The sequence below is a fragment of the Streptomyces sp. NPDC029956 genome, assembly GCF_055574655.1.
This window is the reverse complement of sequence record NZ_JBVHZJ010000050.1, coordinates 1-46640: the sequence shown is the minus strand read 5'-3', so window position 1 is coordinate 46640 and position 46640 is coordinate 1. Positions and strand designations below refer to the sequence as shown.

Sequence of the window (46640 nt, the reverse complement as noted above, 5' to 3'; positions counted from 1 at the left end):
CAAAAACCCCCCCCCCCCCCCCCCCCCCCCCCCCCCCCCCCCCCCCCCCCCCCCCCCCCCCCCCCCCCCCCCCCCCCCCCCCCCCCCCCCCGGGCCCCGTTCCCGTGTCCGGCTGGGTTACAGTGCTCGCGTGTACGCCTCGCAGATCCAGAACTGGTGGTGGACCGCTCATCCGGCGGCCCACTGATCGCGCGTACACCGACTGACACGCGAAGGCCGCCCGAGGGGCGGCCTTTCTCGTACCCGGGGCCGTTCCTCTCCGTACTCCACTCGGAAGGAACGACACACCTCATGGACCTCTCCCGTCTCCTCGACCCCACCTGCCCGCCCTTCGCCCTGGTGCGCCGCCGAACGCCCGGCCGTGACCACGACACCGTCGAGGTCCTGATCGGCAGGGTCCACGAGGCCGAGCGACTCGCGGAGCTGCCCGTCGGCCCGCATCCGACCCTCGCCCTGGTGCCCTTCCGCCAGATCCGGGAGCGCGGCTTCGACGTCCGCGACGACGGCACCCCGCTCTCCGTCCTCGTCGCCGAGGAGGCCCACGAGCTGCCGCTCGCCGAGGTCCTCCAGCAGCTCCCGGCGCACGACGTACGTGTCGAGAACGGGGGCTTCGACGTCTCCGACGACGAGTACGCCGAGATCGTGCGGCGGGTCATCGACGAGGAGATCGGCGCAGGCGAGGGTGCGAACTTCGTCATCCGGCGGACGTACACCGGGGAGATCCCGGGGTTCGGGCGGGCCGACGCGCTCGCCCTGTTCCGGCGGCTGCTCGCCGGCGAGCGGGGCGCGTACTGGACCTTCGTCGTGCACACCGGCGACCGGACCCTGGTCGGGGCGAGCCCCGAGGTGCACGTGCGGATGTCGGGAGGCACGGTCGTGATGAACCCGATCAGCGGCACGTACCGCTACCCGGCCGGGGCCGCCCCGACCACCGAGGGCCTGCTCGCCTTCCTCGCCGACCGCAAGGAGACCGAGGAGCTGTCGATGGTGGTCGACGAGGAGCTCAAGATGATGTGCACGGTCGGCGACATGGGCGGGGTGGTGATCGGTCCGCGGCTGAAGGAGATGGCCCATCTCGCGCACACCGAGTACGAGTTGCGGGGCCGTTCCAGCCTGGACGTGCGGGAGGTGCTGCGGGAGACCATGTTCGCGGCGACCGTGACCGGCTCCCCCGTGCAGAACGCCTGCCGGGTGATCGAGCGTCACGAAGTCGGCGGCCGCGGCTACTACGCGGGTGCCCTCGCCCTTCTCGGTACGGACGAGAGCGGCGCCCAGACCCTGGACTCCCCCATCCTGATCCGTACGGCCGACATCGCGGCCGACGGGCACCTCCGGGTGCCGGTCGGCGCCACGCTCGTACGGCACTCGGACCCGGCGGGCGAGGTCGCCGAGACCCACGCGAAGGCGGCCGGGGTGCTCACCGCGCTCGGGGTGCGGGCGGGCAGGCCGGCCGGCGGTTCGGCACCGGCCGCCGCGCCGCTCGCCGACGACCCCCGGGTACGGGCCGCCCTGGACGCGCGCCGGGCCGATCTCGCGCCGTTCTGGCTGAGGATGCAGGTCCGCTCGGCCGAACTGTCCGGCCACGCCCTGGTGATCGACGCCGAGGACACCTTCACCGCGATGCTCGCGCACGTCCTGCGCTCCTCGGGCCTCGACGTGTCGGTGCTCCGCTACGACGAGCCGGGGCTGCGCGAGCTCGCGCTCGCCCACGAGGGTCCGGTGGTCCTCGGCCCCGGCCCCGGGAACCCCTCCGACACCGCCGATCCGAAGATGCGCTTCCTGCGCGGGCTGACGGCCGAGCTGGTCCGGGAGCACCGGCACGGGCCCACCCGTCGCCCGACCACCACCCCTCATCGAGGCCCTGCGGGCCGCCCCTGCCTCCTCGGCGTCTGCCTCGGGCACGAGCTGATCGCCGCCGAGCTGGGCCTGGAGATCGTCCGCAAGCGGACCCCGTTCCAGGGGGCCCAGATGCTGATCGACCTCTTCGGACAGCAGCGGCGGGTGGGCTTCTACAACAGCTTCACCGCCCGCTGCGACGACCGGACGGCGACGGAGCTGGCCCTGCACCGGATCGAGGTGAGCCGGGACGCGGAGACCGGTGAGGTGCACGCGCTGCGCGGGCCGGGCTTCGCCGGGGTGCAGTTCCACCCCGAGTCGGTGCTGACGACGGACGGCGCGGCCCTGACGGCCTCGCTCCTCGCGGGGGTGCTGGTCTAGGACGTCCGTCCGGCCCTCGGGACCAGGACGTTCTCGTCGCGTCGCCCCGCGAGGTGGTGGAGGACGTTCTGGACCGTGGTGTCGATGATCTGGCCGACGGCGTCGATCGTGTAGTACGCCTGGTGGGAGGTGACCACCACGTTCGGGAAGGTGACCAGGCGGGCCAGGGTGTCGTCCTCGACCGCCTCCAGGGACTTGTCGAGGAAGAACAGCCCGGCCTCCGCCTCGTACACGTCGAGCCCCACCCCGGTGAAGCGGCCTTTCCTGAGCTCGCCGACCAAGGCCTCGGTGTCGACCAGGCCGCCTCGGCTGGAGTTCACCAGGATCGCGTCGTCCTTCATGGCCCGGAGGGCGGCGGCGTCCACGATGTGCCGGGTGGCAGGCAGCAGCGGCACGTGGAGGCTGATGAGGTCGGCCTCGGCGAAGAGGCGCTCCTTCTCGACGTACTTCATGCCGAGCTCGAGGCACGCGGGGTTCTCGGCGATGTCCCAGCCGAGCAGGTTCATGCCGAAGCCGTGGGCGATCCGGGTGAAGGCCTCGCCGATCTTGCCGGTGCCGAGGACGCCGACGGTGCGGCCCCTGAGGTCGCGGCCCATCAGCCCGTCGAGGCGGAAGTCGAAGTCGCGGGTCCGGTTGGAGGCGCGGACGATCCTGCGGTTGACGGTCATCGCGAGCGTCCAGGCGAACTCGGCGACGGAGTAAGGGGAGTAGTACGAGACCCGGGCGACGGTGAGGCCGAGCCGCTCGGCGACCTCCAGGTCGATGTTGTTGAAGCCCGTGGAGCGCTGGGCGATCATCTGGGTGCCGCCGGCCGCGAGGGTCTGCAGGACCCTGTGGCCGAGGTCCGCGTTGACGCTGGTGGAGATGACCTCGTAGCCCGCCGCGATCGGCGCGGTGTCCTCGGTCAGGAAGACACCCAGGCAGCGGACGTCGTGGTGCCCCTCGAAAGCCTTCTCCATCAGGGGCTTCTCGTCCGCCTGCACGCCGAATGCCAGGATTTCCATGGGTCTCCCCCAGAAGCGGTGAAGGGCCGTATATGCGCGGTCCTCGCGAATATACGGCCCCACACGTCACCGCGCCCGGTACCGCCGGGCCCTACGCGTCGTCGAGGCCGCGCTCGATGGCGTACCGGACGAGCTCCACACGGTTGTGCAGCTGGAGCTTGCCGAGGGTGTTCTGGACGTGGTTCTGCACCGTGCGGTGCGAGATCACCAGGCGCTCGGCGATCTGCTTGTAGCTGAGGCCCTTGGCGACGAGCCGCAGGACCTCCGTCTCGCGCTCGGTCAGCTGCGGGGCCTTCGGCTCGCCGGCTCCGGCCGCCGGGGCGGGCTCGGTCGCGAGCCTGCGGTACTCGCCGAGGACCAGTCCGGCGAGGCCGGGGGTGAAGACGGGATCGCCGACCGCCGTCCGCCGCACGGCGTCGATCAGCTCCTCGGTGCTCGCCGACTTGAGGAGGTATCCGGTGGCGCCGGACTTGACCGCCTCCAGGACGTCCGCGTGCTCGCCGCTCGCCGAGAGGACCAGGACCCGCAGCTCCGGCCGGCCGCCGACGAGCTCCTTGCACACCTGGACGCCCGGCTTCACCGGCAGGTTCAGGTCGAGGACGAGGACGTCGGGCTGGACGGCGAGGGCGCGGCGCACCGCCTGCTCGCCGTCGCCCGCCGTGGCGACCACGTCCAGGCCGGCCTCCGCCAGGTCGCGGGCGACCGCGTCCCGCCACATCGGGTGGTCGTCGACGACCATCACTCTGATCTGCTGCTGCTCGCTCATCTTCCTCGTCCTGCCTTCCCCCGTGGAACCTTCAACTCGACTTCCGTGCCCTGCCCGGGGACCGAGATCAGCTCGGCCGAGCCGCCCAGGTCCCGCAGTCTCCCCCGGATGGAGAGGGCGACCCCCATCCGGCCCTCGCCCCACGCCTCCGCGAGGCGGCCCTCCGGAATGCCGGGGCCGTCGTCCCGGACGGTGACGATCACCTCGTCCGGCCAGTCCTCGATCAGGATCCACGCGTTCGCGTCCTCCCCGGCGTGCACCCGCACATTGTCCAGGGCGGCGCCGACGGCGGCGGTCAGCTCGCGGGCGGCGGGCGGTGCGAGGAGCACGGGCGCGCCGGGTTCGGAGAGGGTGACCTTCGCCCCGGCGCGCGGGGCGAGCAGGAGGCGCAGGTCGACCGGGGTGTCGTCGGCCGGCTCGTCGTCCACGTCGACGACCCGGACCACGGCCCCTTCGGACTCGTCTTCCGACACCAGGCTGGGCCGGGCGAGTCCGCCCGCGACGAGCGTACGGAGCGCCACCTCCTGCTCCCCCGCCATCCTGGCGATCTCGGCGGCCTCGCCGCCCATCGCCGTACCGCGCCGCTGCACCATCGCGAGGACCTGGAGGACGCTGTCGTGGATGTCGCGGGCGAGCCGCTCCCGCTCGCGGGTCGCGGCCTCGATCTCCAGGGCGCGGGCGAGGGTGCGCTCGGAGGCTCGGGCGACCTCGACGACGTATCCGATGGCGATGGAGGCGACCCAGACGAGCAGGACGTTGTGGAAGGTGTCCCGGCTGGGGTGTCCGCGTTCGATGATGTTGGCGACGGCGACGAGGGAGGAGGCGACGCCGGCCCAGCGCCAGCCGCCCTTGATCGCGTACGCGAGGACGGATCCGGCGGTCCATATGGACGGCAGGGTGGGGCCCTCGATGCTCTGGGCGTGGGCGTCGGCGAGCGGGGTGAGGAGGATGCCGACGAGCGCGACGGTGAGGTCGGCGCCGAGGAAGCGCTTGGTGCAGCTGGCCGCGTTCGCCACCTTGGGGAGGGTCGCGAGGGTCCAGACGCACATCACCGCCAGGAAGGCGACGGCGATCCAGGGCCGTTCGTACCGGTCACGGCCGAAGGCGAACAACAGGACCGCGTAGACCATGGTCAGGACGCGGTAGCCGGTCAGCGCCCGCCACAACGGCTGCTCGACCGACATGCGCACGACACGCTCGCGCTTGGCCATCTCCCCCACCCCCGGACGTCCCGGACGGGACGTCTGTACGCCGGACGCCTACGCGCCGGACTCTTCCCGAGCCGCGATCTCGGCCTTCACGGCCTCCTTGGCCGCCTTCTCCGCGTCCGCGATCTGCCGCTTGGCGGCGGTCGCGTAGATGTCGACGTACTCCTGGCCGGACAGCTTCATGATCTCGTACATGACCTCGTCGGTCACCGAGCGGAGGATGAAGCGGTCCCCCTCCATGCCCTGGTAGCGGGTGAAGTCCAGCGGCTTGCCGATCCGGATCCCCGGGCGCATCAGCTTGGGGACGACCTTGCCGGGCGGCTGGATCTTCTCGGTGTCGATCATGGCGACCGGGATCACCGGCGCGCCGGTGGCCAGGGCCACGCGCGCGAGGCCGCCGGGCTTGCCGCGGTAGAGGCGGCCGTCGGGCGAGCGGGTGCCCTCGGGGTAGATCCCGAAGAGGCCGCCGCTCTCGATGACCTCGATGCCGGCCTTGATCGCCGCCTCGCCCGCGCCGCGGGCACCCGAACGGTCCACCGGAAGCTGGCCGACACCCTTGAAGAAGGCGGCCGTGAGCTTGCCCTTCACACCCGGCGAGGTGAAGTACTCCGCCTTGGCGATGAAGGTGACCTTGCGGTCGAGCACGGCGGGCAGGAAGAAGGAGTCGGAGAACGACAGGTGGTTGCTCGCCAGGATCGCGGGCCCGTCGGCGGGAATGTTCTCCAGACCCTCCACCCAGGGCCGGAAGGCAATCTTGAGGGAGCCTCCGAGGGAGAACTTCATTGCGCCGTAGATCAACTCGCCATGCCTTCCGTGTGCCGTCGCGACGACTTTATCCCGTACCGACGTACGGCCCCCGCTACGGCCCTGGTCGGTGTCGGTCCGGTCGCGTACCGTGAAGGTCCTTCCCTATTTTCCGTCGCTTCGGCGCACCCCAGGCGCACCCGAAGGCGAACGCGAAGTCGAGCGAACAGGAGACCCCGGTGCCGGTCCTTCCCGGAGCCGAGCCGTACCGCCATGAAGGCGGAGAGGTCGGCGTCCTTCTCTGTCACGGATTCACCGGTTCCCCGCAGTCGCTGCGCCCGTGGGCCGAGTATCTGGCCGCGCGCGGACTGACGGTGTCACTGCCGCTGCTGCCCGGCCACGGCACCCGCTGGCAGGACATGCAGCTCACCACCTGGCACGACTGGTACGCCGAGGTCGACCGGGCGCTGGGCGAGCTCCTGGAGCGGTGCGCGACCGTCTTCGTCTTCGGTCTGTCCATGGGCGGGGCGCTGACCCTGCGGCTCGCCGCTCGGCACGGGGACGCCGTGAAGGGCATCGTGCTGGTCAACCCGGGCAACAGGGTGCACGGCCTGGCGGCGTACGCGCTCCCGGTCGCCCGTCATCTGGTCCCCTCGACCAAGGGCATCGCCAGCGACATCGCCAAGGAGGGTGTCACCGAGGTCGGCTACGACCGGGTGCCGCTGCACGCGGCGCACTCCCTGCGCCGGTTCTTCCAGACCGTGGACGCGGAGCTTCCGCAGGTCACGCAGCCGGTGGTACTGCTCCACAGCCCCCAGGACCATGTCGTACCGCCCGTCGACTCGGCCCGGATCCTCTCCCGGATCTCCTCGACGGACGTCCGGGAGATCCTGCTGGAACAGAGCTACCACGTGGCGACGTTGGACCATGACGCGGAGCGGATCTTCGACGAGAGCCTGGCCTTCGTCGAGCGTCTCGCGCCGGGTCTGGTCGACGAACAGGGGAGCAGGAGCGGTGGCTGAGGAGCAGGACGGCGGCGGGCGGGAGCCGCAGCCCATCGACGAGGAGGCGGCCTGGGCCGCGATCGTCGCGGGATACGGCGACGAGCCGGCGGACCCGCCGGGTGCGAAGCCGTACCGGACCGTCGAGAACCTGTCGCTCCCGGAGCCGGAGGCCGACGGCGACGAGGACGCCGGGGAGGTCAGGCCGGTGAAGCCGGCGCCGGCGGCCGGGAAGGGCACGCCCTGGAAGCCGAGGCCGACGACCGGTGAGACATCGCCGGAGGCCGACGAGAAGCCCGAGGCGGAGGAGGAGCCCGAGGCGGGTCCCGAGCGGCCCGCACTCGGCAGCTCCGTCGTCTTCGCGCCCGGCGTCCGCCCGGCCGGCCCCCGGGACTACTCCCCCGCCGAACCGGAGGACGCGCCGGACGGTTCCGACGAGGGCCACTTCGTGCCGCCGGAGCCGCCCCCGCTGCCGGAGGCGGACGTGACGACCAGGTTCGCCTGGCTGGCCGTGGTCGGCGGTCCGGTGCTGATGCTGGTCGCCGTGCTGCTCAGCTGGGACATGACCTGGTGGCTGACCACGCTGTGCATCGGCGGCTTCCTCGGCGGCTTCGCGACCCTGGTGGGCCGCATGAAGCACGACGACGATGACGACGGCTTCGACGACCCGGGCCGCGGCGCGGTCGTCTGACCGTCCTGCCGCACTCCGTCCGTCGGCCGGTGGCCCTTCTCCCCGGCCGACGGCGGTGCGGACCTCAGGGCGCCGCGGGCACCCGCACCGCGGCCAGCACCGGAAGGTGATCGGTGGCGGCCCGCAGGTCCGCCGGGTCGAGGTCCGTCGGCACGCCGCAGCCGAGGAACTCGACCCCCGGGGTGGCGAGGATCGCGTCGATCCGCTGGTGCGGATCGGCGGGGGTCGAGGTGTACGCGCCTCCCCGGGGGCTGACCTCCCAGCCGTCCCGGAGTTCCTTCGCCAGCCGCCGGAAGGCGGGCCCGTCGGGCCGCTCGTTGAGGTCCCCGGCGACCAGGGTGTACGGGGTACCCAGGGCGGCGACCCGGTCGAGGACCATGCCGGCCTGGGCGTACCGCTCGTCCTTCCGCAGGCTCAGATGGCAGCTGATGAGGCCGACCCTGGCCCCGGCGAAGCGGACGACGGCGGTCGCGAGGCCGCGCCGGTGCAGGCCCGGGGTGAGCGGCAGCAGGACGTCCTCGGTGCGTTCCACGGTGGCCCGCAGGGAGCAGAGCAGCATCGGTCCGGCCGCGGTGGCGCCGCCGCTCAGCATGACGAGCTCGCTCTTGGCGGCGAGCCGGGCGGCGTGTCTGCGCCAGCGGAAGAAGCGCGGGGCCTCCTGGACGAAGACGAGGTCCGGGTCGCAGGCCCGGATGACCCGGGCGAGGGCGTCCTCGTCGTCGCGCATCGAGCGGACGTTGTAGCTGAGGACCCGGAGGACGGCCGAACCGTCCTCCTCGGTGCGGGAGTTGGGCAGGTCACTGATCGCCATGAGACGTAACGTACGACAACCGCCCGCCGCGTCCACGGGGACGCGACGGGCGGTCGTCGTACGAGGGGCCGCTCAGCCCTGGCGGGCGAGGTCCGCCGCGCCGACCAGACCGGCCTTGTTGCCGAGCTGGGCCGCGAGGACCTGCGCGTGCGGACGCCACTGGCCGCCGATCAGCCAGCGCCGGAAGGACTTCCGGATCGGGTCGAGGACGAGGTCGCCCTCGTCCGAGACGCCGCCGCCGACGATGAACGCCGAGGGGTCGAACAGCGAGGCCAGGTCCGCGAGGCCGGCACCGGCCCAGCGGGCCAGTTCGCGGAAGGAGTCGACGGCGACCGGGTCGCCGGCGCGGGCGGCCTGGCTGACGTGCCGGCCCTCGATGCCCTCGGGGGTGCCGTCGCCGAGCCCGAGGAGGACCTCGGCCCGCTCGGGGGTGGCGTTGGCGCGCTGCTTGGCGTAGCGGACGAGCGCCCGCCCGGAGGCGTACTGCTCCCAGCAGCCCTGGCTGCCGCAGCCGCACAGCAGACCGTCCGGGACGACCCGGATGTGGCCGAACTCGGCGGCCACGCCGAAGCGTCCGCGGCGCAGCTTGTTGCCGATGATGATGCCGCCGCCGAGGCCGGTGCCGAGGGTGATGCAGATGACGTCCTCGTGGCCCTGGCCGGCGCCGAACCTGTACTCGCCCCAGGCTGCCGCGTTGGCGTCGTTCTCGACGACGACGGGCAGGCCGACCCGCTGCTCGACCTTGTCCTTGAGCGGCTCGTGCCGCCAGTCGATGTTCGGCGCGAAGAGGACGGTGGCGCGCTTGTCGTCGACGTAGCCCGCGGCACCGATGCCGACGGCCTCGATCGTGTGGCCCTTGCCGGCCTCGGACACGGCCGCGCAGATCGCGTCGACGATGCCCTCGGGGGTCGGCGGGGTGGGCACCTTGTGCGTGTCGAGGATGTTGCCCTCCTCGTCGACCACGCCGGCCGCGATCTTCGTGCCGCCGATGTCGACGCCGATGGTGAGTCCCATGTGTCCCTCAGTTTTCGGTCGAGCCCCGCTAGGGCCCACCGTACCCGAGGGGGACGGGCGTCCCGATCAGTCGAGGTCGATGTGCTGGCCGGTTCCGGGCCCCTCGTCGTCCTTGCGGTCCTCCGCGCCGGCGTCCCCGTCGGTGCTCTCGTCCGCCTTGTCGCCCCGCCCGTCGGCGTCCCTGCGCGGGTCGCGCGGGTCGTCGGGGGTCACCTTCTCGCCACGCGTCCACCGGGTCTCGTGGGACTCGACGGCGGAGCGGTAGGCGGCGAGCAGTTCGTTCCCGGCAGCGGCGAGGTGGTCGAAGACCTGCGGGTTGCGCTCGATGACGGGCTCGACGACCGCCTTCGCCTGGCTGACGAGCTGCTGCACGGTCTGTGCGGCCTGGCCGGCGAGCAGCGGGTTCCCCAGGCCCCCGGAGACCTTGTCGGCGACGGCCTCGAAGAGCTTGCGGAACTCGTCGGCGGCGGAGCCGGTGTCCGCCCCGCGCTGTGCCCGACGACGGGCCTTCTCCGCCTCCAGGTCCTCGGCGCACGCCTTGGCCCAGGCGTCCGAATCGCTCATGGCGTACTCCTCACTGGCTGGTACTTCGACGGTACACGCCCTCTCAGGGGGTACGGGGCCAGAGTCCGGGGTCGGGGGTGAAGCGCACCCGGAGGTCCCCCTCGACGAGTCCCGCGCCGGTGACGGCGCAGCGGCGCAGGGCGGCCGGCAGGGGAATGCTGCGGCGGAAGGCACCGACGGTCAGAAGCAGTTCGTCACCCCTGCGGACGAGGGACAGATCCTCCTTGACGGCCCCGGGGAGGCCGATGTGCCACACCAGGACGCCGTCCTCCTCCCGGCGGTCCTCGACGGACCACGCCGGTACGGGGTCGGGGACGGCGGCCGGGCGCCGGGCGGGTGCGAGCAGCACGAGGTCCTCGGGTCCGCGGGGGTCCCGGCCGAGGTGCGGCAGCTCGTCGACGACGTCCGCGACGCCGACGGCGGTACGGAGCTCCGCGAGGTGCCGGTGCTGCTGGGTCGTGAGTCCGGCGAGCCAGGGGTCCTCGGAGTCGGCGGGCAGCAGCCGGTTGGCGACGACGGAGTCGAGGGCGAGGCGCTGCAGGGCGAGGCCGAGCCGGGCGGTGCGCAGGGCGCGGACGGCGGCGGGGCCGGGTTCGAGGACCAGCCGGACGCTGGTGGTGGGAGCGTCGACGACGGTCTGGACGGCGGCGAGCTCGGTCTCCCAGCGTCCGGTGGTCTCGTACAGCCACTGCGCGGGCATCGGGACGCCGGCGAGCTGGGCGAGCATCGGGCGCAGGGCGCGGGCGGCCTGCCGTTCCTGCGGGAGGAGGCGGCGCAGATAGCGGCGGAGCTGCTCGGGCAGGGCGAGGAGGGCGAGGGCCTCGGCGAGCGGCGGCAGATCGACGACGGCGAGCTCGTGATCGCCTTCGGCGGCGTCGCGCAGGGCGCGCAGCAGGGCGAACTGGCGGCTGCCGGGGAGTTCGGTGAGCTCGGCGTCCTCGAAGGGCGTGGCGCCCAGCAGGTCGAGGGCGGTGGAGGAGCGGGCCTGGAGGGCGAGGAACTCGCGGCGGAAGTCACCGGCCGGCCGGGGGCGCAGGAGGCGGAGGCCGTCCTGCGCCGGAAGCGGCTCGACGTCCTCGGAGACGAGCAGGACCCGGCGGCCCGCCCGCGCCTCGGCGAGGGCGGTCGCGGCGGCGACGGTGGTGCGACCGGCGCCGCCGGACCCGGTGACAAGGATGATCCGCATGCGGAGGACGTTACCCGCGCCCTCCCGGCGCTCGTACGGGAGGACGTGACCGGCCCGCCGCGGGGCTCAGGCGCCGGATTCGACGCGCTTCTTCAGGCCCGCGAGCGCGCGGTCGATGATGACCTTCTCCGCCTTGCGCTTGATCATTCCGAGCATCGGGATCTTCACGTCGACCGTCAGCTGGTACGTGACCTCGGTGCGGTCGCCCGCGCCGACCGACGCCAGCCGGTACGACCCGTCGAGCGACCGGAGCATCTGGGACTTGACGAGCGTCCAGCTGACCTCGTTGCCCCCGGTCCAGGTGTACGCGAGGGTGTGGTCGTCCTTGATCGCGCCGGCGTCGAGCAGCAGCCGCACCTTCTCGGCGCGGCCGGCCTCGTCGGTCTCCAGGACCTCGGCCTCCTTCACCTCGCCCGTCCACTCGGGGTAGCGGGCGAAGTCGGCGATCACGCCCATGACGTCGGCCGGTGCCGCCTCGATGGTGATGCTCGAGCTGGTGTGTTCGGCCATCGTGGTGGCTCCTCCACTGTGCGGTCCGGCGGAAGTCAAAGGGGCACAGACGTGCCGACGGAAGGCTATCGCGCTGCGACGCGGGGCCCGTCACCACTCCAGGGCGAAGGGCCTGCCCGTCGAGGCGAAGTGGCCGACGTTCACGCACTCGGTCGACGCGATCCGCATCCGCCGGGCCAGCGGCTGGTGGACATGGCCGAAAAGTGCGTAGCGGGGCCGGGTGCGCCGGATCGCGTCGAGCAGGGCCCGGCTGCCGCGCTCGAAGCGGCGGGCGACGGTGTCGTACGTCAGGTCCGGCACGTCGGGCGGGATGTGGGAGCAGAGGACGTCGACGTCGCCGAGCGCCTCGACCTTCGCCGCGTACTCCTCGTCGGAGATCTCGTACGGCGTGCGCATCGGGGTGCGCAGACCGCCGCCGACGAATCCGAAGACCAGGCCGCCGATCTCGGCCCGCTCGCCGTCGAGGACGGTCGTCCCGGGCCGGGCGAACTCGGGCCAGAAGCGGGGGATGTCGACGTTGCCGTAGGTGGCGTACGTGGGGGTGGGGAAGGCCGCGAAGAGTTCGGCGTACTGGCGGCGGACCGCGCCCTCGATCGCGGTCTCCCGGTCGACGTCGAGCTCGGCCCAGAGGCGACGCCCCAGGTCACGGGCCTCGTCGAAGCGGCGGGCGGTGCGCAGCTCGACCAGCCGGTCGGCGTTCTCGACGCCGAAGAGCTCGGGGAAGATCCCGCGGCTGTGGTCGGCGTAGTCGAGGAAGAGGACCAGGTCCCCCAGGCATATCAGGGCGTCGGCCCCGTCCCCCGCCCTGGCGAGGTCTCCGGCGTTGCCGTGCACGTCACTGACCACATGGACTCGCATGGGCCCACCTTAGGGGGTGTCACCTGCGGTTACTTCCGAGTCTGGAAACCTGTGGATTACTGTGCGGAGAGCACCGCCACAGATGTGTGACGCACGGAACATCTGGCCGGAACCCCCTATCCGGAACCATGTACTGATGGGTAACGTCCGGGCAGTCCAGTCGTGCTCTTCCCCACGGAGCACCCGCCAGTTCTTGGACTTCACCGGTGCATCACACAGAGCCGTGGCGCCGGCGCCCGATGAGGAGCAGCAGTCTTGCGCGAGTTCAGCCTTCCGGCCCTGTACGAGGTCCCCGCGGACGGCAATCTGACGGATCTCATCCGCCGCAACGCCTCCCAGCACCCAGACGTCGCCGTCATGGGCCGCAAGGTCGACGGCGTGTGGACGGACGTGACCGCGACGCAGTTCCTCGCGGAGGTGCGCGGGGCTGCGAAGGGCCTGATCGCGGCCGGTGTCGAGCCGGGCGACCGGGTCGCACTGCTCTCCCGTACGCGGTACGAGTGGGTGCTCCTCGACTTCGCGATCTGGAGCGCGGGCGGCGTGACCGTGCCCGTGTACGAGACCAGCTCGCCGGAGCAGATCCAGTGGATCCTCGGCGACTCGGGCGCGACGCTGGTGCTCGTCGAGAGCGGCGCGCACCAGGAGTCGGTGGAGTCCGTACGGGCCGACCTGCCGGGGCTGAAGGGCATCTGGCAGATCGAGGACGACGCGGTCGCGCGGCTCACCGCCTCCGGCGCGGGCGTCTCCGACGAGCTGCTCGACGAGCGCATGTCGGCGGCGAACGCGGACGACCCGGCGACGATCGTCTACACCTCGGGCACGACGGGCCGCCCCAAGGGCTGCGTCCTGACGCACCGGGCCTTCTTCGCCGAGTGCGGCAACGTGGTGGAGCGGCTGAAGCCGCTCTTCCGTACCGGCGAGTGTTCGGTGCTGCTGTTCCTTCCGGCCGCGCACGTCTTCGGGCGGCTCGTCGAGATCGCGTCCGTGATGGCGCCGATCCGCCTCGGCTGCGTCCCCGACATCAAGAACCTCACGGACGAGCTGGCCTCGTTCCGGCCGACCCTGATCCTGGGCGTGCCCCGGGTCTTCGAGAAGGTCTACAACTCGGCCCGGGCCAAGGCGCAGGCCGACGGCAAGGGCAAGATCTTCGACAAGGCCGCGCACACGGCCATCGCGTACAGCAGGGCGCTGAGCACCCCGCAGGGCCCGTCCTTCGGCCTCAGGCTGAAGCACAAGATCTTCGACAAGCTGGTCTTCAGCAAGCTGCGCGCGGTGCTCGGCGGCCGCGGCGAGTACGCGATCTCGGGCGGCGCGCCGCTGGGCGAGCGGCTGGGTCACTTCTTCCGGGGCATCGGCTTCACGGTCCTGGAGGGCTACGGCCTGACGGAGTCGTGCGCGGCGACGGCGTTCAACCCCTGGGACCGGCAGAAGATCGGCACGGTCGGTCAGCCGCTGCCGGGTTCGGTGGTGCGGATCGCCGACGACGGCGAGGTGCTGCTGCACGGCGAGCACATCTTCTCGCGGTACTGGAACAACGAGGCGGCGACGGCCGAGGCGCTGGCGGACGGCTGGTTCCACACGGGCGACATCGGCACCCTCGACGAGGACGGCTACCTCGCGATCACCGGCCGGAAGAAGGAGATCCTGGTGACGGCGGGCGGCAAGAACGTCGCCCCTGCGGTCATCGAGGACCGGATCCGGGCGCACGCGCTGGTCGCGGAGTGCATGGTGGTCGGCGACGGCCGCCCGTTCGTGGGCGCGCTGGTCACGATCGACGAGGAGTTCCTGGGCCGCTGGGCCTCGGAGCACGGCAAGCCGGCGGGCGCGACGGCGGCCACCCTCCGCGACGACACGGACCTGGTGGCGGAGGTCCAGCGCGCGATCGACGACGGCAACGCGGCGGTCTCCAAGGCGGAGTCGGTCCGCAAGTTCCGCATCCTCCCGGCGCAGTTCACGGAGGAGGCGGGCCACATCACCCCGTCCCTGAAGCTGAAGCGGAACGTGGTGGCGAAGGACTTCGCGGACGAGATCGAGGCGATCTACCGGGCCTGATCCGGTCCGGCGTACGTACGGCCGGAGGCCCGGGGCGACACCGCCCCGGGCCTCCGGCCGTTCCCGTTCCGCACGGCGCCCGCTACAGCAGCTCCTGGAGACGCTCCGCGAGGAGGTCCCAGCGCCATCTCTCCTCGACCCAGGCGCGGCCCCGCTCGCCCATGCGGGCGCGGAGCTCGGGGTCCAGGAGAAGGGTGCTGACGCGGTCGGCGGTGTCCTCGGCGGACTCGCCGCGGACGACCCAGCCGGTCTCGCCGTCGAGGACCGCGTCGGGGGCGCCGCCCGAGTCGCCCGCGACGACGGGAAGGCCGGTCGCGGAGGCCTCCAGGTAGACGATGCCGAGGCCTTCGACGTCGAGGCCGCCGCGACGGGTGCGGCAGGGCATCGCGAAGACGTCGCCGGCGCCGTAGTGGGCGGGCAGCTCCGACCAGGGGACGGCGCCGGTGAAGCGTACGGAGCCGGCCACCCCGGTCTCGGCGGCGAGGCGGTGCAGATCCTTCTCGTACGGGCCGCCGCCGACGATCAGGAGGACGGCGTCCGGCACCCGGCGCAGGATCTGCGGCATGGCCCTGATCAGGGTGTCCTGGCCCTTGCGCGGAACGAGCCGGGAGACGCAGACGACCACGGGGCGGTCGCTGAGCCCGAGGCGGGCACGGACCTCGGCGCCGCCCGAGTCGGGGTGGAAGGTCTTCTCGTCGACGCCCGGCGGCAGCTGCCTCATGCGGCCCGCGGCGGCGGGTGTGAGGGCGGCCGCGATCCGGGAGCGGGTGTACTCGCCGAGGTAGGTGATCGTGTCCGTGCCCTCGCCGATCCTGCGGAGCAGCTGCCGGGAGGCGGGCAGCTGGGCCCAGCCGGCCTCGTGCCCGTGCGTGGTGGCGACGAGTCGCCGTGCCCCGGCCCTGCGCAGCGCCGGGGCCATCAGGCCGAGGGGCGCGGCCGCGCCGAACCACACGGACTCGCAGCCGTGCTCGCGCAGCAGCGCGGTGGCCCGGGCCGTGACCCGAGGTGTGGGCAACAGCATGGTGGTGCGATCCCGGACGACCGTGAAAGGCTGTTCGGCGTCGAACGCGGCCGTCGCCTCGATCCCTTCGCGGCTGCGCTTCCAGGTGGAGGCGTACACCACGATCTGTTCGGGATCCAGGCGGAGGGCCATGTTGTGCAGGAAGGCCTGGATTCCGCCCGGACGCGGCGGGAAGTCGTTGGTTACGATCAGGGTCTTGTACATCGTGGCCGACAGTACCGCGAGCGCACCCACCGCCCAGCACCACCATCCCCCCCGCGGCAGCGGGCCGACAGGACAAGGAACGGGACAGGTATGACGGGGGCAGTGGGCACCGGATCACGCACGCGTCTGCGCCTCCCGCTCGGCCTCTGGGGCCTGACCCGGATCATCCTGCTGCTGTGTGTGTTCAAGGTCGTGGTGGTCCCCGGCCCGGACGCGACGCTCGAGGTCGAGCAGATCTACCAGGGCTGGTTCGACGTCCTGCGGACCGGTGAGTATCCCCGGTCCGACGTGACGTGGCAGTACCCGCCGGCCGCCGCCCTCGCGGTCCTCTCTCCCGCGCTGCTGCCGTTCCTCGGCTACGCGGCGGCCTTCTTCGTCCTGGCGCTCCTCTGTGACGCCTTCGTCATGGCCCTCCTCCTGCACACGGGTCGCCGCGCCGGCCGGTCGATGCGGGGCGCGTGGCTCTGGCTGGCGGCGGTGCCCCTGCTCGGCCCGACCGCGTACGCGCGCTACGACGTGATGGTGACCGCCGTCGCCGTGGCCGCCCTGCTGACGGTCGGACGCGACCCGCGCGTCCTCGGTGTTCTCGCCGGTTTCGGCGCCGTCCTCAAGGTGTGGCCGGCGCTGCTGCTCGTGGGCACCCGGAAGGGCGGGGCGACGTGGCGTTCCTGGCCGGTGGCGGCCGGCGCGGCCTGCGCGGTGCTGCTGCTGTGCGCGGCCTGGATGCCGGGGTCGCTGGCCTTCCTCTCGTACCAGAGCGAGCGGGGTACGGAGGTCGAGTCGCTGGGGGCGATGGTGTTCCACGTGGCCCGGCACTTCGGCTGGGAGGGCGAGGCCCGGATGAACTACGGCTCGATGGAGTTCCTCGGTCCCTACGTCTCGTGGGTGTCGTCCGCTGCGATGGCGCTGACGGTCGCCGCGTTCGGCTGGCTGGCGCTGTGGCGGTTCAAGGCTCGCCGGTTCTCCTCGTCGACGACGGCGGACGCGGCCCTCGTCGCCGTACTGCTCTTCACCGTGACGAGCCGGGTGATATCACCGCAGTACATGATCTGGCTGTTCGGCCTCGCCGCGGTCTGTCTCGCCTACCGCTCGACCTGCATGCGGCGCCCGGCCCATCTGGTGCTGTGGGCGACGGCCGTGACGCAGTTCGAGTACCCCGTCTGGTTCTCCCATGTGACGCAGAGCGATCCGCTGGGCATCGCCGTGCTGTTCCTGCGCAACGGTCTCCTGGTGGTCGCCGTCTTCTCCGCCTGCCGCGCCCTGTGGCGGCACACGGTGACCGAGGCCGGCGTCGTACGCATCCCGGGGCAGACGCGCGTGCCCGAGCGGGAAAAGGTCCTGGCCGGTTCGGCGTGAGCGGTAGCGGCCCGAACACCGATACGCACTGGTGCTACCCTGGGGCACCTTTGCCTTCCTGTGAGGTTCTTCTGCTGACATGAACAACTCGATTCTCTCGGTCGACACGCTTCAGCGGCACGGGAAGGGCGGCGAGGGAAACGTCGCGGAGGAGGCGCCGAAAGCCTCGGCCGGCATATCGGGTAAATCTCTTCTCCTGGTTTCCGGCACTTTCTTCCTGCTGTATCTCCTCCTGTCGACCCGGCGTCATGCGGCGAACCTCACGACGGGGTACGACCTGGGCATCTTCACCCAGATCGTGCGGTCCTACTCCGAGTTCTCCGCCCCTTACTCCGATCTCAAGGGGCCCGCGTACAACACACTCGGGGATCATTTCCATCCGATCCTCGCGCTCCTCGCACCCCTTTACAAGGTATTTCCTTCGAGCTATACGCTGCTTGTCTGCCAGGCGGCACTCGTGGCATTCTCCATAGTTCCCCTGATGAAGTGGGCGCACAAAGCCAGGGGACGGAGATTCGCCTATTGGGTCGGCGCCTCGTACGGCGCTTCCTGGGGAATTGCCGCACTCATCTATTTCGACTTCCACGAAGTCTCCTTCGCGGTGCCGCTCCTGTCCCTCTCGCTCTGTGCCGCCGGGCAGAAGAACTGGCGCGCGGCCGCCCTGTGGTCCCTGCCGCTGGTGCTGGTCAAGGAGGATCTGGGGCTCACGGTCGCCGCGATCGGCGCCTATGTGGCGTGGAAGGGGCCGAGGGTGACGGGGCTCGCCGTCGCCGCCTTCGGGGCCGGCGCGACGGCGCTGGAGATGCTGGTGATCCTTCCGTACTTCAATCCCCTCGGGCAGTTCGCCTATCTGCCGCCCGAGACCGCCGAAGAGGTCGGCATGCTGGCGCAGGCCGCCGACGCCCTCTGGCCTCCGCTCAAGTGGCTGACCCTCTTCATGATCGTCGCCCCGACCGGCTTCCTGGCCCTCCGGTCGCCGATCCTCCTGATCGCGCTGCCGACGCTGGCCTGGCGCTTCACGGGATCGAACCCCTTCTACTGGGGAATGGAGTTCCACTACAGCGCGGTCCTCATGCCCATCGCCTTCGCCGCCGCCGTTCACGCGGTCGCGAACGGGGTGACCGCGCGGAGGGTGGCGCCCGCGTGCGTCATCGGCGCGGTGGCCACGAGCGTCACCCTCTTCACCCACCCCCTGCACGAGGTGGTCCTGCCGCGCACATGGACCGACTCCGCCTACACGAGGACGTCGGACGAGCTGCTCGGGAGGATCCCCGACGGGGCGACCGTGGCCGCGTCGAACCGCCTGGCCGCCCAGCTCGCCGACCGGGCCGCCGTCAGCGAGGTGTGCCTGTTCCCCCGCTCCTTCCCCCCGAAGGAACGACCCGAGTGGCTGATATACGACGCCGCCGACACCTCCGACCCGGAGTGCCCGACCGGCGAGGCCCTGGAGACCGGCGACCCGGACGTCCCCGGCTACCGGGTCGTCGAGGCGCGGAACGGGATAACGCTGCTCAGGGTGGTCGAGGACGAGAAGGCGTCCGGGTAGTCCGCCGCCGAGGGTGCACCGCGGACGCCGCCGCACCCTCGGCCGGCCAGGGTGTCGTGACGCCGACCAGAGAGTGCATTTTCAGCCAACCGGGGCACGAAATCACACCCTCCGAGGCCACCGGATTCAAGATCATCGACAGCTCCGCACCCGCCCCGGCGACATGATGCGTCAAGTCGACGACCTCGAACACGCATCCGACCCCACGGGAGACGTCGGGATCACGCCCCTTTCGCCACCCCATACCACACGGACAGCGGCGCAGGAATGGCGCGAATCAGCCGACCGTCCGCATGGAGCGACCGCGTGTTCTGAAAACGGACATACGATCCTGTGCTGTCGCCCCCGAGGGGCGACGACACACAGGGGAGAAATCATGTCTTTCATTCGTCACGCGGTGAGCGTCGGACTTTCCACCGCGGCCATGGTCGGCGCCATGGCGGCCTTCGGCCCCACGGCCCAGGCCGCCCCGACCACGGTGTGCTCCACGACTCCCGACGGCGGCAGCGTCTGTCTGAACGTGGACCCGAAGGGCTACCGCATCCAGTACTACAAGAAGTCCGGCAACCCGGCGAAGGTCGACTTCAACCTGTACTGCGACAACGGCCGGTGGTTCGGCGACGAGAGCGCGTTCGTCATCGCCTCGGGCCAGACCAGGTCGTACGTCTTCTCCGTCGGCAGCCAGGGCCGCTGCTACGGCAAGCTGCTGAACGGGAACAACGGCGCCCTGATCAAGGCCACGCCCAAGCTCTCCCGCTAGTCGCGGCGGGCCCGTTCCGTTCCCGCGGAACCGGCCCCGGATCACCCGCATCGGCCGTCGGCTTCTGCCGGCGGCCGATGCGCGTCGACGGAGTCCGCGCGGCCGGGCCGCTTCCGAGCGGCACCGAGGGTGCGGCGGTACAGCAGGCCGAGGGCCGCGCACTGGGCCGCTGTCGCGAGGGCCATGGCCAGGCAGACACCGGGCAGCCCGAGCCCCGAGAGACCGTGGGCGAGCGGCAGCTGGACGAGGACGCCCGCGATCGTGATCCGGGCGAGGTACGGGCTCCCGCCGGTGCCCTCGAAGACCCCCGCGAGCGCGATGAACCCGCCCGTGAGCAGCAGATGGGGCCCGAGGCAGCGCAGGAGGAGAGCGCCCGCCTCCACCACGTCGGGTTCGGCGCCGAAGATCCGCATGACGGGTCCCGCGCCGAGGAAGAGCAGCACGGCGGCCCCCGCGCCCAGGACGCCCCCGAGCAGCAGGGCCTGGCGTCCGACGGCGCGGCGTTCGTCGAGGCCGGCGTCGGGGTCTCGCGCGTTCCCGAACTCCCGGACGGGGCCCCGTCCCGCCCGCTGCGCGCTCCCGAGCAGATGCGCGCTGTGGATGGCGGCGGCCTGCCGGACGGCGTAGAACGCCATGGTCGCCACGTACATGGCCTTGGTGGCGATGCCGTAGGCGGCGATCTCGGTGACGCCGAGCCGGGCCACGACGGAGACGAGCGCGAGCGCACCCGCCATCCGGACCGCGAAGTCGACGCCCATGGGGAGACCGGTTCCGGCGGTACGGCGCAGGGCGGCGGCGGTCCGCTCGACCGGGCGCACCGCGCGGGCGGCCCTGACCAGCGGGTCGCGGCGGAGCACGAACAGCCCGGCGGCGAGCGCGACGGCCCGGCCGGTGACGGTGGCGAGGGCGGCGCCCCGCACCCCGTAGGCCTGGATGAGCAGCGGGTCGAGGACCAGGATCAGCCCGTTGGCGAGGAAGGCGAGCCGCATGGGGGTGCGGGTGTCGCCCGCGCCCTTGAGGATCCCGTCGAGGACGTTGACGGCGAAGAAGACGGCGGTGCCGGGGAGCGAGATGGCGAAGTAGGCGGTGGCCAGGGCGTGGGCGGGGTGGTCCTCGCCGCCGAGCAGCAGGCCGGCGAGCGGTTCGCGCAGCAGGTATCCGCCGACGGCCACGGGTGGCACGAGCAGGGCGCCGAGGGCGGCCCCGCCGCGGACCGCGGCGCGGACGGCGGCCGGGTCGTCGGCGCCCCGGGCGCGGGCGACGAGCACCGTGGTGCCGGAGCCCGCCACGAGGACGACGCCGAGGAGCAGGTTCTCGACGTTGGTGGCGATCGCGACGGCGGCGACGGCGTCCCCGCCGAGCCGGGCGACCCAGACGACGTTGATGACGCCGGCGGCGACGCCGGCGAGGAGTTCCAGATAGACCGGGCGGGCGATCCGGACGAGCGTGCGGCGGTGCGCGGACATGGACGGTGCCCCCTCTTTTCGATGTACCTCGATTAGAGGCACATCGAAAAGAGGTAGCATGACGACCGGTCCGACGACAAGCACGAACGACGCGCACGAAGGAGGCCGCCCGGTGCTGGAGCTGTCGATCCTGGGCTTCCTGTACGAGAAGCCCCTGCACGGCTACGAGCTGAAGGAGCGCATCCACGGCCTGAGCGGCCATGTGCGCCCCGTCAGCGACGGCGCCCTCTACCCGGCGATCACCCGCCTGGTGAAGAACGGCCTGGTGGACAGTCGTACGGAACCGGGCGCGAGCGCGGCCCCGCGCCGGACGCTCTCGCTCACCGCCGACGGACGCCGGGAGCTGCTGGCCCGGCTGCGCTCCCCCAAGGACGCCGAGATCACCGACGGCCAGCGGTTCTTCACCCTGCTCTCGTTCCTCGGCCACCTGCCCGACCCGGCGGACCAGGCGGCCGTGCTGCGCCGCCGCCAGGAGTTCCTGAACACCCCGGCCAGCTTCTTCTACGAGGGCGGGACGCCGGTGGTCGTCGAGCGGGAGCCCGACCTCTTCCGCCGGGGCATGCTGCGGATCGCCCGCGCGACGGGTACGGCCGAGAAGGCCTGGCTGACGGAGGCGCTGGCCGAACTCGAGGACCGGGAGTCACCCGCCCGCCCCTGAATCCGCCGGATCCGGCGATCCGGCGGTCCGGCGGGCAGCCCCTACCCCAGTCGCTTCCCCAGGTACTCCCGCCAGTCGGCGGTGAACTCCTCCGGCGTGGTGTCGAGCACCTCCTGGAGGGCCTTCTCCACGGCACCTTCCCGGCCCGGGTGCGCGCCCACCGCACGGTAGAAGTCGGTCAGCTTCGAGTCGCCCCAGCGGTCCGCGATCAGCGCGCAGGCCAGCCAGCCGCCCTCGTACGCCATGGCCAGGGCCTCCGCGTCCCCGCCGAAGCCGAAGTCGGGGTCCTCCGGGAGCCGGGCGGGCAGCTCACCCGCGCGGACCGCGCGGCGCAGTTCGGGGGCGGCCTGGGCGGCGGTGCGGTCGGTGTCACGGTAGGCGACCCAGTCGGCGAAGCCCTCGGAGAGCCAGACCGGGGTCGACGGGGTGGTGGCGGCGCGGGTGGCGACATGGACGGTCTCGTGGGTGAGGACGAGCTGCCGGCCGAACTCGCCGAGCACCCCGTACGCCTCCGGGTTCACGATCACCCGGTCCGCGGGGGCGTCCGCACCGCCCCGGGTCTCCCCCGTGGTGACGGCGGCGATGCCCCGGTAGGAGTTCCCGGGCGCCCCGAGGAGCTCCCCCATCCCCTCCAGAGACCCGGGGACGAGGACCACCACGTCACGGGCCCAGTCGACGGGCCAGGCGGCGGAGACGACAGGAACGGCCCGGTCCGCCGCCGCGGCGATCTCCCGGAGCCGCTCGGGCTTCTGGCCGACGCCGAGGACGAGGGAGCGGGCGCCCCGGACGGTCGCCACGTCGCCCTGCTCCCAGAGGTGCCGGGGCGCCCCCTGCGCGGGGCGGTCGCCGGTCACGTACCAGCGTCCGTCCCGCTCGGTCAGGTCGAGGATCCGGGCGCCGGTGACGGGCCGTTCGTCGTGGCCTTCGAGCCGGTAGCCGAGGTCGGCACGGGCGGTGACGCGGTCGGCGGCCGTGCGGTCGACCCCGGTGAGCCGGTAGGTCCAGCCGTCGACGGGAACCGTCGCGAGCCGCCGGAAGACGGTGAGGGCGGTCGGGGCGTAGGAGGGGTCGACGGCGGCGAGGTAGCCGGGCTGGTCGCGGTCGAGGAGCGCCCTGGCGTGCCGGTCGAGGAGCCCCTGTATCTCCCGGGCGGCCGTGTCGGCCGGGAGGTCGGCGCGCGCACCGCAGCCGACGAGCCCCACGAGCACGAGCAGCAGGGCCGTCAGGCAGGCCGTCGCCAGCCTCCGCGCTCCACACCCCTGACCTGCCACGCCTCCGATCGTACGGTCGGATCGGCGGGAACCGGATCCGGTACGGCCCCGAGCCCGGTCCGCAGCGGTCCGGGACCGGCGAGCCGGACCCCGCCGGAAGCAGCCTGAAGCGGCCTGAAGCGGCCTCGGACCGATCCGGACCCGGCCGGAAGCGGGGCTCGGACCCGCGCCGGACCTGGACGGGCGCAGGGACCGGACCCGCGCCGGGCCCGCGCCGGAGCTGGACGGAAGCAGGGATCGGACCCGCGCCGGTCCCGGCCTGGGCCCTTCTCGGCCCCGGCCCGGAATCCGCCTCAGACCCGGGTCACCGTCACGTGCGACATCATGTTCACCGGGTCGTAGCGGACCCGCGCGCCCGGGTAGGGGGCGTGGATGACCTGGCCGTTGCCGGCGTAGATGCCCACATGGCTGGCGTCGCCGCGGTACGTGACGAGGTCTCCGGGCTGCGCCTGCGAGAGCGGCACCTGCCGGCCCGCGTACCGCTGCGCGGAGGAGGTCCGCGGCAGGCTGATCCCGGCCTTCCCGTACGACCAGACCATCAGGCCCGAGCAGTCGAAGGCGGAGGGGCCGGTCGCGCCCCACACGTACGGCTTGCCGACCGCGCTGCGAGCGGCGATCACCGCGGCGGCGGCCCGCGAGGAGCCCGGAGCCGCCTCGGGCATCGGCGGCAGCTCCTCCGCACGTCCGCCGGAGCGCGAGGCCCGGTCGAAATCGGCGCGCTCCTCGGCGGTGAGGCTCGCGAGGACCCGGCGGGCCTCGGCGAGCTTGCCCTCGACGACGCGCTTGTGGCGGGCCACCTCGGCCCGGCTGCGCTCCAGCTCGACCAGGGCCGTCCGGGCCTCGGCCCGCTTCTGGCCCAGTCGGCGCTGCTCCCGCCGGAGCTCGCCGAGCGCGACCCCCTGCCGGGCGGTGATCCGGTCGAGCGCGGAGGCCCGGTCGAGGTAGGTGTCCGGGTCGGAGGAGAGCAGCAGGGCGAGGGCGGGGTCGATGCCGCCGGAGCGGTACTGCGCGCCGGCGACCGAACCGAGCGCGCCCCGCATGTGGTTGATGCGCTCCTGGCCGCGGGCGAGGCTGTCCTGGGCCTGGGAGACCGTCCGGCGCAGCGCGTCCGCCTTCTCGTCCGCCCGGTTGTAGCCCTCGGTGGCCTTCTCGGCCTCCTCGAAGAGGCGGTCCACCGTGGCACGGGTGGCCGCGGACCCGGCCCCGGGGTCGGCGCTCGCGGGGACGGCCCCGAGGGTCGCCGCGGCGGTGGCCGCGGCGGCGGTGAGGACGGTGACCCGGGCGGGTCGGCGGTGGGACGCCACGAATCGCGCTCCGTTCGGCTCGACGCTGACTGGCGCGGCAGACAGTAGCCGCTGATCACTCCGCGTCCAACGAAGGCGCCGGGCACACAAAGTGACGCCCCGCCGGAGATCACAGGTCACCGGCGGGGCGTCAGGTCAGCTCGCGTCGCGGCGAACCACCCGATTGGGCGGTACGGCTGCGCGGGTCGCGTCGGGGCGGGTCAGCCGCCGATGCGGACACCGAACTGGAACGTGCCCATGTAGTTCATGGACTCGTAGCGGACATAGGCGCCCGGCTTGGGGGCGTGGAGGATCGTGTTGTTGCCCGCGTACAGACCCACGTGCGACAGGCCGTTGAAGAAGACCAGGTCGCCCGGCTTGAGCTGGCTGCGGCCGATCTTCACGCCGTCGTTCTGCTGGGTGTAGGTGGTGCGGGTGAGGTCGACGCCGGCCTTGCCGTAGGCCCACTGGGTCAGACCCGAGCAGTCGAACGAGCCGGGGCCCTCCGCACCGGGGTCGTACGGCATGCCGACCCGGGTGGCGGCGGCGCTGAGGGCGGCGGCGCCGAAGCCGGACGCGGCAGCCTCGTTACCGAGGTCGAGGCGCTCGCCGGCGTCGCGGCTGGCGCGCTGCTCCTTGGCCCGCTCCTCCTGCTGCATCTTGGCCTTCTCGGCCGCGGTGAGGGTGTTGAGGAGCTTCTTCGCGTCGGCGAGCTTGTTCTGGTAGCTCGTCTTCTTGGCGCCGAGGGCCTTGCGGACGTCCTCGAGGTCGGCGAGCTTCGTCGCGGCCTCGGCCCGCTGCTGCGCGAGGCTGCGCTGCTTGGACTGGATCGAGGTGAGGACGTCGGCCTGCTGGGCGCTCAGCTGGTCGATCGCGGACGCCTTGTCGAGGTAGGTGTCCGGGTCGGCCGAGAGGAAGAGCTGGAGCGCCGGGTCGATGCCGCCGGAGCGGTACTGGGCGCTGGCCACCGAACCGATCTGGTCGCGCAGGGTGTTGAGCTCCTGCTGCCCGCGGGCCACCTTGTCCTGGAGGTTGCCGACCTCCTCCTGCAGCTTCCCGCGGCGCTCTTCGGCCTGGTTGTACTGCTCGATGGCCTCTTCGGCCTCGTGGTGCAGCTTGTCGACCTTCGACTTGACCTCGTCGATCTTGGGCTTGGCGGGGGCCGCCTGGGCGCCCGTCTGGGCGGTGAGCGCTACGGCGGCGGCCGCGGTCGCGGTGAGTACGGTCACGCGCATGCGGCTCGGCTGCTTGGGTCGACGGTGGGACGCCACGAAGGCGAGCTCCTTCTTCCTCAGAGCCGCCCAACCGGTAAGGGGCAGGCGGTTCCTCCGCCGCCACCCCGGATGGGTGATCAACCGCGCGAAGGTTCGAGCCCCGACCCTAGTGACCAAGTTGTGATCAGTTCAAATCCCACTGGCAAAAATATTGCCCAGGGACCACTTAATTTACACGCACCACACAGGCTGTGATGGGCACTTGACCGTCCGCCCATCAGAATTCGGGCATACAGCCCAAGAGTTGCGATGTGGTGCGATGCTTCAGGAAAGCCGGGAAAGCCGCTTCAGCAGCAAGGCGGACGCCACGGGCCGCGCTCCGGCCTTCGCCACCCCGTCGGCCACCTCGCGGTCGGTGGAGACCACCACGACCGGCCGGCCCGGCGGCTCCGCCCTGACCAGCTGACGGATCAACTCGTCGGCGGTCACGCCGGGCTTGGAGAACAGCACCCGCACCCCCCGCGGCGGCGCGAGGAGCACCGGGGCCGCCAGCTCCGCCCCGTCGAAGACACAGGTGACCTCGGCGCCCGAGCGGGCCGCCAGGGCCGACAGGCTGCCGAGCAGCCGCAGCCGCTGCTTCTCCAACGGCATCGTCGGATAGCCGGTCTTGGTGACGTTGTAGCCGTCGACGACCAGATGGGCCTGCGGCAGCGCGAGGAGCTGGTCGAGCAGCGCCGGGTCGGTCTCGGAGAGCGCCCGCGCCGCGATGTCCTTCGGGGACATCCGCCCCGGCTCCACCGCGTCCACGGTGTCCGCCGGGTGCACGGACACGGGGGGCAGCGCCAGTTCGCGCCGCAGCCCCTGGGCGGCGTCGAGCACGGTGTCGAGCAGCAGCCGCAGCCGCATGTCCTCCACCGAGCGCCCCTCACGGGCGGTCCTGCGGCTCGCCTCCAGGGCGGCCTCGACCTCGCCCAGCCGCGCCTTGAGCCGCCGGCTCTCGCTCTCGGCGGACGACACCTGGGCGGCCGCCTCCGCCTTCGCCGCGTCGATCTCGCCCTGCGTACGACGCAGCGCGGCCTCGCCGCGCTTCACGTCGCTCTGGGCGCTGCGCAGCTTGCGGTGAAGCGATTCCGCTTCCTTCCGGGCCGCCTCCAGATCGTGGCGCAGCTGCTCGGTCTCGCCGCGCGAGCGGTCCCGGGCGGCGGCGAGTTCCTCGCGCAGCCGCTCCAGCTCACGCCGGCCCGCCTCGTCGGCCCGCTCGGCGTCGGCGCGCTGGGCCTCCTCGCCCGCGGCGGCCACCAGCTTGACCCAGCCCGGCGGGCGCAGCACATAGGCCGCGGCCGCCACGTCGACGGGGTCGGCCGCGGCGGGCGGGGTGCCGGTCTCGACGGATCCGGCCAGCTCGGGCTGGCCCTGCTTGAAGCGCTCGCCGATCCGCTGCCGGAACAGCGGGTCGCTCTCCAGGGCCGCCGCCATGGCGTTCCCGGCGAACTTGGCGCGCCGGCTCGCGGTGAACCGGGCGTACTGCCTCAGGGGTGCGGGCAGCTCCGCGACGGTCAGCCCGCCGAAGGCGTCGGCGACCAGCGCGACGACCCGCCGCCGTACGCCTTCCGGCAGCGGGTGGTCGAGCGTCTCGGCAGCGTCACCTGCCGCGCCGGCCGGCTCTCCACCGTGCGCGGGCTGCTCCACGATCCGTCACCCCTATGTCGTCCGCGCCGTCCCTCAGGAGGCGGCGCCCGGCCTGTCCACCAGCTCGATCTGATCCACCGCGTTGCACCAGCGACAGCGGACCGACTCGATGGTCTCACTGACCACCTGGCGTTCCTCGACCGTCGGGTCGCCCGCGAGGTCCAGATGGACGTACTCCACGACCTTGGAGGAGCGCGTCACGTCGAAGCGGGTCAGGTTGCCGCAGAGCGTGCAGCGCCACCGGGTGTCGGCGGTCGGCAGGGGAACCGTCGTCATCGTGCCGTCCTTCTTCCTGTTGCGTGGTACCAGGTGCGGGAGCCGCGGTGCGCCGTCGAACTGCGGTCGTACTGCCCGTTACCCTACGGCCTCGCCGGTACGCGAGGGCACGGCGAGGCACTCTGTCCAGTTCGGCCCCGGTACGCCATGATCTGTCCATGATCGACTGGCGAGGTACGGCCCTCGGTGCCTGGCGGGGCACCCGCACCGGCCCCAAGGTGACGTACGGACTGATCTCCGCCTGCTGTCTGCTCTTCGTGATCGGCCCGGTCTCGGGGCTCAACCCGGTGTACGGCACGGGGGACGAGCTGCTCGCGGCGCAGGGCGTGTACTTCCGGCGCTGGGGTGTCGTCCCCGCCGAGCTGATGAGCGGCGACCCCCGCGCCCTGCTCACCCCGTTCACGGCGCTCTTCGTCCACGGCAGCTGGCTCCACCTGCTGGGAAACATGCTGTTCCTGTACGTCTTCGGGGCGATGGCCGAGGAGCGCATGGGTCCCGTCGAGTTCGCCCTCTTCTACCTGGGCACGGGCTACCTCGCGCTGCTCGGGTACGCGGTGGCGCACGCGAACAGCGAGCAGACCCTGGTCGGGGCGTCCGGGGCGATCTCCGGGGTGCTCGGGGCCTTTCTCTTCCTCTTCCCGCGCTCCCGGGTCACCAGTCTCTTCCCCTTCCTCTTCTTCCTTCCGCTGCGCTTCCCGGCCTGGATCGTGCTGATCTTCTGGTTCGTGCTCCAGTGGCTGGCCGCGCAGGCGGCGGGCGCCGGTCCCGGCGTCGCCTATCTGGCCCATGTGGTGGGCTTCTCCGTCGGCTTCCTCTATGCCTGGGGGCGCTACCGGGGTGGGGATAGAGTGAAAGCCCAAGCCGCGGCGACCGAGGGAGAAAGCCAGCCGTGATCACCGCGATCGTGCTCATCAAGACCAGCGTGGACCGCATCCCCGAGATCGCCGAGTCGATCGCCGGGCTCGACAGCGTCAGCGAGGTCTTCTCGGTGACCGGCACCTACGACCTCATCGCCATGGTCCGCGTGCCCCGTCACGACGACCTGGCGGACGTCATCCCCGGCAGCATCAGCAAGATCCCGGGCGTCGAGGCCACGGACACGCATGTCGCCTTCCGTACGTACTCCCAGCACGATCTGGAGGCGGCCTTCGCCATCGGTCTGGAGTCCTGAGACCTCGTTCACGGCACGGGTGAAGGGGGCCTCCCGCTCGGGAGGCCCCCTTCACCCGTACGAGTGAGTGCTCAGCCGCGGTCCGGGACGCAGCGGCCGTCCTCGGTGCGGTACTTCCACTGCGCGCCGTCGCGGACGAGCTCCTTCACGGCGCCTACGAACCGCTCCACGTGCTCGTCCGGCGTACCGGCGCCGAAGCTCACCCGGATGGCGTTGAGCGACCTCTCCCCCGGGGCCGCCTCGGGGGCGCCGCACTCGCCCGGGTCCTGCGGGTCGCTGCCGAGCAGCGTGCGGACCAGCGGGTGCGCGCAGAAGAGACCGTCGCGGACGCCGATGCCGTACTCGGCGGAGAGCGCGGCGGCGAAGTGGGAGCTGTTCCAGCCCTCCACGACGAAGGAGATGACGCCGACGCGCGGCGCGTCGTCGCCGAACAACGAGAGCACCCTGACCTCGGGAACCTCGGCGAGTCCCGCCCGGACCGTGGCGATCAGGTGCTGCTCGCGCTCGACGAGGGAGTCGAAGCCGGCCTCGGTGAGCGCCTTGCAGGCGGAGGCGATCGAGTAGACGCCGATGACGTTCGGGGAACCGGCCTCGTGCCGGGCCGCGGTGGTGTGCCACTCCACGTCCACACCGCCGTCGGCCCGACGGGCCACCTTGCGGGAGGCGCCGCCGCCCGCGAGGTAGGGCTCGGAGTCCTGCAGCCAGTCGGCGCGGCCCGCGAGGACGCCGGAGCCGAAGGGCGCGTACAGCTTGTGCCCGGAGAAGGCGATCCAGTCCACGTCGAGCTCCTGGACGGAGACCGGGTGGTGGGGCGCGAGCTGGGCGGCGTCGAGCACGATCCGGGCGCCGTGGGCGTGCGCGGCGGCGGCGAGCTCCTTCACCGGCCACAGCTCGCCGGTGACGTTGGAGGCGCCGGTGACGCAGACCAGCGCGGGGCCGTAGGGGTCGCGGTCGGCGAGGGCCCGCTCCAGGGTGGCGACGGCCTGCTGCGGGGTGCGCGGTGCGTTGAGGTAGGTGACGCGGGCGTCGCGCCAGGGCAGCAGCGAGGCGTGGTGCTCGGTCTCGAAGACGAAGACCTGGCAGTCGGCCGGGAGCGTGGCGGCGAGCAGGTTGAGCGAGTCGGTGGTGGAGCGGGTGAAGACGACCTGGTCACCGGCGCGGCAGTCGAGGAACTCGGCGACGGTGGCGCGGCTGTTCTCGAAGAGGTCGGTGGAGAGCTGGGAGAGGTAGCCGGCGCCGCGGTGGACGCTGCCGTAGTAGGGGGCGTACGCGGCGACGTCGTCCCAGACCCGCTGGAGGGCCGGCGCGCTGGCCGCGTAGTCGAGCGCCGCGTAGGTCACCTCGCCGCCGGTGACGAGCGGGACGGTGACGTCCCGGCCGAGCACGGGGAGCGGGGCGGCGCAGCAGGGATCGGCGGACTCGGCGGCGGTCTCGACGAGGGTGGCGGTGGCGACGGCGTCAGGGCGTGCGGACATGGCGGTATCTCCCGGCGGGCGGTGCGGAATGGCTTCGGTGATCCGTACGCGGCCGGACACGGCGGGGTACGGGGTGACGCCTCGGAGGACACGGGTGCCCGTGGCGCACGGGCGGACTCAGGGGTGCACGGGGTACGCGGAAGTGACCCTGATCCGATGATCCGAGGGTGAAGAAGGGGCGTACTCGCCCTATCGCATTCGCTTGCTCACGGAAAAGCTCCTCGAGAGACCAGGACCCCTGGTGTTCGAGGGGTCCGCGCTTGCCGTAGACCTCGCTGCCTACGGCCTGGTCATCACCCGGGGCACCCCGCCACGGACGGAGGGTTGCCGGACAGCAAGCCGGGGCCAAAACGCTGTCACTCGTGACCTGTAGAGCATCCTGCCACATGATCGCCGAAGCGCAAGACCCCGGTCCGCATACTGGACCGGGGTCGGGCGCGTACGACGTGCGGGGGGTCAGGAGTTGCTGGCGGCGACCCAGCGCTCCAGGGCCCGGCGGGCCTCGCCGGAGTCGATCGACTCCGCGGCCTTCCCGATGCCGGCGCGGATCTGCTCCGCCAGGGTGCCCTCCCCCGGCGCGAGCGCGGTCAGCGCCGCCGCCGAGTTGAGCAGCACCGCGTCCCGTACCGGACCGGTCTCCCCCGCGAGCAGCCGGCGGGCCACGTCGGCGTTGTACGAGGCGTCCGCGCCGCGCAGCGCCTCCACGGGGACGAGGTCGATGCCGACGTCCCGGGGGTCGAAGGCCTCCTCCCGCACCGCGCCGTCACGGACCACCCAGACCCGCGAGGTGGCGGTGGTGGTCAGCTCGTCGAGGCCGTCGTCGCCGCGGAAGACCAGCGCGGAGGAACCGCGCTCGGCGAGCACCCCGGCGACGATGGGCGCCACCCGGGCGTCGGCGACACCGGTCGCCTGGGACCGGACGCGGGCGGGGTTGGTGAGCGGACCGAGGAAGTTGAAGACGGTCCGGATGCCGAGCTCCTTGCGGGCCATCGCCACATGGCGCAGCGCCGGGTGGAACTTCACGGCGAAGCAGAAGGTGATCCCGGCCTCCTCGGCGACCTCGACGACCCGCCTCGGGGTCAGGTCCAGGTTGACGCCGAGCTTCTCCAGGACGTCGGAGGCGCCGGAGGCGGAGGACGCGGCCCGGTTGCCGTGCTTGACGACCTTGGCGCCGGTGCCGGCCACGACGATCGCCGACATGGTGGAGATGTTGACGGTCTTGGCGCCGTCGCCACCGGTGCCGACGATGTCGACCGTGGCGCCGGGCACCTCGATCGTGTTCGCGTGCTCGTACATGGTGCGGACGAGGCCGGTGATCTCCTCGACGGTCTCGCCCTTGGCGCGCAGGGCCACGACGAAACCGGCGATCTGCGCGTCGGTCGCCTCGCCCCGCAGGATCCGGTCCATGGCCCAGGCGGTGTCCTCCGCGCTCTGGTCGCGGCCGGACAGCAGACCGTCCAGGACGACGGGCCAGGAGCGGCCCGCCGACGTAGGTCCTCCAGCGGGGGTCGCAGCGCTCATGGCAGCTCCTGGTCGGTCGGTGACGGCTAGGGCTCCACCCTATCGAGCCCCCGGGACGGCAAAGAGCCCCGTCCAGCGAATGGACGGGGCTCTCACCGTGGCGACTTGTCGAAAGTCAGGAGTTCAGATGATCAGTGGTGGCCGTGGCCGCTCTGGATCTCCTTGTACTCCTCGACGGTGGGCTTGGCGACCTGGCTGTCGTCGCCGTAGTAGCCCTTGTTGAGCTTGACCCGGAGCTTCTCCATGCGCCCGATCTTGCGCTCCACACCGTTCTCGTCGACGGCCGGCGGCAGCGCCGCGGCGTCGTACTGCTCGTGCGCGGTGAGGCGGTGCAGCTCGCCCTGGCTGAGCGGCTCGTGGATCTCGACGAACTCACCGTGCGGCAGGCGCTTGATGATGCCGGACTCGCGGCCGTGCAGCACCTTGTCCTTGTCGCGGCGCTGGAGGCCGAGGCAGATCCGCTTGGTGACGACGAACGCGATGACCGGGCCGACGAAGAAGAAGATCCGCACGAACCAGGTGATCGAGTTGAGCGACAGGTGGAAGTGGGTCGCCCAGAGGTCGTTTCCACCACCCACGAGCATGATCATGTACGCGGTGATCCAGGCGACACCGAAACCGGTGCGCGTCGGAGCGTTGCGCGGGCGCTGCGCGATGTGGTGCTCGCGCTTGTCGCCGGTGATCCACGACTCGATGAACGGGTAGACCGCGATCGCCGCGAGGACTGCCGGGAAGATCGCCAGCGGGATCATCACGCCCAGGACGAGCGTGTGGCCCCAGAGGTTGATCTCCCAGCCCGGCATGACTCGGATCAGACCCTCGGCGAAGCCCATGTACCAGTCGGGCTGGGCGCCGGTGGACACCTGGTCCGGGCGGTACGGGCCGAGGGCCCAGATCGGGTTGATCGAGGCGATCGCCGCGATGACCGCGATGACACCGAAGACCAGGAAGAAGAAGCCTCCGGCCTTGGCCATGTAGACCGGCAGCAGCGGCATGCCCACGACGTTCTTGTTCGTACGGCCGGGGCCGGCGAACTGCGTGTGCTTGTGGAAGAACACCAGGATGAGGTGGGCCACCACGAGGCCGAGCATGATGCCGGGCAGCAGCAGGACGTGGGCCGAGTAGAACCGGGCCACGAAGTCGCCGCCGGGGAACTCCCCGCCGAACAGGAACATCGACAGGTACGTGCCGATGACCGGCACGGACAGGATCGCGCCCTGCATGAAGCGGACACCGGTGCCGGAGAGCAGGTCGTCCGGGAGCGAGTAACCGGTGAAGCCGGTGAACATGCCCAGGAAGAACAGCAGGAAGCCGAACAGCCAGTTGATCTCACGGGGCTTGCGGAACGCACCCGTGAAGAACACGCGCATCATGTGCACGAACATGCCGGCGAGGAAGATCAGCGCCGCCCAGTGGTGGATCTGCCGGATGAGCAGACCACCGCGCACCTCGAACGAGATGTGCATGGTCGAGTTGAACGCCTCGGACATCAGCTGTCCCTGGAGCGGGACGTACGGTCCGACGTACTCCACCTCGTTCATCGACGGGTGGAAGAACATCGTCAGATAGACGCCCGTCAGGATGATGATGAGGAAGCTGTAGAGGCAGATCTCGCCCAGCATGAAGGACCAGTGGTCCGGGAAGATCTTCCGCATGTTGGCCTTGGCCAGCGTGTAGATCCCCAGGCGACCGTCGGCCCAGTCGGCGACCCGCTCACCGGCGGGCGCTTTCTTGGTATCGGTCACGGTGCTCATCCGCGCTCCCAGAAGGAAGGACCGACGGGCTCGTCGAAGTCGCCGAGCGCCTCCAGGAAGCCCTTGTCGTTCACGCCGATCCGCAGCTGCGGGAGGGCGTGACCGGCCGGGCCGAAGATGACGCGGGCGCCGTCGGAGAGGTCGAAGGTGGACTGGTGGCACGGGCAGAGGACGTGGTGCGTCTGCTGCTCGTACAGGGAGATCGGGCAGCCCACGTGGGTGCAGATCTTCGAGAACGCGACGATGCCCTCGTGCGACCACTCGAGCTCGCGCTTGTCCTTGATGTCCTCCGGCTGGATCCGGACGATCATCAGGGCGGCCTTGGCGATCTCCACCTGGAAGTGGTGGTCGTGCTCCGAGAGGCCCTCGGGCATCGCGAAGGTCAGCGACCCGACCGCGACGTCCTCGGGACGCAGCGGCTCGTGCGTGTTCATGTTGATGAGCTGAAGACCCTTGGCCCACATGGTGGTCCGGAGCTTCTTCTCGGGCAGCGGGCCCATGTCACGCAGCAGCACGATGCCGGAGAGCGGAACGAGCGACAGCGCACCGAACATCGTGTTGCGGATGAGCTTGCGACGGCCCATGCCCGACTCGGCGGCACCGGCCGCGAAGTCCGACATGACCTTCGCCTTGGTCTCGGTGTCGGCCGCGATCGGGTGACGCTCGTCCGCGATCTCGACGTCGGACATCAGGGTGCGGGCCCAGTGGACCGCGCCCGCGCCGATGAAGAAGAGCGCGAGACCCAGGGTCCAGCCCAGCGCGAAGTTGAGCGAGGACACCCGGCCGAAGGGCCAGATGTACACGATCTGATCGACCGGGAAGATCACGTACGAGGCGATGAAGCCGATCGTGGCCAGCATCGACAGCGTGAACATGAACGCCACCGCGCGCTCGGACCGACGCGCGGCCCGCTCGTCGATGTCCTGGATGCGGGGCTTGTGGGGCGGAAGGCCCGGGTCGGCGAACGGGTCGTCGGCGACCTTCACCGCGCCGTGCGCGGTGTCCTGCCCTGCCGGCAGGTTCTCTTCTGGAATCTCTTGGCTACTCATGACTTCTTGGCCTTAGCGGTGTGGGCCGCGACCCAGACGGCAACTGCGATCAGCGCACCCAGGCCGAAGACCCAGGCGAACAGGCCCTCGGAGACGGGGCCGAGGCCACCGAGCGAGAGACCACCCGGGCTGTCGGCCTTCTCGCCGTTGACGGCCTGGACGTACGCGATGATGTCCTTCTTCTCCTTCTCCGGCATCGTCGTGTCCGGGAAGGAGGGCATGTTCTGCGGGCCGGTCTGCATGGCCTCGTAGAGGTGCTTCGGGCTCACGCCTTCGAGGTTCGGGGCGTACTTGCCGTAGGTCAGCGCGCCACCCTCACCGGTGAAGTTGTGGCACTGGGCACAGTTGGTGCGGAACAGCTCGCCACCCTTGGCGATGTCGGCACCGTCAGGGCTGTACTGGCCCTCGGTCGGCGTGATCGGGCCGGCACCGAGAGAAGCGACGTACGCCGCGAGCTGATCGATCTCAGCCTGCGAGTAGATGACCTTCTTCTTCGGGACCTGGGCGCCCGGCTGCTGGGCCGGCATGCGACCCGTGCCGACCTGGAAGTCGACGGCGGCCGAACCGACGCCGACGAGGGACGGGCCGTCAGTGGTGCCCTGACCGCCGGTTCCGTGGCAGCTGGCGCAGCCGACGGAGTAGAGCTTCTTCCCCTCCTCGATCGCGAGGGACTGGGCGGTTTCATCGGCCTTCGCCGTGCCCGCGGGCGCGAACGCGGCGTACAGCCCCCCAGTGGCCGCCAGCGCGAGAAGTAGGACGACGACCGCCGCCAGCGGATGGCGTCGTCGTGCGGAGAGCTTTTTCACGGATTACCCCGGTGTCAGGATCTTCTGCGTCGATGCTTGCTGGATGTCTCGGTCCGCCGTGTCGGCGGCGCCGACTACTTGATCATGTAGATCGTGGCGAAGAGGCCGATCCAGACGACATCGACGAAGTGCCAGTAGTAGGACACGACGATGGCGGCGGTTGCCTGCTCGTGAGTGAACCTCTTGGCGGCGTACGTCCGGCCGAGGACCAGCAGGAAGGCGATGAGACCGCCCGTCACGTGCAGGCCGTGGAAGCCGGTGGTCAGGTAGAACACGGAGCCGTACGGGTCCGACGAGAGCGAGAGGCCCTCGTGCTTCACCAGCTCGGTGTACTCGAAGACCTGTCCGCCGATGAAGATCGAACCCATCACGAACGTGATGATGAACCACGACCGGAGCTTCTTCACGTCGCCCCGCTCTGCGGCGAAGACGCCGAGCTGGCAGGTGAGTGAGGAGAGCACCAGGATCGTGGTGTTGGTCGCCGAGAACGGGAAGTTCAAGGCGTCTGCCTTTTCCGTCCAGTACTCGGCGCCCATCACCGATCGAAGGGTGAAGTACATCGCGAAGAGGGCCGCGAAGAACATCAGCTCGGAGCTCAACCAGATGATGGTTCCGACGCTGGTGAGGTTCGGTCGATTGACCGACGGGTGCGCGTGCCCTGTTTCTACTGTCGTTACTGTCGCCACGACCGACATTATGTCGGTCGCTTATCCCGCCCTCACTCCGGGGGGTGCCGTTCGGAGTGTCAGAGGGGTGTGTCCAGCCCGAACGGCCCAGTGCGAGGACCCCCCGGCACCCTTCGAACAGGTGTTGAACGGGTGTTGACGGGGTGTGGACCGGAGTAGCATCCGCGCATCGGTCGACGACGACCCACCCGCCTTCCCAGCCGGAGGAACGATGCAGTCGAGTGCCACGGTCCTGGTCTACAGCGACGACGCGAACACCCGCGAGCAGGTACGGCTGGCGGCCGGGCGCAGGCCCGCGTCGGACGTCCCCCCGGTCGAGTTCGTGGAGTGCGCGACCCTGCCGGCGGTGCTGAAGCGCCTGGACGAGGGCGGCATCGACGTGTGCGTCCTGGACGGCGAGGCGGTTCCCGCGGGCGGCATGGGCGTCTGCCGGCAGATCAAGGACGAGGTCTTCCACTGCCCGCCGGTGCTGCTGCTCATCGGCCGCCCGCAGGACGCCTGGCTGGCCACCTGGAGCCGCGCGGACGCCGCGGTCACCCTTCCGGTGGAACCGGTCGAGTTCGCGGCGTCCCTGGCCTCCCTGATCCGCTCGCGCCTGTCGATCGACGCGTAGTCGCCGCACGCGGCGAGTGAGCCGAAGGGGCGCGCCGGGGGAACGGGGCCGAGCGCGCGGAGACCTGCGCGGAACGAGCAGGTCGAGCACGGTCGGCCCGGTGAGCCCGGCTTCGGCGCCCCGGTGGGGGTCCCCCAGCGAAGCGAGGGGGAGAACCGAGCCCTAGAGCGCGAGGGGCCTGAGGCGGGCCTTCTCCGTGGGGGCCACCGGGTTTCCGGCGGCCTCCACCAGGGCGCTGCCCTCCCGCCACTTGTCCCACGACAGGTTCCAGTCGCCGAAGCCGTTGCCGAAGGTGTCCATCGTGTTGCCGAAGCTGTTGACGACGCGGACGATGTCTCCGGGGCGGACGGTCTCGTAGAACCAGGCCGCGTTCCCCGTCGACATGCCGACACAGCCGTGGCTGACGTTCGCCACGCCCTGTGAGCCGACCGACCAGGGCGCGGCGTGCACGTACTCACCGCTCCAGGTGACCCTGGTGGCGTAGTAGACCGGCAGGTCGTACGACTCGGCGCTGCCCTCGGCGATGCCGATGCTGGTGCCCCGCATCCGGACGTAGTACTCCTTGCCGAGCACCACTTTGATGCCGTTTCGGGTGGAGAAGCCCGGCTTGCCGGTGGTCACCGGAATGGTATTGATCACTTCTCCGTTGCGCCGCACGGTCATGTGGTGCGACCCGGCGTCCGCGACGGCCTCGATCCGGTCGCCGATCGTGAGCTTCAGCGGCTTGGACGCGCCGCCGTAGAGCTTGTCGCCGACCTTGAGGCCGTCCAGGGTGCCGGTGACCGTGACGCTCGCGCCGGCCGGCCAGTACTCCTTCGGGCGGAAGTGCAGCTTCTTGTCGTCCACCCAGTACCAGGCGCCCTCGACGGACGGCGTGGAGCGGACCTTGAGGGCCCTTTCGACGACGGCACGGGCCTTGCGGTCCTTGACGGGGAGGCTGAGGTCGGCCGTGATGGGCTGTCCGACGCCGTACGTGCCCGTCTCCGGGCCGAAGGCCGCGGTCAGCGCCCGCTTGGCCGGGGCCGTCTCGAAGGTGAACGTACGGGCGCCTGGAGCGCCGTCCTCGTCCTCGGTGGCGACGCGGACCGTGTAGCGGGCGCCGGCCGCCAGGGCGGCCGTGGAGCGCCAGCGCCGCCCGTCCGCGGTGAGTTCGCCCGCCAGGTGGTGGCCCGCGGTGTCTATGGCGGTGACGTCGGTGATCCTGCCGTCCTCGCCCTTGGCGGTGACCTCCAGGGCCTTCTCGGGGTCCGCCTTGGCCCCGTCCGCGGGAGCGCTGACGGCGAGCTGGTCCGCCGCGTCATACGCCCTCGCCGACAGCGGGTGGTCGTCGGAACCCGCGCACGCCGAGGCGGCTGCGGTGACCGTGACGGCCAGAAGAGTGCAACTCAGAACAGTCCGAATGCGCGGCGTGTCGTTCATGACTTCACGCTAAGGACAATCCTCGCTCCCAGCGCGTCGAGTGCTGCAAAAGAGGGGCCCGGACACTTCGGTGACGAAGTGTCCGGGCCCCTCTCGGTGCTCCGGTGCGGAGCGGGGTGCCGCTACTGGTTCTGGTTCTCGCCGCGGTAGAACTCGAAGACCCAGCCGAACAGGCCGACGAGGATCAGCGGGGCGGAGAAGTACAGGATCCACCAGCCCATCGCGATGGCGAGGAAGGCGAGCGCACCGCCGATGGCCAGCGACAGCGGCTGCCAGCTGTGCGGGGCGAAGAAGCCCACTTCACCGGCCTCGTCCGCGACGTCGGCCTCCTTGTCGTCCTGCGCCATCGCGTCGACACGCTTGGCCGTGAAGGCCAGGTAGTAGCCGATCATGATGGACAGGCCGAACGCCAGGAACAGCGCCGTCGTACCGACCGGCTCCTTCGACCACACGCCGTACAGGACGGCCATGGCAAGGATGAAGACGCTCAGCCAGATGAACATCTTGCCCTGGATCTTCACTTGCCGGCCTCCTTGCCGCCCGCGAGGGCCTCGGCCACGTGACCCTTGTTCTCGAGCTGGTCGAGAGCCGCGATCTCAGGGTGGTGCAGATCGAACGCCGGGGATTCCGAACGGATCCGCGGCAGGGTGAGGAAGTTGTGCCGCGGCGGCGGGCAGGACGTCGCCCATTCGAGCGAACGGCCGTAGCCCCACGGGTCGTCGACCTCGATCTTCTTGCCGTACTTGGCGGTCTTCCAGACGTTGTAGAGGAACGGCAGGATCGACAGACCGAGCAGGAAGGAGGAGATCGTCGAGATCGTGTTCAGCGCGGTGAAGCCGTCGGCGTCGAGGTAGTCCGCGTAACGACGCGGCATGCCCTCGGCACCGAGCCAGTGCTGCACGAGGAACGTTCCGTGGAAGCCGATGAACAGCGTCCAGAACGTCATCTTGCCGAGCCGCTCGTCCAGCATCTTGCCCGTGAACTTCGGCCACCAGAAGTGGAAGCCGGCGAACATCGCGAAGACCACGGTGCCGAAGACGACGTAGTGGAAGTGCGCGACGACGAAGTACGAGTCGGAGACGTGGAAGTCCATCGGCGGCGAGGCCAGGATGACGCCCGTCAGACCACCGAAGGTGAAGGTGATCAGGAAGCCGATCGTCCACAGCATCGGTGTCTCGAAGGACAACGAGCCCTTCCACATCGTTCCGATCCAGTTGAAGAACTTCACGCCTGTCGGTACGGCGATGAGGAACGTCATGAAGGAGAAGAACGGGAGGAGCACGCCACCGGTGACGTACATGTGGTGCGCCCACACCGTCACGGAGAGACCGGCGATCGCGATGGTCGCGGCCACCAGACCGATGTAGCCGAACATCGGCTTGCGGCTGAAGACCGGGATGACCTCGGAGATGATGCCGAAGAACGGCAGCGCGATGATGTACACCTCTGGGTGGCCGAAGAACCAGAAGAGGTGTTGCCAGAGCAACGCTCCACCGTTGGCCGCGTCGAAGACGTGTGCACCGAACTTGCGGTCCGCCTCCAGGGCGAACAGCGCGGCCGCGAGGACCGGGAAGGCGAGCAGGACCAGAACACCGGTCAGCAGCACGTTCCAGGTGAAGATCGGCATGCGGAACATCGTCATGCCGGGAGCGCGCATGCAGATGATCGTGGTGATGAAGTTGACCGAGCCGAGGATCGTGCCGAAGCCGGAGAAGGCCAGACCCATGATCCACATGTCGGCGCCGACGCCCGGCGAGCGGACGGCGTCCGACAGCGGGGAGTAGGCGAACCAGCCGAAGTCGGCCGCACCCTGCGGGGTGAGGAAGCCGGCCACCGCGATGATCGAGCCGAAGAGGTACAGCCAGTACGCGAACATGTTCAGCCGCGGGAACGCCACGTCGGGCGCGCCGATCTGCAGCGGCATGATCCAGTTCGCGAAGCCGGCGAACAGCGGCGTCGCGAACATCAGCAGCATGATCGTGCCGTGCATCGTGAACGCCTGGTTGAACTGCTCGTTCGACATGATCTGCGTACCCGGACGGGCCAGCTCGGCGCGCATGAAGAGCGCCATGAGTCCGCCGATGCAGAAGAAGACGAACGACGTGACCAGGTAGAGCGTGCCGATCGTCTTGTGGTCGGTGGTGGTCAGCCACTTGATCACGACATTGCCGGGCTGCTTGCGCCGTACGGGCAGCTCGTTCTCGTACGAGTCCTCAGCTGCGGCGGCACCCTGGGTTTCGTTGTGGATGCTCACAGTTGGTTCTTCTCCGCATTCCTGGCCGGGTCCGTCTGCTCGATGCCAGACGGGATGTAGCCGGTCTGCCCCTTCTCGGCCAGCTCCTTCAGGTGCTGCTGGTAGCGCTCCGGAGAGACCACCTTGACGTTGAAGAGCATCCGGGAGTGGTCGACACCGCACAGCTCGGCGCACTTGCCGAGGAAGGTGCCTTCCTGAGTCGGGGTGACTTCGAAGACGTTGGTGTGACCCGGGATGACGTCCTGCTTGAACAGGAAGGGGACCACCCAGAAGGAGTGGATGACGTCACGGGAGGTCAGGACGAACCGGACCTTCTCGCCCTTCGGCAGCCACAGGGTCGGACCCGGGTTGCCGGTCTGCGGGTTCCGGTCACCCGGGATACCGGCGTCGTAGACGCCGCCGGCGTTCGCCGGGAAGTCGTCCTGGTACTTGTCCGGAATGGCGTCGAGGTTCGGAGCCTTCTGGGCGTCGCCCTTCACTCCGGGCACGTTCTCGACGTAGTTGAAGCCCCAGCTCCACTGGTAGCCGACCACGTTGATGGTGTGGGCCGGCTTGTCGGAAAGCGACAGGAGCTTCGACTCGTCACGTGCCGTGAAGTAGAAGAGCACGGAGACGATGATGAGCGGGGTGACGGTGTACAGCGCCTCGATGGGCATGTTGTATCGCGTCTGCGGAGGTACCTCGACCTTGGTGCGGCTGCGCCGGTGGAAGATGACGGACCACAGGATCAGCCCCCAGACCAGGACGCCCGTGACGAGGGCGGCCGCCCACGAGCCCTGCCAGAGGGAGAGGATCGTAGGTGCCTCTTCCGTGACCGGAGTGGGCATACCAAGGCGGGGGAAGTCTTCCCAGTTGTACGAGCAGCCCGTGGCTGTCGCCAGGATCAGGCCCGCAGTCAGCACCTGCGGCAGCTTCCGCCGCATCGGGCGCCGCGACGAGCGGTCGGAGCCGTTGGGACTCACGTAGCGCCTTCCCGAGAGTCTCGGCCCGCGTTGGTCGGCCACGGCCGTCCGTCTCGCTGGTCGGTCGCCGCCCCGGCCGCGGGCAGGGGTTTGGATGTTTATGCGGACCAAACCCTACTGGACGCTATTTGGGGTCGCGCGGGGAGGGTGCCCAACGCGCCGTCCGAGTCCCCGAAGGGGTGGACTCCGGGGTTCCGGAGGGGGGTCGGACGCGTCCGTTCGGCGGTCTGCCGGTGTACGACGACGTGGTTCTGACGAGGGCTCACGAGGGGCGGACGGCGGGTCGGCCGGAGACGGACGGCGGGTGCGCCGGGGGCGCGGTGCGAGCGCGCTGCGGGCGGGGCCGGGGGCGCTTCCGGGCGGGGTCGCTGCGGGCGGGCCCGGGGGTTCGCGACGGGCTCCGCCCGACCTGCCGTGGGCTCACCGCGGACCGGGCGCGGGCGTGCGACGGACGGGCGGTGGGACGCGGCGGACGTGCGGTGGGCGGGTCGCGGGCGGGCTGTGGAGGGGCTGTGACCTGGTCAGGGGCGGGTCGCGGCGTGGTCGGGGGCGTCACTCCGCCTGGGCCGGGGGCGGGTCGCGGCCTGACCCGGGGGCGTCACTCCGCCTGGTCACGGGCGCGTCACTCCGCCTGGGCCGGGGCGCGTCGCGGCCTCGCCCCGGGTGGGCGAGGTACGGCATCCGCCCAGGCCCTACCGTGGGCGGATGCCGTACTTCGACGCCGCGTCCGCCGCCCCGTTGCACCCCGTCGCCCGCCAGGCGCTGCTCGCCTCCCTCGACGAGGGCTGGGCCGATCCGGCCAGGCTGTACCGGGAAGGGCGGCGCGCCAGGCTGCTGCTCGACGCCGCACGGGAGGCCGCGGCGGAGGCCGTGGGCTGTCGCCCGGACGAACTCGTATTCACTCCTTCGGGGACGCGCGCGGTTCACGCGGGAATCTCCGGATCTCTCGCGGGGCGTCGGCGTGTCGGAAACCGGATCGTGGTCTCCGCGGTCGAGCACTCCTCCGTACTGCACGCGGCCGAGAGCCACGCGGCGGCGGGCGGAGCGGTGACGGAGGTTCCGGTGGGGCGGACGGGAGCGGTGGACGCGGACGTCTTCGCGGCCGCGCTGGACTCCGGGGACGCGGGCGCGGTCGCCCTGGCGTGTCTCCAGTCGGCCAACCACGAGGTGGGGACCGAGCAGCCGGTGGCGGAGGTGGCCGAGGCCTGCCGGGCGGCGGGCGTGCCGCTGCTCGTGGACGCGGCCCAGTCACTGGGCTGGGGCCCGGTGGAGGGCGCCTGGTCGCTGCTCACGGCGAGCGCGCACAAGTGGGGCGGGCCGGCGGGGGTGGGGCTGCTCGCCGTACGGAAGGGGGTGCGGTTCGCGCTCCAAGGCCCGTCGGACGAGCGGGAGTCGGGCCGGGCGCCCGGCTTCGAGAACCTGCCGGCGATCGTGGCGGCGGCGGCCTCGCTGCGGGCGGTACGGGCGGAGGCGGAGGCCGAGGAGGCGCGGCTGCGGGCCCTGGTGGACCGGATCCGGGCGCGGGTTCCGCAGCTCGTCCCGGACGTGGAGGTGGTGGGCGACCCGGTGCGGCGGCTGCCCCATCTGGTGACCTTCTCCTGTCTGTACGTCGACGGGGAGACGCTGTTGCACGAGCTGGACCGGGAGGGATTCTCCGTTTCGTCCGGTTCGTCGTGTACGAGCTCGACGCTGACGCCCAGCCATGTGCTGCGCGCGATGGGGGTGCTGAGCGAGGGGAACGTCCGGGTGTCGCTGCCGGCCGGCACGACGGAGGAGGACGTGGACCGCTTCCTCGGCGTGCTGCCGGTGGTGGTGGCGGGGGTACGGGAGCGGCTCGGCGCGCCGGCGACGTCGCCGGCGACCACGGCGGGGCCGGACTCCTTGGTGGTGGACGCGCTCGGCCGGCGCTGCCCGATCCCGGTGATCGAACTGGCGAAGGTCATCGGGGACGTGCCGGTGGGCGGGACGGTGACGGTCCTCGCGGACGACGCGGCGGCGCGGCTGGACATTCCGGCGTGGTGCGAGATGCGGGGGCAGGAGTATGTGGGCGAGTCGCCTGCGGCGGGGGGTGGGGTGGCGTACGTGGTCCGGCGGGTGAGCTGACCCCGAGCCCGGCTCGTGCCGCGCACGACCCCGCGCGCTCAGGTCCTCGCGGGGGTGCCGCCTGGCTTGCGGGATGCCACCTCGGCTTGGGGGGGCGCCCCCGGCGCGCGGCCCGCAGGCGCTGCCGGGCCTCGCCCCGGCCTCGCGCCTCACGGTCCGGTGCGTGGTTGCGAGCCCTCCCGCCTGCCGCGCCCGTACGCCTGGGGGGCGCAGCCCCGGCTCGGGGCCCGCGCGCCTCGCCGGGCCCTGCCCGCGGTCCGGCGCGCCTCGCGGGCCGTGCCCGCCGCCCACCCGCCGTGTGTGTGGGCAGCGGCCCGCAACGGGGTGGGCGAGGGCGGGCCGGGTGGGTGGGCGGGCACCTCGCCGGCGGGGAGGGCCCGGGCCGCACGTGTGGGGCCCGGACTGGTCAGGCCAGGTGGGACTGGACCTCGGTCGCCGCTTCTTCGCCGTAGGCCTTCTGGAAGCGGTCCATGAAGTTCGTGCGGCGCAGCGTGTACTCCTGCGTGCCCAGCGTCTCGATGACCAGCGTCGCCAGCATGCACCCGACCTGCGCGGCGCGCTCGTGGCCCACACCCCACGACAGCCCCGTCAGGAAGCCCGCGCGGAACGCGTCGCCGACGCCCGTCGGGTCGACCTTCGCCGTCTCCTCCGCGCAGGCGACCTCGATCGGCGTGTCGCCGACGCGCTCGATGCGCACCCCGCGCGAGCCGAGCGTGGTGACGCGGTGGCCGACGCGGGAGAGGATCTCGGCGTCGGTCCAGCCCGTCTTGGACTCGATGAGGCCCTTCTCGTACTCGTTGGAGAAGAGGTACGTGGCGCCGTCCAGGAGCGTGCGGATCTCGTCGCCGTCCATCCGCGCGATCTGCTGCGAGAAGTCCGCGGCGAAGGGGATGCCCCGCGTCTTGCACTCCTCCGTGTGGCGGAGCATCGCCTCGGGGTCGTCGGCGCCGATGAGGACGAGGTCGAGCCCGCCCACCCGGTCGGCGACGGCCTTGAGCTCGATCAGCCGGGCCTCGCTCATCGCGCCCGTGTAGAAGGAGCCGATCTGGTTGTGGTCCTTGTCCGTGGTGCAGACGAAGCGGGCCGTGTGCAGGACCTCGGAGATGCGGACGGAGCCGGTGTCGACGCCGTGGCGGTCGAGCCAGCCGCGGTACTCGTCGAAGTCGTAGCCGGCCGCGCCCACCAGGATCGGGTTGCCGCCGAGCTGGCCCATGCCGAAGCAGATGTTGGGGCCGACGCCGCCGCGCCGGACGTCGAGGTTGTCGACCAGGAAGGAGAGGGACACCGTGTGCAGCTGGTCGGCCACCAGCTGGTCGGCGAACCGGCCGGGGAAGGTCATGAGGTGGTCGGTGGCGATGGAGCCGGTGACTGCGATACGCACGGCGGGGTGCTCCTGCGGGAAGGCGGCAATGACGGACATTCACGCTACCGGGTGGTGGCCTCACTGCCGAACAGTGGAAACTACCCCAGAGTAGGGCTTTTCCCCGGGGGCGTGCGGTGCATACGGTGCGCCCATGACCATCTACCCCGCTTCACGTGAGCGACACGAGTCCGAGCCGAGCCTCGCCGACCTGCGGGGCGACGGCGCACGGATGGCTCCGCACTGGGTGACCCCGGTCGCCCCCGCGCCCGCTCCGGTCTCCCCCGCGCTGATCCACGGTGTCGTCGTCCCGGCGGCCTCGGCACGGCTCATCGAGGCGACCGCCGAATACGGCGGCTGACGGACGGAACCGTCCGCGCACCCGCTCCGTCCCATCGGCGTCCGGTCGAGACGAGGGAGCGTTGCGGTGAGCGGTACGGAGAACGTACGGAGGCGGCGGAGCGTCATCGCCGCCTCGGTGGCGGCGGGTGTGCTGCTCGCCGGGGGCGGTGGCGTCTACCTCGCCACCACGGCATCCGGTGACGGCACCGGCGCGGGCACGGCCGCCAAGGCCGCCGACGCGGCCGGTCCGCCGACCCCGCTGCGCCTGGACGGCGACAGCGACAGCGGCGGCGACGCCACCGACGGTGGCGACACACGGGGCGGTCCGGGCATCGCGCCCGGTGAGCCGGACCCCGGGGGCGGCCCGAACGGGACCGTCTACACAGCCAAGGGCCCACTCCCCCAAGGGCCCTCCTCGGCCGCGGTCCACCGGCCCGAGGGCCTGGTCACCTCGGCGGAGGTGACCAGGCTGGCCGAAGCGCTGGGCATCTCCGGGAGTCCCTCGCTGGTGGGTGAGGTCTGGACGATCCGGCCCGCGAAGGACGGTTCGGGAGCCCGTCTCGACGTGGCGCGGAAGGCGCCGGGGAACTGGACGTACTCCTGGTACGACGGCGGTCCGGCCGGCGACGCCTGCCTCAAGGGCAAGGCCTGCCCGCCGCCGGGCGAGTCGAAGCCCGCGCCGGGCGGTACGCCGCTGAGCGAGGCGGCGGCGAAGGCGGCGGCCGCGCCGGTCCTGAAGGCGCTCGGCCAGGACGACGCCAAGGTCACCGCGACCGCCGTGGTGAACGGTTCGGTGCGGGTGGTCAACGCCGACCCGGTGGTGGGCGGGCTGCCGACGTACGGCTGGTCGACGGGGCTGCACATCGCGCGGGACGGCCGGGCGGTCGCCGGGAGCGGGACGCTCAAGGATCCGGCCGAGGGTGCCACGTACCCGGTGATCGGGGCGGCGAAGGCGCTCGCCGGCCTGAACGAGGACTCGAAGGGCACCGGCCCGATCGGCGTGGGGCACTGCCCCACGGCCCCGCCCGGCGTGGACGGGAACGGGAAGCCCGAGGACGGCCGGACCGACGGGAAGCCGGCGCCCGGGCACGTCGAACCCACTCCGCCCTGCCAGACGATCGTGGACCGGGCCGCGCCCGACCAGGTGCCGGTGACGGCCGCGGTCTTCGGTCTGGCCGCGCGGGACGTGGACGGTGAGCGGCTGCTCGTACCGTCGTGGCTGTTCACCGCGGACCCGGCGGACGGCGCGCCGTACACGGTGGTGCGGACGGCGGTGGCCCCCGAGTACCTGGCGCCGCCGGCGAAGCCCTCGCCGGAGCCGACGCCCCCTCCCGGGGAGGGCACGGAGGCCGCGCGGGTCGTCGAGTCCGTCCGGGTCCAGGGGGACGGCAGGGAGCTGGCCGTCACCTTCTGGGGCGGGGTGTGCAGCACGTACACCGTGAAGGCCGACGAGCAGCCGGACCGGGTGACGGTGCGGATCGTCGAGAAGTCCGACCCGGATCGGGTCTGCATCATGATCGCCAAGGACTTCACGAAGACGGTGACGCTGAAGACCCCGCTGGGCGACCGGCCGGTCGTCGACGCGGCGAGCGGGGAGGCCGTGCCGCGTCGCTGAGTCCGGCGGGCGCACGAACGAGGGCGGGGGGGGGGGGGGGGGGGCGGGAATGGTCCCACCGTGTCGCCGCCCCTGTGGGTCGCGTGAGCAGAGTGCCAAGGATGAAAGGAGACATATAGTTTGGGTGGTTGGCGTGGGGA

At 71.5% G+C, this 46640-nt stretch carries 43 protein-coding genes and 1 riboswitch; of the genes, 15 read left to right on the top strand and 28 right to left on the bottom strand.

Annotated elements, in window-relative coordinates; all coding sequences use genetic code 11:
* The first annotated feature begins 130 nt into the window (after positions 1-130).
* The gene (locus ACZ4XX_RS30760; RefSeq protein ID WP_073917353.1) at positions 131-187 is read left to right on the top strand and encodes a trp operon leader peptide; all 57 of its coding nucleotides are present in this window, start codon (positions 131-133) and stop codon (positions 185-187) included.
* Positions 188-291: 104 nt separating this feature from the next.
* Positions 292-2217, top strand: a complete 1926-nt coding sequence (locus tag ACZ4XX_RS30755; RefSeq protein ID WP_468511139.1) for an anthranilate synthase family protein — start codon at positions 292-294, stop codon at positions 2215-2217.
* Here the strand turns inward: ACZ4XX_RS30755 and ACZ4XX_RS30750 are convergent.
* From ACZ4XX_RS30750 to ACZ4XX_RS30735, 4 genes are all read right to left on the bottom strand, one after another.
* The gene (locus ACZ4XX_RS30750) at positions 2214-3221 is read right to left on the bottom strand and encodes a 2-hydroxyacid dehydrogenase (protein ID WP_468511138.1); all 1008 of its coding nucleotides are present in this window, start codon (positions 3219-3221) and stop codon (positions 2214-2216) included. The two genes, ACZ4XX_RS30755 and ACZ4XX_RS30750, sit on opposite strands and share 4 nt — an antisense overlap.
* Positions 3222-3312: 91 nt before the next feature.
* Entirely contained in the window at positions 3313-3987 is a 675-nt protein-coding gene (locus ACZ4XX_RS30745; protein ID WP_468511137.1) for a response regulator, read from the bottom strand.
* Positions 3984-5198, bottom strand: coding sequence for a MacS family sensor histidine kinase (gene macS / locus ACZ4XX_RS30740; RefSeq protein ID WP_468511136.1), 1215 nt, complete (start codon positions 5196-5198; stop codon positions 3984-3986). Before macS ends, ACZ4XX_RS30745 begins: the two co-directional genes overlap by 4 nt.
* 48 nt (positions 5199-5246) lie before the next feature.
* Positions 5247-5978, bottom strand: a complete 732-nt coding sequence (locus tag ACZ4XX_RS30735; protein ID WP_468511135.1) for a lysophospholipid acyltransferase family protein — start codon at positions 5976-5978, stop codon at positions 5247-5249.
* Between the two features lie 200 nt (positions 5979-6178).
* On the opposite strand from ACZ4XX_RS30735, the gene ACZ4XX_RS30730 reads away from it, so the two are divergent.
* Together ACZ4XX_RS30730 and ACZ4XX_RS30725 are read left to right on the top strand one after the other, a co-directional pair.
* Positions 6179-6961, top strand: coding sequence for an alpha/beta hydrolase (locus ACZ4XX_RS30730; RefSeq protein WP_468511134.1), 783 nt, complete (start codon positions 6179-6181; stop codon positions 6959-6961).
* A complete protein-coding gene (locus ACZ4XX_RS30725) occupies positions 6954-7631 on the top strand; it encodes a hypothetical protein (RefSeq protein ID WP_468511133.1) in 678 nt (225 codons plus the stop codon). Before ACZ4XX_RS30730 ends, ACZ4XX_RS30725 begins: the two co-directional genes overlap by 8 nt.
* 64 nt (positions 7632-7695) lie before the next feature.
* Here the strand turns inward: ACZ4XX_RS30725 and ACZ4XX_RS30720 are convergent, their stop codons facing one another.
* From ACZ4XX_RS30720 to ACZ4XX_RS30695, 6 genes are all read right to left on the bottom strand, one after another.
* Entirely contained in the window at positions 7696-8442 is a 747-nt protein-coding gene (locus tag ACZ4XX_RS30720) for an endonuclease/exonuclease/phosphatase family protein (RefSeq protein ID WP_468511132.1), read from the bottom strand.
* Between the two features lie 72 nt (positions 8443-8514).
* Positions 8515-9456, bottom strand: coding sequence for an ROK family glucokinase (locus tag ACZ4XX_RS30715; protein WP_266890944.1), 942 nt, complete (start codon positions 9454-9456; stop codon positions 8515-8517).
* 66 nt (positions 9457-9522) lie between these two features.
* Entirely contained in the window at positions 9523-10020 is a 498-nt protein-coding gene (locus tag ACZ4XX_RS30710) for a DUF5304 domain-containing protein (RefSeq protein WP_468511131.1), read from the bottom strand.
* Positions 10021-10063: 43 nt separating this feature from the next.
* Positions 10064-11206, bottom strand: coding sequence for an ArsA family ATPase (locus ACZ4XX_RS30705; protein ID WP_468511130.1), 1143 nt, complete (start codon positions 11204-11206; stop codon positions 10064-10066).
* A 66-nt stretch (positions 11207-11272) separates the two neighbouring features.
* Positions 11273-11716 (bottom strand): SRPBCC family protein, encoded by a 444-nt coding sequence (locus ACZ4XX_RS30700; protein WP_468511129.1) that lies wholly within the window; start codon positions 11714-11716, stop codon positions 11273-11275.
* 90 nt (positions 11717-11806) lie between these two features.
* Positions 11807-12574 carry a metallophosphoesterase family protein gene (locus tag ACZ4XX_RS30695; RefSeq protein WP_468511128.1) on the bottom strand — a complete coding sequence of 256 codons (768 nt, stop codon included), beginning with the start codon at positions 12572-12574 and terminating at the stop codon, positions 11807-11809.
* 255 nt (positions 12575-12829) lie between these two features.
* Between ACZ4XX_RS30695 and ACZ4XX_RS30690 the strand changes: the two genes are divergently transcribed.
* Positions 12830-14626, top strand: coding sequence for an AMP-dependent synthetase/ligase (locus ACZ4XX_RS30690; protein WP_468511127.1), 1797 nt, complete (start codon positions 12830-12832; stop codon positions 14624-14626).
* A gap of 82 nt (positions 14627-14708) precedes the next feature.
* On the opposite strand, the gene ACZ4XX_RS30685 is transcribed toward ACZ4XX_RS30690, so the two are convergent.
* The gene (locus ACZ4XX_RS30685; protein WP_468511126.1) at positions 14709-15851 is read right to left on the bottom strand and encodes a glycosyltransferase family 4 protein; all 1143 of its coding nucleotides are present in this window, start codon (positions 15849-15851) and stop codon (positions 14709-14711) included.
* 90 nt (positions 15852-15941) lie between these two features.
* Between ACZ4XX_RS30685 and ACZ4XX_RS30680 the strand changes: the two genes are divergently transcribed.
* The 3 genes from ACZ4XX_RS30680 to ACZ4XX_RS30670 all read left to right on the top strand — a co-directional run bounded on the left by ACZ4XX_RS30680 (position 15942) and on the right by ACZ4XX_RS30670 (position 19513).
* A complete protein-coding gene (locus tag ACZ4XX_RS30680; protein ID WP_468511125.1) occupies positions 15942-17207 on the top strand; it encodes a glycosyltransferase 87 family protein in 1266 nt (421 codons plus the stop codon).
* A 79-nt stretch (positions 17208-17286) separates the two neighbouring features.
* Positions 17287-18753, top strand: a complete 1467-nt coding sequence (locus ACZ4XX_RS30675; RefSeq protein WP_468511124.1) for a DUF2079 domain-containing protein — start codon at positions 17287-17289, stop codon at positions 18751-18753.
* Between the two features lie 376 nt (positions 18754-19129).
* A complete protein-coding gene (locus ACZ4XX_RS30670; RefSeq protein WP_468511123.1) occupies positions 19130-19513 on the top strand; it encodes a hypothetical protein in 384 nt (127 codons plus the stop codon).
* Between the two features lie 41 nt (positions 19514-19554).
* Here ACZ4XX_RS30670 and ACZ4XX_RS30665 read toward each other — a convergent pair whose 3' ends face one another.
* Positions 19555-20979 (bottom strand): MATE family efflux transporter, encoded by a 1425-nt coding sequence (locus ACZ4XX_RS30665; RefSeq protein ID WP_468511122.1) that lies wholly within the window; start codon positions 20977-20979, stop codon positions 19555-19557.
* A 112-nt stretch (positions 20980-21091) separates the two neighbouring features.
* Between ACZ4XX_RS30665 and ACZ4XX_RS30660 the strand changes: the two genes are divergently transcribed.
* Positions 21092-21637, top strand: coding sequence for a PadR family transcriptional regulator (locus ACZ4XX_RS30660; RefSeq protein WP_468511153.1), 546 nt, complete (start codon positions 21092-21094; stop codon positions 21635-21637).
* A gap of 41 nt (positions 21638-21678) precedes the next feature.
* Here the strand turns inward: ACZ4XX_RS30660 and ACZ4XX_RS30655 are convergent, their stop codons facing one another.
* The 5 genes from ACZ4XX_RS30655 to ACZ4XX_RS30635 all read right to left on the bottom strand — a co-directional run bounded on the left by ACZ4XX_RS30655 (position 21679) and on the right by ACZ4XX_RS30635 (position 27370).
* On the bottom strand, positions 21679-22908 hold the full coding sequence (locus ACZ4XX_RS30655; protein ID WP_468511121.1) for a hypothetical protein: 1230 nt from the start codon (positions 22906-22908) through the stop codon (positions 21679-21681).
* 293 nt (positions 22909-23201) lie between these two features.
* Positions 23202-24212: a C40 family peptidase gene (locus tag ACZ4XX_RS30650; RefSeq protein ID WP_468511120.1), complete on the bottom strand. Its 1011-nt coding sequence runs from the start codon at positions 24210-24212 to the stop codon at positions 23202-23204.
* Between the two features lie 200 nt (positions 24213-24412).
* Positions 24413-25462, bottom strand: a complete 1050-nt coding sequence (locus tag ACZ4XX_RS30645) for a C40 family peptidase (protein ID WP_468511119.1) — start codon at positions 25460-25462, stop codon at positions 24413-24415.
* Between the two features lie 267 nt (positions 25463-25729).
* A complete protein-coding gene (locus tag ACZ4XX_RS30640; protein ID WP_468511118.1) occupies positions 25730-27094 on the bottom strand; it encodes an NYN domain-containing protein in 1365 nt (454 codons plus the stop codon).
* Between the two features lie 33 nt (positions 27095-27127).
* Positions 27128-27370 carry a hypothetical protein gene (locus tag ACZ4XX_RS30635; protein WP_030314394.1) on the bottom strand — a complete coding sequence of 81 codons (243 nt, stop codon included), beginning with the start codon at positions 27368-27370 and terminating at the stop codon, positions 27128-27130.
* A gap of 158 nt (positions 27371-27528) precedes the next feature.
* Between ACZ4XX_RS30635 and ACZ4XX_RS30630 the strand changes: the two genes are divergently transcribed.
* Complete coding sequence (locus ACZ4XX_RS30630) at positions 27529-28263, top strand: rhomboid family intramembrane serine protease (RefSeq protein WP_468511117.1); 735 nt, start codon at positions 27529-27531, stop codon at positions 28261-28263.
* A complete protein-coding gene (locus ACZ4XX_RS30625; RefSeq protein WP_015033007.1) occupies positions 28260-28541 on the top strand; it encodes an Lrp/AsnC family transcriptional regulator in 282 nt (93 codons plus the stop codon). Before ACZ4XX_RS30630 ends, ACZ4XX_RS30625 begins: the two co-directional genes overlap by 4 nt.
* A 71-nt stretch (positions 28542-28612) precedes the next feature.
* On the opposite strand, the gene ACZ4XX_RS30620 is transcribed toward ACZ4XX_RS30625, so the two are convergent.
* The 6 genes from ACZ4XX_RS30620 to ctaE form a co-directional block, all read right to left on the bottom strand.
* Positions 28613-30016: an aminotransferase class V-fold PLP-dependent enzyme gene (locus ACZ4XX_RS30620; RefSeq protein ID WP_468511116.1), complete on the bottom strand. Its 1404-nt coding sequence runs from the start codon at positions 30014-30016 to the stop codon at positions 28613-28615.
* Positions 30017-30267: 251 nt separating this feature from the next.
* Positions 30268-30384, bottom strand: a riboswitch (SAM riboswitch).
* An 88-nt stretch (positions 30385-30472) separates the two neighbouring features.
* Positions 30473-31537 (bottom strand): anthranilate phosphoribosyltransferase, encoded by a 1065-nt coding sequence (trpD, locus tag ACZ4XX_RS30615; RefSeq protein WP_468511115.1) that lies wholly within the window; start codon positions 31535-31537, stop codon positions 30473-30475.
* 131 nt (positions 31538-31668) lie between these two features.
* Complete coding sequence (qcrB, locus tag ACZ4XX_RS30610; protein WP_468511114.1) at positions 31669-33291, bottom strand: cytochrome bc1 complex cytochrome b subunit; 1623 nt, start codon at positions 33289-33291, stop codon at positions 31669-31671.
* Positions 33288-34340: a cytochrome bc1 complex Rieske iron-sulfur subunit gene (gene qcrA / locus ACZ4XX_RS30605; RefSeq protein WP_468511113.1), complete on the bottom strand. Its 1053-nt coding sequence runs from the start codon at positions 34338-34340 to the stop codon at positions 33288-33290. The genes qcrB and qcrA overlap by 4 nt, the downstream gene beginning before the upstream one ends.
* On the bottom strand, positions 34337-35146 hold the full coding sequence (gene qcrC / locus ACZ4XX_RS30600; protein ID WP_468511112.1) for a cytochrome bc1 complex diheme cytochrome c subunit: 810 nt from the start codon (positions 35144-35146) through the stop codon (positions 34337-34339). Before qcrC ends, qcrA begins: the two co-directional genes overlap by 4 nt.
* Before the next feature lie 74 nt (positions 35147-35220).
* Entirely contained in the window at positions 35221-35841 is a 621-nt protein-coding gene (gene ctaE / locus ACZ4XX_RS30595) for an aa3-type cytochrome oxidase subunit III (protein ID WP_030314378.1), read from the bottom strand.
* Positions 35842-36043: 202 nt separating this feature from the next.
* Here ctaE and ACZ4XX_RS30590 point away from each other — a divergent pair, with 202 nt between their 5' ends.
* Positions 36044-36445, top strand: a complete 402-nt coding sequence (locus ACZ4XX_RS30590; protein WP_030314377.1) for a DNA-binding transcriptional response regulator — start codon at positions 36044-36046, stop codon at positions 36443-36445.
* A gap of 162 nt (positions 36446-36607) precedes the next feature.
* Here ACZ4XX_RS30590 and ACZ4XX_RS30585 read toward each other — a convergent pair whose 3' ends face one another.
* The 4 genes from ACZ4XX_RS30585 to ctaC all read right to left on the bottom strand — a co-directional run bounded on the left by ACZ4XX_RS30585 (position 36608) and on the right by ctaC (position 41080).
* A complete protein-coding gene (locus ACZ4XX_RS30585; protein ID WP_468511111.1) occupies positions 36608-37864 on the bottom strand; it encodes a L,D-transpeptidase in 1257 nt (418 codons plus the stop codon).
* Between the two features lie 122 nt (positions 37865-37986).
* Positions 37987-38385: a cytochrome c oxidase subunit 4 gene (locus ACZ4XX_RS30580; RefSeq protein ID WP_468511110.1), complete on the bottom strand. Its 399-nt coding sequence runs from the start codon at positions 38383-38385 to the stop codon at positions 37987-37989.
* The gene (ctaD, locus tag ACZ4XX_RS30575; protein ID WP_468511109.1) at positions 38382-40118 is read right to left on the bottom strand and encodes an aa3-type cytochrome oxidase subunit I; all 1737 of its coding nucleotides are present in this window, start codon (positions 40116-40118) and stop codon (positions 38382-38384) included. Before ctaD ends, ACZ4XX_RS30580 begins: the two co-directional genes overlap by 4 nt.
* Entirely contained in the window at positions 40115-41080 is a 966-nt protein-coding gene (gene ctaC, locus ACZ4XX_RS30570; RefSeq protein WP_189830691.1) for an aa3-type cytochrome oxidase subunit II, read from the bottom strand. The genes ctaD and ctaC overlap by 4 nt, the downstream gene beginning before the upstream one ends.
* 705 nt (positions 41081-41785) lie before the next feature.
* Between ctaC and ACZ4XX_RS30565 the strand changes: the two genes are divergently transcribed.
* Positions 41786-43183 carry an aminotransferase class V-fold PLP-dependent enzyme gene (locus tag ACZ4XX_RS30565; RefSeq protein WP_468511108.1) on the top strand — a complete coding sequence of 466 codons (1398 nt, stop codon included), beginning with the start codon at positions 41786-41788 and terminating at the stop codon, positions 43181-43183.
* A 406-nt stretch (positions 43184-43589) separates the two neighbouring features.
* On the opposite strand, the gene ACZ4XX_RS30560 is transcribed toward ACZ4XX_RS30565, so the two are convergent.
* Positions 43590-44564 carry a carbohydrate kinase family protein gene (locus tag ACZ4XX_RS30560; RefSeq protein ID WP_468511107.1) on the bottom strand — a complete coding sequence of 325 codons (975 nt, stop codon included), beginning with the start codon at positions 44562-44564 and terminating at the stop codon, positions 43590-43592.
* A 133-nt stretch (positions 44565-44697) separates the two neighbouring features.
* On the opposite strand from ACZ4XX_RS30560, the gene ACZ4XX_RS30555 reads away from it, so the two are divergent.
* Both ACZ4XX_RS30555 and ACZ4XX_RS30550 read left to right on the top strand, forming a co-directional pair.
* A complete protein-coding gene (locus ACZ4XX_RS30555) occupies positions 44698-44904 on the top strand; it encodes a hypothetical protein (RefSeq protein ID WP_383052473.1) in 207 nt (68 codons plus the stop codon).
* Between the two features lie 66 nt (positions 44905-44970).
* Positions 44971-46500, top strand: coding sequence for a hypothetical protein (locus ACZ4XX_RS30550; RefSeq protein WP_468511106.1), 1530 nt, complete (start codon positions 44971-44973; stop codon positions 46498-46500).
* Positions 46501-46640 lie beyond the last annotated feature (140 nt).

Excerpts from the sequence above, each read along its gene's own strand:
- qcrB (WP_468511114.1), bottom strand. The coding sequence starts at position 33,291 with ATGAGCACCGTGACCGATACCAAGAAAGCGCCCGCCGGTGAGCGGGTC.
- ACZ4XX_RS30700 (WP_468511129.1), bottom strand. The coding sequence starts at position 11,716 with ATGGCCGAACACACCAGCTCGAGCATCACCATCGAGGCGGCACCGGCC.
- ACZ4XX_RS30555 (WP_383052473.1), top strand. The coding sequence starts at position 44,698 with ATGACCATCTACCCCGCTTCACGTGAGCGACACGAGTCCGAGCCGAGC.
- ACZ4XX_RS30695 (WP_468511128.1), bottom strand. The coding sequence starts at position 12,574 with ATGCGAGTCCATGTGGTCAGTGACGTGCACGGCAACGCCGGAGACCTC.
- ACZ4XX_RS30715 (WP_266890944.1), bottom strand. The coding sequence starts at position 9,456 with ATGGGACTCACCATCGGCGTCGACATCGGCGGCACGAAGATCGCGGCC.
- trpD (WP_468511115.1), bottom strand. The coding sequence starts at position 31,537 with ATGAGCGCTGCGACCCCCGCTGGAGGACCTACGTCGGCGGGCCGCTCC.
- ACZ4XX_RS30590 (WP_030314377.1), top strand. The coding sequence starts at position 36,044 with ATGCAGTCGAGTGCCACGGTCCTGGTCTACAGCGACGACGCGAACACC.
- ACZ4XX_RS30665 (WP_468511122.1), bottom strand. The coding sequence starts at position 20,979 with ATGTCCGCGCACCGCCGCACGCTCGTCCGGATCGCCCGCCCGGTCTAT.
- ACZ4XX_RS30720 (WP_468511132.1), bottom strand. The coding sequence starts at position 8,442 with ATGGCGATCAGTGACCTGCCCAACTCCCGCACCGAGGAGGACGGTTCG.
- ACZ4XX_RS30680 (WP_468511125.1), top strand. The coding sequence starts at position 15,942 with ATGACGGGGGCAGTGGGCACCGGATCACGCACGCGTCTGCGCCTCCCG.
- ACZ4XX_RS30710 (WP_468511131.1), bottom strand. The coding sequence starts at position 10,020 with ATGAGCGATTCGGACGCCTGGGCCAAGGCGTGCGCCGAGGACCTGGAG.
- ACZ4XX_RS30620 (WP_468511116.1), bottom strand. The coding sequence starts at position 30,016 with ATGTCCGCACGCCCTGACGCCGTCGCCACCGCCACCCTCGTCGAGACC.
- ACZ4XX_RS30685 (WP_468511126.1), bottom strand. The coding sequence starts at position 15,851 with ATGTACAAGACCCTGATCGTAACCAACGACTTCCCGCCGCGTCCGGGC.
- ACZ4XX_RS30565 (WP_468511108.1), top strand. The coding sequence starts at position 41,786 with ATGCCGTACTTCGACGCCGCGTCCGCCGCCCCGTTGCACCCCGTCGCC.
- ACZ4XX_RS30585 (WP_468511111.1), bottom strand. The coding sequence starts at position 37,864 with ATGAACGACACGCCGCGCATTCGGACTGTTCTGAGTTGCACTCTTCTG.
- ACZ4XX_RS30735 (WP_468511135.1), bottom strand. The coding sequence starts at position 5,978 with ATGAAGTTCTCCCTCGGAGGCTCCCTCAAGATTGCCTTCCGGCCCTGG.
- ACZ4XX_RS30755 (WP_468511139.1), top strand. The coding sequence starts at position 292 with ATGGACCTCTCCCGTCTCCTCGACCCCACCTGCCCGCCCTTCGCCCTG.
- ctaE (WP_030314378.1), bottom strand. The coding sequence starts at position 35,841 with ATGTCGGTCGTGGCGACAGTAACGACAGTAGAAACAGGGCACGCGCAC.
- ACZ4XX_RS30705 (WP_468511130.1), bottom strand. The coding sequence starts at position 11,206 with ATGCGGATCATCCTTGTCACCGGGTCCGGCGGCGCCGGTCGCACCACC.
- macS (WP_468511136.1), bottom strand. The coding sequence starts at position 5,198 with ATGGCCAAGCGCGAGCGTGTCGTGCGCATGTCGGTCGAGCAGCCGTTG.
- ACZ4XX_RS30630 (WP_468511117.1), top strand. The coding sequence starts at position 27,529 with ATGATCGACTGGCGAGGTACGGCCCTCGGTGCCTGGCGGGGCACCCGC.
- ACZ4XX_RS30750 (WP_468511138.1), bottom strand. The coding sequence starts at position 3,221 with ATGGAAATCCTGGCATTCGGCGTGCAGGCGGACGAGAAGCCCCTGATG.
- ACZ4XX_RS30635 (WP_030314394.1), bottom strand. The coding sequence starts at position 27,370 with ATGACGACGGTTCCCCTGCCGACCGCCGACACCCGGTGGCGCTGCACG.
- qcrA (WP_468511113.1), bottom strand. The coding sequence starts at position 34,340 with ATGAGTAGCCAAGAGATTCCAGAAGAGAACCTGCCGGCAGGGCAGGAC.
- ACZ4XX_RS30675 (WP_468511124.1), top strand. The coding sequence starts at position 17,287 with ATGAACAACTCGATTCTCTCGGTCGACACGCTTCAGCGGCACGGGAAG.
- ACZ4XX_RS30670 (WP_468511123.1), top strand. The coding sequence starts at position 19,130 with ATGTCTTTCATTCGTCACGCGGTGAGCGTCGGACTTTCCACCGCGGCC.
- ACZ4XX_RS30745 (WP_468511137.1), bottom strand. The coding sequence starts at position 3,987 with ATGAGCGAGCAGCAGCAGATCAGAGTGATGGTCGTCGACGACCACCCG.